The organism is Vibrio sp. A37, assembly GCF_059777565.1.
Map to the genome: position 1 here is coordinate 403,700 of NZ_JBLNLI010000003.1, position 57,256 is coordinate 460,955.

Here is a 57,256-nt window from a genome sequence, read left to right on the forward strand (position 1 = left end):
GCCGCTCTTCACCAGTGGTGATAACGTGAAGATCGTCAGTGCGAAATAGCTCAGCTTCGGTTTCTGCCCAAGGAAGGTCGTAGTCCGTCTTTCCTATTAAATCATCAGCTACGCTGCACCCAGCATCTTTCAAAAACAGGCGGTTTGCACCAAGATAAACTCGTTCAGTGTCTTTCCAAAATACTCTAACTGGCACACTATCCATAACCAGTTGTGCGAATAGTTTTTGGTTCTTTAACTCGGTTTTTAGGCTTGCAACTTTTTCTTCAAGTTGCTTGATTCGTTGCTCTAGATGTTCACTCATTGCTAACAATTTCTAAGCTTGATTACGTGGGCGATCCCTGCCCACATTTACTTAAATGTTAGTATAAATTTTATGACTTGTATTACTACTTTTAAGGACGCGATACAGTCCCAATAATATCGCTAGGCACAACATCATCGATGGTACAATCTTCCAATATCTATTTGATGTAATCTCTCAACGTATCAGGTGTTGTGTTCATGGCATTTTTGTCGCGTAAGTCATGATCCTCATCATCAAATAACCCCCAACACAAAATAACAGCTTCGCCAGCCAAGTCGGAACAAATCTCGTAAACGCTGATATCAACAGTGATTTGGGCATTAATGCCAACCGTTCTTTTCTTTAGCTCTAGTAAAGGCGCAAAAGCGTTCCCATGAACCCATATTTTTAATAGAGCCACCCACATTCTTTAGCCAGTCCTCCATCTGGAAATGTGAAATTTGCCGATGTTAGTGATCGTTACATCTCTTACAATAAATGGTAATAATGGTAATGGCTTGCCGTATTGCTCTAGATTCTTATTTTTTTTGTGGAATGAGATTCATATTATTGAAATATAACTATTAAAAAAAATTATATTGAAAGTAGGATGTTTTGCGATTGTTCACATATTGATATTTAAGGAGTTTAAGGATGAATCGACTTATTCTAGGAAATGTATTCGCAACTGCCATACTGGCAACTACGTCAATGAGCGTATCAGCAGATATTATGGGCACCCAAAACGCTACGCTACGGGTACATGTAGAAAATAATTCAGCGAATAAAGTGAAGGTTAGTACTGATAGAAAATGTCCGAAAAAAGCAGATGGTGGCAAAGATACGGTGACCAACACAATTGGCTCCGGTGACTCAGATGATAATTTCCATAACAATGCATGGAAAACTACAAGAGGACAGGGTGGAACTGGTGATAGATCGCTTTATATCTGCCAGGCAAACGATAGTGACAATTACTCAAAGATAGAGTTCAAATTTGAAACTAAACAAAACCAAGCTGGTAACACAAAAGGAAGACTGAGAGCTTTTGCCACTTCTGGGCCAGATTATTTTAATATAAACAAGTCGTTGCCTAGAAACACTGCTGATTATAGTGATGGTGAATGGACATCGTGGGGGGCTAGCAAGTCTATTACGTTCATAGTGCCAGAAAGCGATTAGGTAATGTGGTTTTATAAATAACGATAAACGATTGTATCACATACCTTTTGAAATGTGCACACATTCCGTTTTTCAGACGCAATTAGGCTCTGTTGCAAAGTTTTTCTGACAATAGAGCTTCTTACTCTTCTATCGCTCAGAATGTAAATTCACTTTCAATTAGACGCGTTTCTGCTACAGGGCATGGCCATAGAACCTTAAATTAAATTGCCCTTTTTGAAGTACCGGTATCACCTCATATCTTTGAGTCGTGGCGTATGCTGGCTTCATATTTTGTAAATTATGAATAGGATGGATGCTTGCCATGATCAGACTCTATTCGATTTGTTGCGCTTATATATAAGCAGCAGCCAAGACTCTTTATGCACTGGTACTTGTTGAAGGGGCGATCAACAAGAGTTATATGAGTTGAGAGGTTTATATATGCTTCTGTAAAAGGGGATACTCGACCAACTAAGCCTCGTTGGCTAATGTAGCAAAATGCGTTGCCTTGTATTGTTGAATATGCTCAACAATAGGCTGGGCTTTGTTGTAGGTGCGAATTTCTCTAAAGAGGCTTGCAGCTTCAGAATATTCTTGGCGCAGGTAGGAAAACCATTGCTTTACGCGGTTTGGGTAGTATAGCCCTTTGTCGCCTTTGATCTCGTACTGCGAGTATAAAAGCAATAGATCAACCACTTGTTTCCAAGGCATGATTGAATGGTCATATTTCACCACATTGCCTAAGTTTGGTACGTTAAATGCCCCGCGGCAGACCATTAAAGAATCAATGCCTGTCGTTTCGATACAAGCTTGGCCATCAGCGTATGACCAGATTTCACCGTTTGCGGTTAATGGAATGGAAATACGTTGGCGGATTTTGTCGATATAAGGCCACTTAATCTCGCTAGCTCTGTATCCATCGACTTTTGTCCGTGCATGAACGGTTAGTCCATTTGCACCGGCTTGTTGAATAGCATCAGCAATTTCATAGCAGTCTTCAGGGTTTTCCCAACCAAGGCGAATTTTTGCGGTGACAGGAACCTCTTTAGAGACTGCCTCGCGGCAGGACTTGACCACTTGATAAATGATATCAGGATGTTGGAGTAGGGCTGCACCGCCTTTACTTTTGTTAACGAGTTTAGCTGGGCAACCAAAGTTAATATCAACACCTTTTGCCCCAAGGCTTTCAGCACGTACGGCGTTTTCAGCCATCCAATTCGGATCCTGGCCAAGCAGTTGAATGTGTACAGGTGTGCCACTTTGGGTTGTTGAACCTTTCTTCAATTCAGGGCAAAGGCGATAAAAGACGTGTTCAGGAAGCAACTGGTCAACGACACGAACAAACTCGGTGACGCACAGATCATAGTCGTTGATATCCGTTAAGATCTCACGCATTAAATGGTCTAATACGCCTTCCATAGGGCCTAAAACTACACGCATTTTATGTTTGCCTTACTTAACCATGACAAGGAGAAATTCTGGAGGGGCAGATTGTAGTGGCAGTAATGGGAAATGTCACGAACCATTCAATACATACATAAACCATTGCAAGTGAACACATGGCATAAACTATTTCTGTGATATACGCGCATCATAGAGCGGTTTGTGGGTATAATGCCCACGATTCTATCCTAAAAATGAAGATCATAATGACTTATCAAGTAATCGATTTAAAAGAGAGTAACCTTGCCCAATCTGAGTATTTTGTTGAAGGGTTGGTACTCGCATCTAACTTTGCTATCAAGCCATTGTCTCCTGAAAGTTGGCTAGCGAGTCTCTTCGGAGAAGAAGCTTCTCTCTCTATCAAGGAGAGCGTAGTAGAACAGATTAACAAGCAATATGCTCAGCTCAAATCCAGTGCTTATCAAGTGGCTGATATCATTGATGTAAGCGTTCAGCAGAAAGAGCTTTCGCAATTTGCAGAAGGTTTTATGACCTTGTGGCCACTCGTTGAGCAGCAGTGGCAACAAGAGCAAATGAATGATGGAGCGCTTCGTATGATGCAAGCTCTACTGACAACTTTTATGCTTGCACTTGATGAAGAAAAAACACGTGAGCAGATGAAGCAAGTCGGGTATGAAGAGCCGCCAATGCTTAAAGATTTGCTTCCTCAGCTCGATATGATGATCAATGAAGTTGCCTTAGCGGCAGACGAGCTTATGACGGGCAACAAGAGCCAGCAAGTAAATCCTTATAAAGAGGTGGGCCGCAACGATGTATGTGTCTGTGGTAGCGGCGAGAAGTTTAAACAATGCTGCGGTAAATAATTCGAACTAATTGCGTTGTTTCTATTCCTATATAGAGGTTCAGCGAATATTTAAAGTAGATATCGTTGTAATGAAGAATTTGGAGCTCAATGAATGAAAAAGATATACGGCCTACTATTACTATTGTTCAGTTGTTCAGTGTTTGCCTCACCAAAAGATGTGCTGAATGCTCGCCTAGCTATGAATCAAGGCTTTAGTGCCGACTTTACCCAGAAAGTGATCAGTCCTGATGGCGAAGTTTTAATGCAAGGTAAAGGTAAGGTAGAAATAGCTAGACCAAATATGTTTCGTTGGGCGACAAGTTCTCCAGAAGAAAACTTATTAGTATCGAATGGAAGCTCACTTTGGTATTACCAACCATCTTTAGAGCAAGTGACAATTTACAATCAACAGAAAGCAACGGCATCAACGCCTTTCATACTGTTAACACGAAATAAACCCAGTGATTGGGATCATTACAAAGTAACCCGTAATGGAAATCTGTTTACTCTGACCTCTACTGAGAAGGATTCAACTCAAGGCGTTTATCAAATTGATATCACTGATAAAGGCATTGTGAAAGATTTCAACGTGCGTCAACAAGACGGGCAACAAAGCTTATTCGCATTCGAAAACGTGCAATTGAAAACACCTAGTATTAGTCAATTTAAATTTACTGTGCCAAAAGGAGTACAAGTTGACGATCAAAGGAACTGATATTGAGTAACTATGACTTGGACTTTGCCAGTGGAGAAGACTTTCGTCCGCTGGCAGCTCGCATGAGGCCAATAAAAATAGAACAGTACATTGGCCAACAGCACATTTTAGCCCCCGGAAAACCTCTACGCCGCGCAGTAGAATCTGGTCAGCTACATTCAATGATACTTTGGGGCCCTCCCGGTACAGGAAAAACGACATTGGCGGAAGTCGTTGCGAATTATGCCAATGCGGAAGTTGAGCGCGTATCGGCGGTGACTTCTGGAGTTAAAGACATACGCCTTGCTATCGATAAAGCCCGTGAAAATAAAACTGTCGGTAAACGGACCATTTTGTTTGTCGACGAGGTTCACCGATTTAACAAATCTCAGCAAGATGCTTTCTTGCCTCACATAGAAGATGGCACAGTGACCTTCATTGGGGCCACGACTGAAAACCCTTCTTTTGAACTGAATAATGCACTGCTATCTCGGGCCCGGGTTTACAAGCTTACTTCACTTTCTAACCAAGATATTTTATTGGCTATCAATCAAGCAATCACCGATAAAGAACGCGGTCTAGGGAAAGTTGAAGCCGAAATTGATGAAGGTGTTCTGGATAGGTTGTCTGAGTTAGTTAATGGAGACGCTCGAATGTCCCTTAACTACCTTGAACTGCTCTTTGATATGGCAGAAGACAATGAAAGCGGCAAAAAACATCTAACCTTGCCGCTTTTGGCCGAAGTTGCTGGAGAGAAAGTGTCACGTTTCGACAACAAAGGCGACATTTGGTACGACTTAATATCCGCAGTTCACAAGTCTATTCGAGGCTCTAATCCTGATGGTGCTCTCTACTGGGCAGCAAGAATGATTAATGCGGGCTGTGATCCTTTATATATTGCTCGAAGGTTGTTGGCGATTGCTTCAGAAGATATTGGCAACGCAGACCCCAGAGCCATGCAAGTCGCGTTAAGTGCTTGGGACTGTTTTACTCGAGTTGGTCCGGCAGAAGGTGAACGAGCCATCGCTCAAGCCATTGTTTATCTAGCATGCGCTCCAAAAAGTAATGCGGTTTATACGGCATGGAAGCAAGCGCTAAATGATGCGCAAAACCTACCTGAATACGAAGTGCCTCATCATCTAAGAAATGCGCCGACGTCTCTAATGAAAGATTTAGGTTATGGTGCTGAATATCGATACGCCCACGATGAGCCGGGAGCCTATGCTGCGGGAGAAAAATACTTTCCGCCTGAAATGGACAATAAACGCTACTATTTTCCAACAAATAGGGGCTTGGAAACAAAAATCGGTGAGAAGTTAGATTATTTAGCCAATTTAGACGCAAAAAGCCCACAAAAGCGCTATGAAAAATAGCTGCTTTTAGTTATCTTACCCGTTAAGGTTTTCAACCTTAATTTCTTCAATAACGCATAACATTTTTATGCGTTTTATCGTAACTTAAAGCATAGGATTAGAAATGCTGGATTCTAAATTACTTCGCACTGAGCTGGAAGAAACAGCTGCAAAACTAGCGCGTCGTGGGTATACCTTAGACGTAGAGACAATTCGTCAACTTGAAGAGCAACGCAAGTCCCTTCAAGTCGAAGTAGAAAATTTACAATCCTCGCGTAACTCTATATCCAAGCAAATCGGCCAGAAAATGGCGGCAGGTGATAAGGCTGGTGCCGAAGAAATCAAAAAACAGATTGGTTCTCTTGGTAGTGACCTTGAAGCGAAGAAAGTACAACTTTCTGAGATTCAGGGCAAAGTTGAGGCAATCACGTTAACAGTACCAAACTTGCCAGATGAAGCAGCACCAAATGGAAAAGATGAGTCTGAAAATGTTGAAATCTCTCGTTGGGGTGAGCCAAAGACATATTCCTTTGAAGTCAAAGATCACGTTGATCTAGGTGAGCTTTCTGGTGGTTTAGATTTCGCTAGTGCGACTAAGCTGACTGGGGCTCGCTTTATCGTGATGAAAGGACAGTTTGCTCGCCTTCACCGTGCAATTGCTCAATTCATGCTCGATCTTCACACAGATCAACATGGCTATACGGAAATGTATGTGCCTTACTTGGTAAACGAAGAAAGCTTATTAGGTACAGGGCAACTGCCTAAATTTGGTGAAGATTTGTTCCATACTGAGCCGCTAACAGAAAAAGTGAATGACGAAGAGCCACGTCGCTTCTCGTTGATCCCAACGTCTGAAGTACCACTGACCAACATGGTTCGCGATTCTATTGTTGATGAAGCTGAGCTTCCAATTAAGATGACCGCTCACACACCATGTTTCCGTTCAGAAGCGGGCTCTTATGGTCGTGATACTCGTGGTTTGATTCGTATGCATCAGTTCGACAAAGTTGAGCTTGTTCAAATCACTAAACCAGAAGATTCAGATGCAGCATTGGAAGAGATCACTAGCCACGCTGAAAAAGTACTACAGCTGCTGGAACTACCATATCGTAAAGTGATTCTATGTACTGGTGACATGGGCTTTGGCGCTCGTAAAACTTACGATCTTGAAGTTTGGGTTCCCGCTCAAGAGACATATCGTGAAATATCTTCTTGCTCGAATACTGGTGATTTCCAAGCTCGCCGTATGCAAGCACGTTTTCGCCGTAAGGGTGAGAAAAAACCTGAGCTGCTACATACATTAAATGGCTCTGGTTTGGCAGTAGGCCGTACAATGGTTGCTATTTTAGAAAACAATCAAGAAGCAGATGGCCGTGTTGCTATTCCAACTGCATTGCAAAAGTATATGAACGGATTAACGCATATCGGTTAATTGTCTCTAAGCTACTGTTAGGCCAGCAAGTTTTGCTGGCCTTTTTCTTACCTGCCTCTCCGTAGTTCTTAGATATCTCGGAATCCAAAGAGGCATTTCCCGTTTCAGCGTTGTGTCGACTTCTACTCTAATCTACTGAAGCTTCCTCATCTATCACCTCGAATATTTATAGTCCAGCGTTCGGTTTACCTTTTTGAATTACAAGTGTCGATACAGACAAAACTTAGTTGTAGATCGCAAAATTATAATTTTCATGAATAATATTTCTTGAACAAGGTAGTATCCTTTAACTCATCGGAGGTCTGATAAGGAGTGTAAGTTTGAAAGCAATAATTGTATCGGTACTAGCTGTCGTTTTGGTTTATATCACCCCCACATCTGCAATAGCAGATGATTCAGAGTACACAAAAACTAAGTATCCAATAGTACTTGTCCATGGGCTATTTGGATTTGATACGCTGGCTGGAGTTGATTATTTCTTTGGCATACCACAGTCGTTGGCGAAAAGTGGTGCTACCGTTTTTGTTGCTCAAATGTCCGCAGCAAATAGTACAGAAATAAGAGGAGAGCAACTTCTAGCGCAAGTGCAAGAAGTCCTAGCGATCACCGGGTCTGAAAAAGTCAACTTAATAGGCCACAGTCACGGTGGGCCGACGGCTCGATATGTCGCTTCTGTTTCTCCTGACTTGGTTGCGTCTGTTACGAGTATTGGTGGCGTAAACAAAGGCTCTCGTATAGCCGATATACTTCGTGGAACGATACCAGAAGATTCGATTTCTGAAGAAATAACTGTAAAAATCACAGAAGCATTTTTGGCTCTCATCAATCTTTTATCCGGCGGTAGAGACTTGCCTCAAGATCCTCTCGAAGCGCTTGCATCTCTGACGACAGAGGGGTCACTTGAATTCAATCAAAAATTTCCCGAAGGGGTACCTAGCTCAGATTGCGGGGAAGGGGATTACATAGGTCCAAATGGTGTGTATTACTATTCATGGACAGGAGATAGGAACTTTACCAACGCATTAGATCCGTCAGATGCATTTCTAGTTGTTCTTGGTTTGGCATTTAACGAGCCAAATGATGGGCTCGTAGCAACCTGTAGCACTCATTTAGGAAAGGTAATACGGGACGACTACAAAATGAATCATCTAGATGAAATCAACGGTTTACTAGGTATTACACACCTTTTTGAAACCGACCCAAAGACTCTGTATCGCCAACACGCTAACCGATTGAAACTGCAAGGGTTATAAGAATGAAGAAGGCCGTATTATCTGTTTATGTAGTCACGACAGTCGTATTAGCGGCTTTTATCTACTTTGAAACAGATCGTACAAATGTGGATATTAGGGCTGAATCTCAGAAAGATACCAATATCGATAATGACTCAACCAGAGACACGTTTGAATATTTTTTGTCTGGGCTGGGGGAAGCGGAGCTTGAGGAAATTAATGTTCGCTTTGAAAAGTTTAAAAATATGCACAAAGGTAAACAGACCATTAGTTTAGATCTGTTTCATCGATACGTTAAATATAAAGAAGCATTGCAATACTTAGATGCTTCAACGACAAAACACCTAGATTTAACCGAGTTGAGAAAACTTGATAACCAATTAAACGACCTCCAAGCCAAGTATTTCTCTGCTGAAGAGCGAGAACAGCTTTTTTCTGAAGAAACTCAGTATCGGCGTATAGCACTTCGCCAGTTAGAATTGAGAGAGTTGGCTCAAGGTAATGAAGACTTTGATAACTTGTGGCAGCAAGAAGTTGATAATATGCCAGAAAGTCTACAAGAGAGCTATCGCAATGCGCGCTTATTGACTCAGCTACAGCAAACCTACGCTCTTAATGGCCAAGACCGCTATTTAAAGCAGCAAGATTTAGTTGGCTCTGACGCCGCTGAAAGGCTAGCAAATCTCCAAACAGAAAGAGTTGAATTTCAACGAAATTTTGCACAGTACATACAACAACGTGAAAAAATTTTAAGTAATTCGTCTCTAAATTACGAAGCTCGGATTCAAGCCATTCAAGGGTTAAGAAATGATATGTTTAGTTTAAAGCAGCAACGTCGAGTTATTGCTTTGGAGTCTAGGTATGATGACTAGAGTCTAATAGTCATAATAAATCCGTGATAAAAGCCAATGTACTGAAGCGATTAGAATATTTCGATGTTGCTTGCTTGGAATATTCGTATAGAAGGGAACTTAGACTTATGTGGTGGCCGAATTGATTCGGCCACCACACTGTTTGTAACGTTTAAATTGAAAAGATTAAACCGCTAAGAATCTATTATTCAGTGTGCGATCTCTCTTTTGGTTTCGGTAATATGGTTTGTACGCATACTTAGCGCGACAAAAACGCCGACGAGCATGAGCGAAAATAATAACCATGCTGCATTGTGAAATCCTTCTAAAAGATTTTGAGTGGATAGGGCAATTAACAGCGAGAGAGCAGCTCCGAGGTTTCCTCCTAGCTCTTGAATAGTGGAATATGTGCCTGTCGCGATCCCTGCTTGATGTACGGAGAGGGTTGAAACAGCAACGGTAGTTGTTGGGCCCCAGATCAGAGAGATAGCGATGCCAAAGCAGATCATCGCAGCAATCACTAATTTTGGCTCAGCATTTTGCGGTAAGTTAATCAGTATAAGGGCCGAAAGCATCGCGAATATAAAACCTGCGGCAATCCAATATTTAGCGTGATGTATACCGTATAGTTTCGCAACTAAACTGGTAAGCAAGATTTGCGGTAAAGGTAAAAATACCATTACTAGCCCTACTTGCAACGCACTATAATGAGCGATATTTTCCAAAAATAGTGGCACTAATAAAAATGCGCTCCAAATAAAGAAGATTAATAAACCACTATTAATTGATGCTTTTAAAAATAACGGATCACTCAGAAGGTCAGCGCGTAAAATAGGCATTTCTGCCCGTTTTTCGACCCAGATTAGACTTACAAAGCTGACCGCACATACTGTTATTGCTGCGCCAATCCATAGATTAGGCAAAGAGCCAAATTCAACGATTGATAGCACTAGACTTCCTACACCAACGGTCAATAATATTGTACCAAAGATGTCGAGACTTGGGCTTTCTTGCTCGTTTTTACTCTCGTTGGCGTACTTAATTACTAGCAAGCTAGATGTGATTGTTAGAATTAGTACAAACCAATATATTGAACGCCATCCCATGAATCCGATCAACATACCACCGACTATTGGGCCTGCAGCGAGCGAAACACCAATCATTGTAGCCCACAGACCCACAGCTTTACTGCGTTCATGTTCTGGAAACTCTAGTGACATCATCGCTTGCGAAGTTGAAAGCATAATAGCATTACCAATTCCGGTTAAAAATTGCAACGCTATAATCACATAGATGCTTTGACTAAGTGCATCTCCCACCATTGCTACTGAAGTGCACGCTAGCCCTACTAGGAACAGTTTCTTTCGACCGAAGATATCTGACAGTCGACCAAAAGTTACGAGAGATGCGCAACCAATAATGCCGAATATGTTAATTATCCACTGTGCCTGGAGGAGTTCTGCGTGTAATTCCTTTGTTATAGTGGGCAATGAAACATTCATCATTGGGTAAAAAATACTAATAGCCACGATGCCCAAGCATATACCCAAAATGCTTGGTATATTTAGAGTTGACTTGTTTTTAGCCATGAAAATTTACTCTTGTTTAAAGTTAAGTTGTGGTGAGAAATATCGGATAAATTTGAACGGAATATAATGTGAAGTTGTAGATATTCTTCTCTAGGAAAATGATTTGAATATGGTGTTGTCACACTGATCCTTCAACTGCGTGACTCAAGTAGATGCTTAGTGTCAACCACTACAGAGCGTTCAAAGTTCTACCCTATAAGGAGCCTACAGACTAATTGGAACTAATGAGTAGGTAAAATTATCATTAATTCTAATATCTATAATTATTCTTTATTATTATGAGTCGAGGTGGACACGTAACTTTCGAGGTCGGCTTTAGGTATGGTAATGATTTGCTTAAGAATAGATTGAGGTATAATTATAGCTCTTACAGGGTTGTCTATAATATCTAGCGTTCAGACGCTATTAAAGATGAATTTAGATGGTACACCTTTAGGCAAATTGCCTTTCCAATAATAGAAAGGCATAGAAAACATGAATGTAGTACAAAATGCGACTGTAGTGTGCAGGTTATACCAATTGAGTCTCAAGGTGTTGGCGTTGCCATACCTTTTCATGAAAGAAGTAAGCGACTGAGTTAATTGCTGGTTCAATCGTAGCCATCAACCCTCCTATAAAGGCGTCACCCGTCAATACATAAGTTACCGTAAACGCAACACTAAAGTGAATGACAGCAAAACTTATGGTTTTTATTTTCGTCATAAGCTGCTTTCGTTTTAAGAATGGAATTTGATTCCATGCTTTCTCGTGAGCGTAAAAAGCTACCGTATTGATAGATGGTTCAATCATGGCAATTAAACTTCCCAATAAAAAATCTCCGGTTAATACATACGCTACAGCAGTTGCGATTGAAAAGTGAATGGCTGCAAAGGTGATTGTCTTGAACATCGTACTATCCTCTAGTCTTTTCTTAGTAAATATTATTGATAATCATTCTCATTAAGTAAAGAGGAATTTATCGATTAATATAATTGGCTGTGCCTATTGATTTGTGACTAATAATAGGTTTTATCGTTGGCTAAAGGCAGCTAAAGGAAAAGGCGTAAGGGTATGTTGTAAAAAGTAAAAGTGGTTAAGAGTTTGAGAAGTGACATATCTAGCTTACAGCAGCAGCGCCGAGCTATTGCTTTAGAGTCGCTATATGATCGCTCACATCTCAACTACAATATTGAGAATAAGCTTAATTGCATAACTGAATGTAAACTCTAAATTAATCAAATTGTTGCAACAATATGCATCTAACAGTATATTTCAAAAATTAATCGTACAGTTGCCGAATGGTCACCCACTAGATAAAGCATAGAATGAATATACGTTTTAAAGTTTCCTTTTTGATGTTCTTGCTATTTGCAGTTTCCATTGTAAATACTTATTTTATATTCCAGTTAGAGAAAGACGGGAACGAAAAACTTTCGTGGGTGAGTCATACTAACCAAGTACTATTTGAATCAGAAAAGCTGCTTGGTGGGTTTCGCGATGCGGAAACTGGCCAACGTGGCTACTTATTAACTGAAAATCCTGACTATCTAGAACCTTATCATCACGCCCTCACTAGTATATTTCAAACCTATGAGCGATTAACGGAGCTCACTTCTGACAATCCGATACAGCAAGAGTTGTTGTCTAACATGAATAAGGATATGAAGTTAAAGTTAGAAGAGCTTAAAGAAACTATCGATCTAACAAATAGTGGCAAAAGAGCGCAAGCTCTAGAGATAGTTGAAATGAATAAAGGCAAACGCTTTATGGATAATATCCGCAATAATTTGCGTAGATTTACATCTAATGAGCTGTTGCTACTGGAAAAACGTAAGGGGGAATACAACAGTAGTCGTGCCAGAATCACGACATTGATCGTTGTCGAGTTCGCTTTGTTTTTTGTTCTTGCGATTATTACTTTCATTTATATTCGAAATAGTTTGTTTCGGCCACTAGAAACACTAGTTGCGAATGCGAAGAGAATAGAGCGAGGGGAGCTTCTACAATATTCTGACATTCTACCAAAAGACGAAATTGGGTCACTATCAAAAACCTTTATTGTAATGAGCGAAAAAGTCTATCAGAGAGAGAAAGCCTTAGAACAAAAAGCACATTATGATGAACTTACTGGTCTTAAAAATCGCTCTATGTTGGATATAGAGCTTGATGAAGCACTGGCACAAACAGAAGCGACTAAGTTAAAAACGGCCATCCTATTTATTGACGTTAACAAACTTAAGCATATTAATGATACTAAAGGCCATGAGGTAGGTGATGGCTTGCTCATTCAAGCTGCGAAAAGTCTATTGGCAAGCGTCCGTGGCTCTGACTCCGTATTCAGAATCGGGGGTGATGAGTTTCTTATCTTACTGAGAGGTATTGTTGACAGGTCTGATGTGAATTCGATTGTCAACAATATTAATTTAGAACTCAATGAATCAAAAAATATTAATGGCTCTTTACTACACATATCGTTGAGTATTGGTGCCGCCTTTGCTCCTGATGATAGTAAAGTAGCGAAGGAGCTGATTCGATTTGCGGACGTGGCAATGTACAAAGCGAAAGAAAGTAATTTGAAAGAAGCGTGCTTTTTTTCCCATGATTTACTTAGTCGCGGCGACAAAGAATAAATATAAAGCTTTATCTATGAGCACGATTGAGTCGAAGAATGTCTAACTCAGCCTTCTCGGAAGGCTTATATCATTCATCAATTATAATTATTGAGAATAGAGTCTAAGGTACCTTTTTGACGAAGGTTTTTAAAGCCTTTGTTCAGTAAAGCTTCTAGCTTTCGAGCATGTTCATATCGTTTTGATATGAGCATGAAAAATTTGTCTCCCTCGTTTCCAGGTATCGCTTCAGCTTTAAGTGTGCCACTGGTGATATAGTCAATTCCGTGCTCAATTTTAAAGCCTGTCATAATTTCTCGGCGCGTTAAAAAAACCGCGCATCGGCCACTGTGAGTTTTTTGAATAAGTTGCTCAAATGACTTAGCTAAACGCTCTATTTTATTTGAGTCGATACCTATTCCATCATAATTGAAGCCATACACACCACAAATTTGATACTTTTCTAGGTCGGTTATACTCTTTATTTTCAGGCCATCTGGAAATCGTTTAGTTGAATAGACGTAGATAGGGTGCAAAGTATAGTAATACTCTGTCATGATAAATTCTCTATCTCGCTCAGCACTGTATGATGCACTTAATGCAACGTCATAGACGCCGACTTTCGAGCCTTCAACACATCTTTTCCAAGAAGGCATTGCAACAGAAAAGGCAATATTTTTAGGTAGCAATATTTCGTTTAGTACGTCGACGTCATATCCAACCGTTTTTCCGTCTTGTTTAAATGTATATGGAGGCCATCCTCCACCGTCACCACAGAATTTAACTGGCTTTTCAAATGCACTGAAGGTTGTGGTGGAAAACAATAGTGGCAGTATAAGTAATAAGCTTCTTAACATGTCCTTTGCTAGCTATCCAATAACTAAATTTATATAGAACAGTTTAGAAGAATAATTAACATAAAGCTTAATAGTGTGGTTCGATGTGGTATATCAATGCCTTCAATAGGCAAGGTGATTAGAAGCCTTGGATACAACTAACCACAGCACTTTTTGAATTTTTTCCCACTACCGCATAAGCAAGGGTCGTTACGTCCAGGCTTTTTGGCTAAAGTTGGAGAGGGCTCAGGTAGTTTTTCAGGAAATGTACCATCTATGTAAAACCATAGACCATTTTCTCTGACAAAACGGGAGCGCTCCTGCAAGCAATGTTCCCTACCATCCTCATTTAGGAATGCCTGAAAAGTGACAAAGCCTTCATTGTTATGGTTGCCTTTTTCATTTGAAATCACTTTTAATCGTCTCCAATCACTATTTACGGACTCGGTAATTTCCTCAATTTGCGATTGGGCATGACAGCTTGGGTGATAGGTTTTTACTACATAATCAACGAGACGAAGCACATGTGCTGAGTATCTGGAGCGCATTAGCTGTTCAGGGGTGCTGGCTTTGGAGTGATCGTTGTGGATAGGCTCGCAGCACGAAGTATAAGGGAGTGAGCTTCCGCATGGACATAACGGCATGGTAAATCTAGCTTAGCAAAAATAATTTTAGCTAAGTTTAAGCAGTGGGCAAAAAGTTGCAATGAAAAATTAAGAGACCACTGACAAAAGCTCGGTCGTCCAAGCTAGGGCTTCCTGATAGCTTTCAGTGAGATCTTCTTCTTTCAAATTGATGATTGAGGCTATTTCAGCCACTTTATCCCATTCTGCTTTTTCGTAAGCAATAGATAACCCAAGAATGGTACCAAGATAACCTTCTCCGTTGACCAAGGCAGCTTTCACTGATTCCTCAATAGGCATTTCTTCAACCAACACCTCTAGTGGTTGATCCAATAAACTATCCAGCAAAGAGAACATTCCTGTGAGAAAAGCAGAGCCTTCTTCCGACCTTTTATCATCGTTGCATTTGGCGTAAATGAGCTCGCAGTGCCGGGCCCGTTGAATTGACAAGCTATATAAATAGTCAGGTTTAGTATTTTCCGTAGAAGCAATCGCGACTAACGAAACGAATTTTCTTAGGCGGCGCTCTCCAAGATAAACTAGAGCCTGTTTAAATGACTGGATTTTAGTTCGCACGTAAACGGATGAGTTGACATAGGTAAGAAGTTTGTATGAGAGCGATACATCTTTAGCAACGAGCTTTTCGATCGCTGCGTAGTTGATATTCTGTTTGGCGATTTCCTTACACAGGTGGACAACAGTGAGAAATGAAGGCTCGATGGATTTTTTTTGGATCATTTCAGGGCGGCTAAAGAAATAACCTTGGAAATAGTCAAATCCAGCTTGTTTGGCTTCATTGAACTCCTCGTAAGTTTCTACTTTTTCAGCCAAAAACTTAATATCCAAATCACGAACACTGCGCATAAAAGTTTTCGCTCGAAGAATAGAAACGAGCTGAATATCAAATTTGATGATTGAGATATAGGGGTAAAAAGGTTTCCATTCAGGAGCGGGGACAAAGTCATCGAGCGCCATTTTGTAACCGAGCTTAGACATCTCCTTTACGGCATCTAGAAGCTGAATTGTAGGCTCGCAATCTTCTAAGATTTCTACGACTAAACTTTCCGAAGGAAATAGAGTGGGGACTCGATTGAGTAAGCTCTTATAAGGGAAGTTGACAAACCCTAAGTGGTTGCCAAGAGTTTTATAGTGAGTAGATAAAAAATGGTCAGAAAGAAGTCGGCTAGTTGCCAACTCTGGATCGATTTCAGGAAACGTATTGTTTGGGCCATCACGAAACAATACTTCGTACCCTATAGTCTTTTTTTCGCCATCTAATATCGGCTGCCTAGCTATATATGAATATTTCAAGGTGACGTTACTTATATTTGTTAGAGAAATGAACCTAAATTTCACTTCAGTTTACGTAACACTGCTAGCCAATTACCCTAGACTAACTCCATGTATTTTATGTAAAAGGGCGAGTCTGCAATTCATACCCATTTTCATCATAGACTAATACTGAACCTTGCGTATACCAATCGCCTAATACAATTCGAGTTTTTTCTTCTTTTGTGGTGTCGATTCGGTGGATATCTGGTCTGTGAGTATGTCCATGAATCATTAAATCAACATTGTGCTTTTTCATCACACTTTCGACTTCACTTTGAGTGACATCCATAATTTCAAGTGACTTTGTACTCTTGTCTTGCTTGATATCAGACTGAACCTTAGAAACAATTTTCTGTTTTAAAAAGAAAGGGATACGGTTATAAATCCACTGTAGCCAAGGCATGTGAACTTTTTCTCGAAACTTAAGATAGCTGATATCTTCGGTGCACAAAGTATCACCATGTAAAATTACCGCCTTGCGACCGTAAAGATCGATGACCGTTTCTTGTTCTAATAGCTGAATGCCAGTCTGCTTAGCAAATCGCTTACCGACTAAGAAATCTCGATTGCCACGGATGAAATAGCAAGGAACACCAGCATCAGCCAAACGTTGAAATTCTAACTTTATCTTAGTAGCGAAATGAGTTTCGTCTTCGTCCCCAACCCAAAATTCAAATAGGTCTCCTAGTACGTATAGAGCTTCGGACTTGATCGCTTCGTTGCGCATAAATTCGATGAAGCATTCGGTGATAGCTGGGGTGGAAGGGGAGAGATGTAAATCGGAAATAAATAATGTGGTCATAGTCATTAAAAGGGAGAGCAACTGGTGCTCTCCATCTTGCCTTATTCAGCGATAGTTGCGCCAGTGATGATCACTTCTTCAAGTGGTACGTCTTGGTGCATGCCCATTGAACCAGTGCTCACACCTTTTATTTGGTTAACAACGTCCATACCTTCAACAACTTCACCAAATACACAGTAACCCCATCCGTCTGGTGTCTCTGAGCGAAAATCTAGGAATGTATTGTCATTTACATTGATGAAGAATTGAGAGCTTGCAGAATGTGGTTCCATAGTGCGCGCCATAGCAAGCGTGCCTACTTTGTTGCTTAGGCCGTTGTTCGCTTCGTTTTTGATTGTATCGCGAGTTGGCTTTTCACGTAGGCCAGATTCCATACCTCCGCCTTGAATCATGAATCCGTCGATAACACGGTGGAATAGAGTGTTATCGTAGAAACCGTCACGACAATACTGTGCGAAGTTCGCACTTGTTTCCGGTGCTTTTTCTTCATTTAGCTGGATTTTAATATCACCAAAGTTAGTGTGAAGGGTGATCATGACAAATACCTTTTTCGTTGTTTATGATTTGAAGATGAGATTCTATCTTATCGCGAGATAAGTTTAAAATAGTAGATGACGACTCTGAGTGCTTAGTAACCTTTGTCGGCTAGTTCAGATGTGTCGTTTAAAGATAGAGAGATGAGTACAAGAACAGAAAGCAATCAAATCTAAGGACACCAATAATCAACCGTGGTGTTTCTACCGTTCTTTTTCGCAGTATATAAGCGTCTATCCGCACTTTTTATTTGGTCTTCTAGCGAACCAGTTATATCTGTAACACCTGCACTGACAGTAATTTTTATTTTATCATTGAAATGTATTATTTCCTTTTGTTCAATGATTTGCCTCACTCGCTCAATTTGGTGTACGAATCCTCGAAAAGCACCAAAGTGTAGTATGCAAAACTCTTCTCCTCCAATTCGCGCTATAATGCTGTTTTTAAAGTTGCTTCGCAGGACATCTGCAACTTTTATGAGTACGTTGTCCCCAGCGTCATGCCCATATGTATCATTGACGTTCTTAAATAAATCCACATCAATCATGGCTAAGCATCTATTTTCTTTGTTTATATTCGCTTGCTGGAAAAGGTAGCGTCGGTTCCAAAGGTTAGTTAAGTCGTCTTGGTTTGCAAGTCTATAGAGTTTGTTAGTGGCTTCATTCATATCTAGGACTTGGTGAATTCGGCAATAAAACTCTTCGTGATTAAAGGGCTTACGTAGGAAGTCATTGGTGCCTGCTTTTAGAAATTGAGCTGTAATATGCTCATCTTCATATCCAGAAATGCCAATTATAGCGACGTGGTTTTTATCGTAACTTTCACGAATTTCTTGAACCATCATAACGCCATCCATTTCGGGCATACGGTAGTCTGCGATGATTAAGGTGATATTGGGATTTTGTTTTAATTTTTCCAATGCTTGTAATGCGCTTGAGACTTGTATGGTCTTAATGTATTGCTTTTCAAGCAAGTAGGCGACATGTTCACATGCTGTTTTTGAATCATCGACAACCATCGCGAGGTGATTTTTGTTGTGTATCAGTCGATTGATGAGTGGGACTATGTAAAGAACAGATTTCATGCTTTTTTTGAGAATGTAATCGACGACGCCTTTTTCAATAAAGCGCTCACGGATATGAGGTGCGAATTTTGAGGTGAGTACAATGACTTTTTGCCCTTTTGCTAAGCATAAATCAATGATTTCACCATTCTGACCATCCGGTAAGCAGTACCCTAGAATGGCGCACACGAAGTCATTTTCTTGAGCGAGTAGCTTGTCGGTCTCTGCGATCGTTTCGCAAGTGACCACTTCCCATCCTTGTTGGGTAAACTCTTCCACTAGTAAGCTTCTAAAAGTTCGTCCATCTTCCACAACTAAAATGCGATTTTTCATTACGCCTTATCTTTCCCGACTTACTTTTGTATCACGCTTGTACTGCGTTCAACTTTGTCCATTTCATATAACTCAAGTTAATAGTATGAGGTAAGTTGTCTCAGCGTGTAGGTATAGAACAAGAACTGAGAAACAAATCCAGATAAAACGAACCTCAATTCTCAGCTTTGAGATGCCTTTGCTCGATATTGGATACAAATATCAGCTCAAAGCCGCAGTTCGCAGGACCAACCAATAAAAATCGCTCTGAATCCTGTATCTTCAGGTTGTTTGAGGTTAAGAACAATTGATATACTCAAACACCCATTATTTTGTTTCATTTACGAATTAGATAGAGATCATGTTAAAGATATATAACACACTCACAAGACAGAAAGAGGAATTCAAACCAATCAATGCTAACAAAGTTGGCATGTACGTCTGTGGGGTAACCATTTACGATCTCTGTCACATCGGTCATGGCCGTACATTTGTCTCTTTTGATGTTGTAGCTCGCTACTTGCGTTACGCAGGTTACGATCTAACATTTGTCCGTAACATCACAGATATTGACGATAAGATCATCAAACGTGCGGCAGAAAATCAAGAGAGCTGTGATTCTCTTACCAACCGGTTGATTGGTGAAATGCACCATGACTTCGATGCTCTGAATATGAAAAGACCAGACCATGAGCCACGTGCGACTGAATTTATTGCAGAAATCATTCAAGTTGTAGAAAAGCTCATTGAGAAAGGTTTTGCGTATGTCGCTGACAACGGAGACGTCATGTTTGAGGTCAGCAAATACGACGACTACGGCAAACTATCTCGACAAGATCTAGAGCAGCTTCAAGCAGGTGCTCGAGTTGATATTGAAATGGCTAAACGTAGCCCACTTGATTTCGTATTATGGAAAATGTCTAAGCCAGGTGAACCGACTTGGGAATCGCCTTGGGGGCCAGGTCGCCCCGGATGGCACATTGAATGCTCAGCAATGAACTCATCAATTTTAGGTGATCATTTTGATATTCACTGTGGTGGATCCGATCTCCAATTCCCTCACCATGAGAATGAAATTGCTCAATCTGTCTGTGCACATGACACCCAATATGTGAACACTTGGATGCACAGTGGAATGGTGATGATCGACAAAGAGAAAATGTCGAAATCTCTTGGTAACTTCTTCACGATTCGTGACGTACTTGACCACTACGATCCTGAAACGGTCCGCTACTTCTTGATGTCAGGACACTATCGCAGCCAGCTGAATTACAGTGAAGAAAACCTGAATCAAGCTCGCTCTGCGCTAGAAAGGCTTTATACCTCACTACGTGGACTGGACTTAACTGTTACAGCGAGTGGTGGCGAAGCGTATAAAGCGCGTTTTATTGAAGCAATGAACGACGACTTCAATACACCAGAAGCTTATTCTGTTCTGTTTGACCTTGCTAGAGAAATTAATCGTGTTAAAGGTGAAGATCTCGAACAAGCAAACCAACTAGGTGCACTCCTTCGTGAGCTTGCAGATGTAATTGGTATTCTCAGTCAAGATCCAGAAGCCTTCCTACAAGGTGGTTCTGGTAACGACGATGAAGTAGCAGAAATAGAAGCGCTAATTAAACTGCGTAACGATTCACGTGCAGCAAAAGATTGGGCAAATGCAGATCTAGCTCGCGACAAACTGGCGGCAATGAATATTGTTCTAGAAGATGGCCCAGAAGGTACCACTTGGCGTAGAAAATAATGTCTCGTAGTTAACATAGATTGAAAAGGGGTTGGGAGTCAGCCCCTTTTTATTAATATTAAATCAATAATAAGGTATTTCTCAGTGGCACAGATGTACTTCTATTACTCTGCAATGAATGCGGGTAAATCGACCACACTCCTACAATCTTCTTTTAACTATCAAGAACGTGGCATGAATCCAGTCATTTTCACGGCTGCCTTAGATGATCGCTATGGTGTTGGTGTTGTCAGCTCACGTATTGGGTTAAAGTCGGATGCGCAGCTGTTTCAATCAGATACCAATTTGTTAGACGTCGTTACCACATTGAATGAATTAGAGCCTCGCCACTGTATTTTGGTCGATGAATGTCAATTTCTCTCAAGGGAGCAAGTTTATCAGCTCAGTGAGGTCGTTGATAAGCTAAATATTCCAGTGCTTTGCTATGGTTTACGCACAGACTTTCTTGGAGAGCTGTTTGAAGGCAGTAGATATCTACTTTCTTGGGCTGATAAACTGATCGAACTGAAGACCATTTGTCACTGTGGACGCAAAGCTAATATGGTGATCAGAACTGACGAAAGTGGCAAAGCGATTGCAGAAGGTGATCAAGTTGCAATTGGTGGTAACGATAAATACGTTTCTGTTTGCAGGCTGCATTATAAAGAAGCGTTAGGTAAATAACGCCAGCATAAAAACGAAAAACGGAGCATTTAGCTCCGTTTTTTTGTGTTCAGCTAATAAAAATATTAACGAGCACGGAAGACGATGCGACCTTTTGATAGATCGTATGGTGTCATCTCTACAGTGACTTTATCGCCAGTAAGAATACGGATGTAGTTTTTACGCATTTTACCAGAGATGTGAGCTGTTACTACGTGACCGTTTTCTAGCTCAACGCGGAACATTGTATTTGGTAGAGTATCAAGGACAGTGCCTTGCATTTCAATTACGTCTTCTTTAGCCATTTAATCCTCTTTAGACATTGGGCGTTTTCAACGGCCTGAATATTGCCGTTAAAAGGTAAATATGTAAAGTTGGGGCGTATTCTACCCTTGCCAACGCTGATTTACTAGTTTTTGATGGCGTTGAAATCGAGTTTTGTAATTCATCGCCGGACATTCGTTGATTTGGTAGCCTAAATAGAGCCATTGTTTGCCTTGTTGTTGGCAATGTTTGATTTGCAAGAGTACGCTTAACGTGCCCAGTGAGAGCTTATAATCGGGATCGAAGAAGGTATAAAAGGCGCTGGCACTGTTGGTAAGGATATCTGTGACTGCCACGGCGATAAGCTCACCACTAGAGTAGACATGTAAATACTGAGTATTGAGCCATGAGCAGTGAGAAAACTGGCTAAATTCATTTTTCTTCGGTGGATACATGGTGCCATTGACGTGTCTAGCGTTAATGTACTTCGAATATAGATCAAACCAGTTGTCGTCGAGTTTGTCTTTGAGTAGCCAAGTAAAGGGCTCAGATTTTGCTAATAGGCGCTTTTGACTTTTGGAGGGAATGAAGTCGTGCGCGGAGACTCGAATGGGCACGCAAGCTTTGCACTGATCACAATGTGGTTTGTAAATCGTATCGCCACTTCGTCTAAAGCCATTGGCAAGTAAAACTTCATAGCTAGATACAGAGTGCATTTGGTTGTCGAGGGCGACGGCGACTCGCTCTTCTTTGTTATCAAGATAGCTGCATGCATGGCTGTCGGTTAACCCGATTCGAATCTCTTGTAAATCTGAACTCATCACTTACCTCTTAAGCTTTGCATTTTAGCCACTGAGCGTCGAAGCATCCTGAATGGGTGGTTTTATCTCTAAAGGATAGCAAGTATTGCATAAATTGGTTACGTTCTAGTTCTAAAGCACCTAATGATTCAAGGTGCGCGTTCATCACCTGACAGTCAATAAGTTGTCCCCCGTGCGAAGCAAAATGACGGCAGAAGTACCATAGTGCGAGTTTAGAAGCGTTAGTTTTCAAGCTAAACATCGACTCACCACAAAATATTCGTCCGACGGCAATGCCGTACAGCCCACCAATTAATTTGCCTTCACACCAAACTTCTACCGAATGGCAGTGTCCAAGATCTGCAAGAGAGGAGTAGGCGGTGATCATGTCTTCATTGAGCCATGTATCTTTTGACGGTCTCACGCTAGAACAGTAGCGAATGACTTGTTTCGTTGCTGTGTTGATACTGACTTGGTAATTATGCTTGCGCTGGAATTTTTTCAGGCTCTTAGACGGTTTATATGTGTTAGGATCAAATACAGCTCTGGGAAATGGGCTCCACCATAGAATGGGTTCTCCCGGGCCATACCAAGGGAAGATACCATTTTGGTATGCAGCTAGAATACGTGTTGGGGATAAATCCCCTCCGAACGCGAGTAAACCGTTTGGGTCGTCCATTGCTTGATCTGTTGGTGGGAATTCAACCGTATTCTTATCAAGTTCAGTTAGGAAAATTGCCATAATGAATAAATTATATAAGAGGAGAGCAAAGTGAGAAATTGGTTATGGATATTATTGATTTTTCCACTAATTGCCAATGCAAGTTATGATCGAAATACCGCGAGGCCGGTTAATAAAGTGGTATTTGGCCAAGTTGACTCAGTTCGGTATATCACGAAAGAAGATATTAGACGCTCACATGCTAATGGATGGGAAACTCTTCTTGGTGGTGTCGTAGGTGGAATCATTGGCTACCAGTTTGGTGGTGGTAGAGGTCAACAAGTGGCAACGGCCGTTGGTGCTGTTGCGGGTGCTGGCATTGCTCAAAGTAGTCAAAGGCAAGAATATCGCGTTGAATATAAATTAGTAGAGCTGCTGATCAAAACTGACAAAGGTAAGTTGATTGACGTTATCCAAGATGTTGACCCAGATATGTTATTTCATCGTGGTGACAATGTGCGCATACTTTACTTTAATGATGGTGTTCGCGTTGACCAAACTTACGATTCCAACTATTAAATGAGATCTAGCTCAATTGTTCTGGAGTTGGGACTGAAATTTGGTTAGTCTGAGGCTACGAAGAATTTAATCGCCCTTAACATAATTGAGGATTTTGGGCGGTGCAGGAAACATTACCCTTAATGGATAGCCTTACATTAAAACCAATTAATTTAGTCAATGGTGAAATTAACTTACCGGGCTCAAAAAGCGTGTCTAACCGCGCGCTTTTGCTTGCTGCGCTAGCAAAAGGCAAAACTCGTTTAACCAACCTTTTAGACAGTGACGATATCCGTCACATGCTCAATGCTCTGACTAAACTAGGTGTCACGTACTCACTTTCAAGTGATAAAACCGTGTGCGAAGTTGAAGGTCTTGGTGGCGCATTTAGCTGTGAATCAGCTCAGGAGTTATTCCTTGGCAACGCTGGTACAGCGATGAGGCCATTAGCTGCGGCACTTTGTGCTAGCAGTGGTGACTTTGTACTGACTGGCGAGCCAAGAATGAAAGAGCGCCCGATTGGCCACTTAGTTGATGCGCTTCGAGAAGCTGGTGCAGACGTTCAATATTTAGAGAACGAAAACTACCCGCCACTTAAAATCAAAGGCACTGGTCTTCAAGGTGGCACAGTTTCAATCGATGGCTCCATTTCAAGTCAGTTTCTGACAGCGTTTTTGATGTCTGCTCCACTCGCCAGTGGTGACGTGACCATCAACATTGTTGGTGAGCTTGTTTCAAAGCCGTATATCGATATCACTTTGCACATCATGCAGCAGTTTGGTGTTGAGGTCATCAACAAAGATTACCAATCTTTCGTTATCCCGGCAGGCCAGCAGTACGTTGCTCCCGGTGATTTTCTCGTTGAAGGAGATGCATCGTCAGCGTCTTACTTCTTAGCCGCAGCTGCAATTAAAGGCGGCGAAATAAAAGTAACGGGAATTGGCAAAAATAGCATCCAAGGCGATATCCAATTCGCTGATGCATTGGAGAAGATGGGCGCTGAAATTGAGTGGGGAGAAGACTACGTGATCTCTCGCCGTGGTGATCTTAAAGCTGTTGATATGGACTTCAACCACATTCCAGACGCTGCAATGACGATAGCAACCGCTGCACTGTTTGCCGAAGGCACTACTGCGATCCGTAACGTATACAACTGGCGAGTCAAAGAGACCGACAGACTGGCAGCGATGGCAACTGAACTTCGTAAAGTTGGGGCTGAAGTTGAAGAAGGCGAAGATTACATTATCATCAAGCCTACTGATAATTTACAGCATGCAAAAATCGATACTTACGATGATCATCGCATGGCAATGTGCTTCTCGTTGATTGCTCTCAGCGATACGCCAGTGACCATCAATGATCCAGGGTGTACCTCTAAAACATTCCCTGATTACTTCGATAAGTTACAAACGCTGAGTCAGTAATTTATTTAAAATAAAGATATAAGCCCGCTTGTTAGCGGGTTTATTGTTTTTGGTTACTTCTAAGTTTGAAAGCCAAGCTAGACTAAATACTGGCTATCCATCCAGTTCTTTATTATCATTCGAATATAAATTATCTACGGTTAGGTTTTAAAGTGATAGGACGCCTTCGAGGAACTCTGATAGAAAAATTACCGCCAGAATTGCTGATTGAAGTAAATGGAGTTGGTTACGAAGTTCAAATGCCAATGAGTTGCTTTTATGAGCTACCTAATGTTGGTGAAGAAGCCATTATCTACACACACTTTGTTGTCCGAGAAGATGCCCAACTTCTCTATGGCTTCAATACCGTGAAAGAGCGTGCGCTTTTTAGAGAAGTCATTAAAGCGAATGGGGTAGGGCCGAAACTAGGCTTAGGTATTCTTTCAGGGATGACAGCGATGCAGTTTGTTTCTTGTGTTGAACGAGAAGATATCTCAACCTTAGTCAAGCTGCCGGGAGTGGGTAAAAAAACTGCTGAGCGCTTAGTGGTTGAAATGAAAGATAGGCTGAAAGGGTGGGGTGCCGGAGACTTATTTACTCCAGCAACGGATATGGCGCCAATCGATAGTCAGTCAGAAGCCAATCAATCGAATTATGAAGAAGAAGCAATCAGCGCGTTGTTGGCTTTGGGGTATAAACCTACTCAAGCATCTAAAGTTGTATCTCAAGTTGCAAAACCAGAAATGAATAGTGAAGCGCTAATACGCGAAGCACTTAAGTCGATGGCGTAAAGGAATAGTTTTATGATTGAGGCAGATCGCTTAATTGCTCCGAGCAATCCAACTTTCAAAGATGAAGATGTCATCGACCGTGCGATTCGGCCTAAAAAGCTGGAAGACTATCAAGGCCAAGATCATGTACGCGGCCAGATGGAAATCTTCATAAAGGCTGCTCAGCTGCGCAATGAGGCGCTTGATCATCTGCTCATTTTTGGTCCTCCAGGGCTTGGAAAAACGACCTTAGCAAATATTGTCGCGAATGAAATGGGGGTCAATATCCGAACCACTTCCGGTCCAGTGCTAGAAAAAGCAGGAGATCTTGCAGCACTGCTTACGAACTTGGAAGAAAATGACGTCTTATTCATCGACGAAATTCACCGTCTGAGTCCAATGGTTGAAGAAGTCTTGTATCCAGCAATGGAAGACTATCAACTTGATATCATGATTGGTGAAGGCCCAGCTGCGCGATCGATTAAAATAGATTTGCCACCTTTTACTTTAATTGGCGCAACGACAAGAGCGGGCTCTTTGACCTCACCACTACGAGATAGGTTTGGTATTACTCAACGATTAGAGTATTATCAGGTCGCTGATTTACAGAACATTGTTCAACGTAGTGCTCATTGCTTGGAACTTTCTATGGACCCTGAGGGGGCGATGGAAATAGCTCGCCGAGCCCGAGGTACTCCGCGAATCGCTAACCGACTCTTACGGCGTGTTAGGGATTATGCAGAAGTGAAAGCTGACGGTCATATTTGTTCAAACATTGCTGATAAAGCGCTGAATATGCTTGACGTAGATGTACAGGGCTTTGATTATATGGATCGTAAACTTCTATTGGCCATTATGGAAAAATTCTCGGGTGGTCCAGTTGGCTTAGACAATATGGCTGCCGCGATTGGCGAAGAAAAAGACACCATTGAAGATGTGCTTGAACCGTACCTCATTCAGCAAGGGTACTTGCAGAGAACGCCAAGGGGAAGAATAGTCACCGATAGGGCTTATCTACACTTTGGAATTGAAAAGTAAAGTTTCAATTTAAAATCTTTGTAAGATTACCTAGTATGTGATATGTATCACAAAATACAATATTGCATATGATCGAATTAAGTAACTTTAACTTAAAAGTTGTTAATTCGTTGTGTAGCAAAACTGTAAGAAAGCACCCTCAGTTACCAACTCATAACATTCATCATGATTACAAATTGATCTAGATCAAGTCGAGTTGTTTTTCAAAAAAGTTCAATTACTAAATTTGACCTAAATCAACGCGACCTAGATCAATATTTCTTTTGAAACCACTTGTTTTTATAAGTACTATTACGCTCGGCTTAACAAGCTGATGCTTAACAATTCATTAACCACTTTGGTACATATTTGCATCTAATTCGTTTTTGTTCGAAGTTTGAACAGGCAAGCGTTGCAGTATGTAGAGAGTGTCAAACAGCTGGCACACAGGAGTTATCATGATTGACATAGTTGATCTGTCGCGTCTGCAATTCGCGATGACAGCAATGTATCACTTCTTATTCGTACCATTGACTCTCGGCATGACATTTATTCTTGCTATCATGGAGTCATTGTACGTAATGACCAACAAGCAAATCTACAAGGACATGACTAAGTTCTGGGGTAAGCTTTTTGGTATCAACTTTGCGCTTGGTGTGGCGACAGGCCTAACCATGGAATTCCAGTTTGGTACAAACTGGGCATATTATTCTCATTATGTGGGTGATATTTTCGGCGCACCTCTTGCGATTGAGGGCTTAGTTGCTTTCTTCCTTGAATCGACAATGATCGGTTTATTCTTCTTCGGTTGGGATAGACTATCAAAACGCCAACACTTAGCGGTGACTTGGTTAGTTGCGATAGGTTCAAACTTCTCGGCACTTTGGATCTTGATCGCGAATGGTTGGATGCAAAACCCTGTGGGCGCGCACTTCAATTTCGAAACGATGCGTATGGAGATGGTGAGTTTCTCACAAATTATCTTCAACCCAGTTGCACAAGTTAAATTTGTTCACACTGTAGCAGCAGGTTATACGACCGGCGCTATGTTCGTTCTAGGCATCAGCTCTTACTACATTCTTAAAGGTCGCGACCTACCATTTGCACGCCGTTCGTTTGCAATCGCTGCATCGTTTGGTATGGCTGCTATCTTATCTACTCTTGTGCTTGGTGATGAATCTGGTTATGAAGTAGGTGAAGTTCAAAAAGTGAAGCTCGCCTCGATTGAAGCAGAGTGGAACACTGAGCCGCCACCGGCATCATTTACTTTATTTGGTCTTCCTAACCAAGAAACGAGAAAGACTGATTACGCAATTAAGATACCGTACTTAATGGGTATTATTGCAACGCGTTCAGTTGACACTCCTGTTATTGGCCTAAACCAGCTTCGTGAACGTAATGTTGACCGCATTAAAAACGGTATGATTGCTTATGGCTTGTTAGAAAAACTGCGTGGTGGAGATAAGTCTGAAGCAACGGTACAAGCGTTCGATAAAGTGAAACATGACCTTGGTTATGGCTTGCTATTGAAACGTTATACTAAGCAAGTGACCAACGCGACCCCTGAGCAGATCCAAAAAGCTGCGGATGACTCTATCCCAGAAGTTTGGCCTATTTTCTGGTCGTTCCGCATCATGGTTGCTAGTGGCATTATCATGTTGGTGGTATTCGGTGCAGCGTTCATTCAAGTTTGTCGTCAAAAGATTGGCTCAAGCAAATGGATCCACAAAGCGGCACTATATAGCATTCCTCTCCCATGGATAGCCGTTGAAACTGGCTGGTATGTTGCAGAAGGAGGTCGACAGCCTTGGGCTGTGGGTGGAATCCTTCCAACCTACGATGCTGCTTCACCGCTGACTGCATCTGATATATGGACTTCATTAATAGTAATCATTGCATTCTATTCTTGTTTGCTGGTTGCGGAGATGTACTTGATGGTGAAGTTTGCTCGCAAAGGGCCAAGTAGCCTAAAAACTGGCCGATACCATTTCGAAAACGGTGAGAACTCTGTCGAAGACAAAGTTAACCGCCAAGTAGAAGCATAAGGCGGGGGATGAATTCAAATGTTTGAATACGAAACGTTAAGATTAATTTGGTGGGTTCTAATCGGTGTGCTTTTTGCCGGTTTTGCAATCACAGATGGTTTTGACATGGGCGTAGGTGCGTTAGTACCTATGCTTGGTAAAACCGACAACGAACGTCGTGTTATGATCAACACAATTGCACCGCACTGGGATGGAAACCAAGTATGGTTGATCACCGCTGGTGGTGCATTGTTCGCTGCATGGCCTTTGGTTTATGCGACTTCTTTCTCTGGCTTCTACTTAGCGATGATCGCAACTCTTGCAGCTCTTTGGCTTCGTCCAGTTGGCCTAGACTATCGTTCAAAGATAGAAAGCGAAAAGTGGCGTAAAAACTGGGATAAATGTATTTCCCTAAGTGGCTTAGTTCCGCCAATCATTTTTGGTGTCGCGTTTGGCAACTTATTGCAAGGCGTACCATTCAACTTAAGCGAATACTTGATGCCAACTTATCATGGCTCATTCTTCGGCTTGTTGAACCCATTTGCGATTCTTTGTGGTTTGGTTAGCTTGTTCATGATTCTGCTGCAAGGTACAACTTGGCTACAGATGAAAACAACAAGTGCCCTACACAACAGAGCAAAAACACTGACTCAAGTTCTTGGTCTACTCGTGATTGTTACCTTTGTCGCAGCTGGCTTCTGGGTTCAACACATTGATGGTTATGTGATCACTAGCGTGATGAACCACAATGCGGCTTCTAACCCATTAGACAAAACGGTAGTAAGAGAAGCTGGTGCGTGGATGCACAACTTCAAAGAGTACCCAGCAATGTGGATTGCTCCAGCTCTTGGTGTGCTGATGCCTATCATTGCTATTTTGGCATCACGTCTTGAAAAAGGTGGTCTAGCGTTCCTAGCGTCAAGTTTGACTGTTGGTGGTATCATCTTTACTGCTGGCTTTGCGATGTTCCCATTTGTTATGCCTTCGAGCTTGGCACCAAGCCACAGCTTGACTCTATGGGATGCAACATCTAGCCAACTAACAATGGAAATCATTACTGTGATTGCATTTGTTATGGTTCCTGTAATTCTGTGCTACACAGCGTGGACTTACTACAAGATGTTCGGTCGCTTAGATACTAAGTACATCGAAGAAAATAAAACTTCAGCTTACTAATAGAGGAGCGTTTACAATGTGGTATTTCGCATGGGTTCTAGGTGTGCTACTTGCTTGTGCATTTGGCATCATCAACGCTCTTTGGTTAGAGCACACAGAGATGATGGATAAAGACAGTGAGTAAGCTCACTGAGCAGGTAACTAAGTTACATGCACCTATGGATAAGGGCCTATTAAGGGCCTTATCCTTTCTTCTTGGTTTGTTCCACATCGTGATGGTGATGTGGGAACCACACCAATATGCAGACAGAATTGGCGGATTTAATGAAGTCGTAGGTCCTTTGCTAATTTGGGCGGTTTGCTCAAGTATGATTTATGGTGTGGGATTCAAGCCAAGATTTTGGTTGTGGCAAATTCTGTTTAGCCCATACATCTCATTCGTGATTCTCATTTACCTAACCAGCTTATATGTTATGTAATCTGAGTTTTGCACCGAATTCGAACAAAATGGCATCGCTTTTTCAGCGGTGCCATTTTTTTTTAACAATATTCTTAGCAATAAACTAACTAGCACTTGCAATAAAAGGGTAGAGCTGCGATATAGTAGGGCCACAAAACATCCACAGTGAAACATTAGGAAACGATTTGTTGAGCGATGAATTTGAATTTCATTGGCCTGTAACAGTCTATCTAGAAGATACCGATGCAGGCGGGCTTGTATACAATGCCAATTATGTGAAATTCTTTGAGCGTGCAAGAGCAGAGATGCTGCGCGAAAAAGGAATACTGCAACAAGATCTCGTCAATCAGAATCTGTCGTTCGTGATTAAGCGCATTGAGCTGGACTATATCATGCCAGCGAAGATGGACGAGCGACTTGTCGTTAAGACTAAAGTTTCTGAGCTCAAGCGTGCCACCGTCACTTTCTGTCAGGAGATCGTAAATCATCAAGAGGTGACATTGTGTAAGGCAATGGTTAAGGTAGCATGTATCGATATTGAAAAAATGAAGCCTATCGCTATACCGCGTTATATACACCAGGAGATTTCTACCAGTGACATCTGATATTTCTATTCTCGACCTATTTTTACAGGCCAGCTTTTTAGTCAAAGTCGTGATGTTAATTTTGCTGGGAATGTCCATTGCTTCGTGGGCAATGATCTTTAAGCGCAGCCAAGCGTTAACTCAGGCAACTAAAGATACCAATACCTTTGAAGATAAATTTTGGTCAGGTACAGACCTATCTCAATTGTATCAAGAAGTTAAAAAGAGAAAAGATTCATTAAGTGGTACAGAAGAGATCTTCTACTCGGGTTTCACTGAATTTGCTCGTTTACGTAAAACCAATGCGGCTTCTCCTGACTTCATTATGGAAGGCACAGGTCGTGCCATGCGTGTTGCTGTAGCAAGAGAAGTTGAAGATCTTGAAACCAACTTACCTTTCCTCGCAACAGTTGGCTCTATTAGTCCATATATCGGGCTATTTGGTACGGTATGGGGTATTATGCATGCCTTTATCGCCTTGGGTGCGGTAAAACAAGCGACGTTAGCAATGGTTGCTCCAGGTATCGCAGAAGCACTGGTTGCGACAGCGATGGGTCTATTTGCAGCAATTCCAGCAGTTATGTTCTTCAACCGTTTAAGCAATAGAGTAGGGAAGCTGGAGCACAACTTCGCGACCTTCTCAGAAGAATTCCACAGCATCTTACACCGTCAAGCAATGGCAGGTAGGGCTTAATTTATGGCGGGTTACGAACCTAAAAAACGCAAACTGACCGCCGAGATTAACGTTGTTCCATACATTGACGTTATGCTTGTGTTGCTTATTATCTTTATGGTGACATCCCCTTTTGTTACTCAAGGTGTTGATGTCAATTTGCCAAAAACGTCAACAGCTAAACCAGCTTCTGAATTGGCAGGTAACAGTGATAGCGATTTTATCATCGTCCAAATTGATAAAAGCGGTGAGTTAGGACTAAGCATAAACAACGAGCCGGTGGAGCAGGGCATGACGCTGCAAAACTTGATTGTAAGAGTCAAAGCTGAACTGTCACTAAAACCGAATTCTCCTGTAGCAGTTGGCGGGGATGCCGCTACACCTTATGCCAACGTTGTCGCCGTGCTTGATCAACTTCGTCAAGCTGGTATTCCTAAAGTTGGGTTGTTAACGGATATTAAGGACAATACTAAATAAGTTCCGATTGTTCATGAAAACGACAAAAAAAAATAAAAAAGAATATCTGAAACCCACCATCATCTCGGTGGTCTTACACCTGTTACTCATCGTCATTTTGCTTTGGGGAACGGATTTTCACATGTCTGAACCTAAGCCTGCAGGGCAAATGGTTCAAGCCGTTGTTATTGACCCCGCTATGGTTCAAAAACAGGCTCAGCAGATCAAACGACAGCGAGAGGCGGCGGCGAGAAAAGAACAAGACAGGCTGGATAAACTGCGACGCGAAAGTGAGCAGCTTGAAAAGAACCGTAAAGCAGAAGAAGCGCGAATACGTAACTTGAAAGAGCAGCAAGCAAAAGCGGCGCAAGCTGCGCGTGATGCAGAAAAGAAACGTATCGCCCAAGAAAAACAGCAAGCTGAAGCCGCGAAGAAAGCCGCACTTGAAAAGCAAAAACTCGCCAAGTTAGAAGCTGAGCGTAAAGCTCAAGCCGCAGCTGCAGCAAAAGCGAAAGCTGAAAAGATTGCGCGTGAAAAAGCAGCCAAAGAGAAGGCAGCAAAAGAAGCGGCTGAAAAGGCTCGTCGTGAAAAAATAGCACGAGAGAAAGCCGCTAAAGCGGCTGCGGAAAAAGCGCGCCAAGAGAAACTGGCGAAAGAGAGAGCGGCTAAGCTAGCTGCAGAGAAGAAAGCGGCGTTGAACAGCATTGCGGCTCAGATGCAATCTGAGGCTGCACAGAGCAATGCTGCCAGAGCTCAATACATTCAAAGCCAGATTGATGCCTACAGCTCACAATACACCCAACTGATAGAGCAAAACTTATATACCGAAGATAGTTATAAAGGCTTAGTTTGTAAGGTGCACTTGAAGTTGGTTCCTGCGGGGGCAACTGCTTTTGCCACCATCGTTGGTGTTAGTGGAGATAAAACTGTTTGTGGAGCAGCGAGAAGGGCGGTGGCTCAAGTCGGTAGTTTCCCTATACCTAAAAATGAGCCGAAAGTTGTCGAAAAGCTTCGTGATTTAGTCCTTAATGTACAACCTCAGTAGAAGGAAATGAGAGTGTTAAAGCGAGTATTATTTGTCTGTTTTCTCTTCGCGTTTAGCAGTGTTCAATACGCTAATGCGTCTCTGGAATTATTCATTACTGGCGGTATTAACTCTGCTAGACCAATCGCAATTATCCCGTTCAAATACGAAGGTTATGGCAAGCCGCCGCAAGATGTTTCCGCTGTAATCGCGTCTGATTTGCAGCGAAGCGGTAAGTTTAACCCTATCGCCGTTAACAAGATGCCGCAAACGCCATATAACGTGGCTGATGTTGACTTCAAAGCGTGGAGCAAGCTTGGCGTAGACTCGTTGCTAACGGGTACTATTACTAAAGCTGCCGACGGCAACTACGTGATTACTTATCAACTTGTCGATATTGCTCGTGGACAGTTAAGCAAAGGCCAGAATTTGGTACTAAGTAAAAATGGCGAGCTGATCTCAACCCAAGATCATATCCTATTTAACAAGCGCGCGACTGTTCCGCCAAGCCGTCTCCGAGAATACGCTCACCGCATCTCAGATTTGGTCTATCAGCAGCTAACGGGTGAACGTGGTGCATTCCTAACTCGTATTGCTTATGTTGTGGTGAACCGTAAAGATGCTTATCCATACCAACTGCGAGTGGCAGATTATGATGGCTACAACGAAAGATTAGTGCTTCGTTCTAAGCAACCAATCATGTCTCCAGCATGGTCGCCAGATGGTAAAGAGCTCGCCTATGTGAGTTTCCAAAATGGCCATGGTGAAGTGTACATAATGAACATCTACACCGGTAAAACAGAGCTTGTCTCTTCCTTCCCTCGTCACAATGGGGCGCCGGCATGGTCTCCAGACGGATCGAAGCTCGCAGTTGCGCTGTCCAAATCGGGCACGCTACAAATCTATATCTTGGATTTAAAAACTCGTAAATTTACTCAAATTACTCGTGGAAACTCGAATAATACCGAGCCAGCATGGTATCCGGATGGCAAGTCTCTGATTTTTACGTCAGATAGAGGCGGGCTACCACAAATTTATAAAGTGAACTTAGCAACCGATGCGATTTCACGTGTTACTTGGCAAGGTACCCAAAATCAAGACGGACAAATTACACCGGATGGACGCTATTTAATCATGGTTAACCGCAGTCCAAGCGGGTTTCATATAGCAAAACAAGATCTAGAAACAGGAACTGTCCAAATCTTGACAAAAACTTTCTTGGACCAATCACCAAGCATTGCTCCTAATGGCAGTATGATTATCTACAGTTCTAGTTACCAAGATAGAGACGTTCTAAATTTGGTTTCAACCGATGGGCGTTTTCATGCTAGATTACCGGCCACAAATGGGCGTGTTAAATCGCCTGCTTGGTCACCGTTTTTATAGCAATTATTATAAATAGTAAGGAAAAATAAGATGCAACTTAATAAAGTTCTTAAAGGGTTGATGATCGCATTACCAGTAATGGCAATGTCTGCATGTAGTTCAACTAGTGGTACTACAGGCGACTCTGGTACTGCTACAGACAATGCGGCGACAACTTCAGCGAGTACTGCAGCAAATCAAGCAAATGGTGGCACTGATACAACTGTTGTTTCTCCAATCAATGGTCAACAGGGTCAGCTGTCTGAGCAGGAGTTGAAAGAGCAAACTCTTCGCGAGAAGAAAACGGTTTACTTTGCATTCGATAATTCAGTGGTATCCAACGATTACAAAGATATGCTAGAAGCACACGCAGCGTACCTTGTTAAGCATCCAGATGTGAAAGTGACTATCGAAGGTAACACCGATGACCGTGGTACTCCAGAGTACAACATCGCACTAGGTGCACGTCGTGCTGAAGCGGTATCTAAGTATCTTCAAGCTCTAGGCGTTCCTTCTAGCCAAATCTCAATTGTGAGCTATGGTGAAGAGAAGCCAATTGCTCTTGGCCAGAACGCAAAAGCATGGGCTAAGAACCGTCGTGCAGTTATCGTATATTAATTTTTGAGGAACCCCTCATATGTTCAGTAACATCAAGCGCACTATGGCGCTTACGTTACTGGCAAGTGCAGCGAACACTGCGTTCGCTGCACCGGCTCCAGTATCTACACTCAATTTAGGTAGCTCGGCAGCTGGCTCTTCTGGGCAAGCGGCAGCGCCAACGTCTACGCAGTCTGAAATTCAAAGATTGCAACGCCAAATCGAAAGTCGAAATCAGTTTAACTTGCAGCTTCAACAGCAAGTCGCCGATATGACTCAAGAAATCAACCAGCTACGTGGTCAGGTTGAAGTCAACTCTCATCAAATGCAGCAAATGGTCACTAGGCAGCGAGAGCTGTTTATTGAGCTGGATAAGCTTCGTAGTCAAATTAATGCTCCAAAGATAGATACTTCGACAACGGCGGCGCAGGAAGATCACGACACAGCAGCATTTAGCAGTAATGCTACTGAGCAAGAGGCTTATCAAAAAGCCATCGATTTGATCTTAAATAAGAAAGATTATCAAGGTGCGATATTCGCGCTGCAGAATTTCCAGAAAAATTACCCGAATTCCAAGCTAACGCCAAATGCGCATTATTGGCTTGGTCAGCTTTATTTTGCGAATCGAGACTTTGCAAAGTCTGAAGAAAACTTTAAAGCAGTACTCACTTTTAAAGACTCTCCAAAACGAGCCGATTCTTTGGTGAAATTAGGCGACATTGCCAAACAAGAGAAAGACTCTGCAAAAGCTAAGACTTACTATGAACAGGTACTAAAGGAATATCCAAACAGTGCTTCAGCTCAACTTGCAAAAGAGCGTTTAAAGTAACAGCGAATATGAGAGGGCAAAGCCCTCTCTTGGCTTTCCCGTCCCTTTTCTTCGTGAGAACTTGTTCACTTTGATCCCAACAATGTATAGCGTTACAATACTCGGATTATTTCATTGTTGCATAGAACAAACCCAGTGAACCACATACAAGATAAGATCGAAACGGTATATCCGTTTCCACCTAAACCTGCGCCGTTAACTGAAGAACAAAAACAGTCACACATTGCGAGTATCAAGCGTCTACTTAAAGAGCAAGATGCAGTATTGATTGCGCACTACTACACCGATCCAGAAATTCAAGCTTTAGCAGAAGAGACTGGCGGTTTTGTCGGTGACTCATTAGAAATGGCCAAGTTTGGTAATCGTCATCCAGCGAGCACTCTTTTGATTGCTGGTGTTCGTTTTATGGGCGAGTCTGCAAAAATCTTGACACCAGAAAAGCGCATCCTAATGCCTACATTGGAAGCCGAATGTTCGTTGGACTTAGGCTGTCCAGCAGATGAGTTTACCACTTTTTGCGACGCTCACCCTGATCATACGGTAGTTGTGTACGCGAATACTTCAGCAGCGGTTAAGGCTCGTGCAGATTGGGTGGTGACTTCAAGTATCGCACTGGATATTGTCGAGCACTTAGACTCGTTGGAAAAACCCATTATTTGGGGGCCAGATCGTCACCTTGGCTCTTATATTGCCAACAAGACTGGCGCTGAAATGCTGTTATGGCATGGTGAATGTGTGGTTCATGATGAGTTCTCAGCAGATGCATTGCGTAAGATGAAAGCCGTCTACCCAGAAGCAGCAATTTTAGTTCACCCAGAATCACCGGCAAGTGTGGTTGAGTTGGCTGATGCTGTCGGTTCTACCAGTCAGCTAATTAAAGCGGCGAACACATTGCCAAATAAACAGCTTATCGTCGCAACGGACAAAGGCATCTTTTATAAGATGCAGCAACTCGTTCCTGAGAAAGAGCTTATTGAAGCGCCGACGGCAGGTGCTGGTGCGACTTGTCGCAGCTGTGCCCATTGTCCTTGGATGGCGATGAATGGTTTATCAGCGATTGAAAAGTCGTTAGCGGATGGTGGTAAAGAGCACGAAATTTTTGTTGATGAAGACGTGCGCGTTAAATCTCTTATCCCACTCAACCGTATGTTAGATTTTGCGGAGCAACTACAGCCTTAACTTATCCGAAGCTGAGGTTACCTAACATAGACCTTTCTCACAGATTAACAACCAGCCGACTCAGGCTGGTTTTTTTGTTTTAGAATGAAACCAAAAGGAACACAAGACTTGGAATTGGGATGCCCATCTGGCTGTTAATTAAAAAGTGGTTTCACACTCGGCTCTTTAAACTAAGCAGCCGAAACTTGCTGCTGTTATTTCTCCTCTATGCTTTTATCAGCTGGCTATTGCTCAGAGTGGCAGGAGAGCATCAGCTAACTAACGATATTTCAGTTTTCATTTACTATTTGCTCGTAACAGCGTCAACGGTTGGTTATGGGGACTACTCACCGCAAACCGACTTAGGTAAGTGGGTGGTGATTTTAATTGTTATTCCAGGTGGATTAAGTTTATTTGCTGCCCTGCTTGGTAAAATGGCCAGTGTAGCAGTTGAGTATTGGCGGGCAGGGGTATTGGGCAAACGGAGAATAAAAATGGACAACCATATTTTGATATTAGGTTGGAACGGTCAACGTACAATGAATTTGATTCGTATGTTGCAGCATGAAGAGACAGGTAGAAGGCCAATTATTCTTTGTAGTCGTTCCGACATCGAAAACCCTTTACCGGGTGAGATTGAATTTGTCAGGGTGAACAGTTTTACTGATGATTTGGAAATGCAAAAAACCAGCTACACCACAGCGAGCTGCATTGTTGTTGATCATTTGGAAGATGATATTACGCTGTCTTCGGCCCTATATTGCGCAAACAAAAATCCAACAGCGCATTTATTAGCTTACTTTAACGATGAGTCTTTGAGTCAGCTGTTAAGCCAGCACTGCTCGAATGTAGAGTGTATTCCCGCGGTTGGTGCCGAAATGCTAGCAAAAGCAGCCGTTGACCCGGGTTCAAGTATACTGCATCAAGAGCTATTGGCATCGACTCAAGGTATGACTCAATATTCGACAGAATTCCCTAAATTCTTAGAAGCCACCTCCGTAAAGCCAATCTTTCACTACATGAAGAATCAACATCAAGCGACGCTTATTGCGATTGATAGCGGGAATGGTATCAAGCTAAATCCCGACTTATCGGCCGAGGTTAATGCCGGAGCAAAATTATTTTATATTGCCGATGAGAGAATTGACGACTTTAAGTGGCAACAGATGGAAAGCGTGTCTTAGTGGTTTAAAAGGCATAGAGTAAAGCTCTATGCCTTTTAGCAAGCGTTAGTTTGACTCAATAAGCCCAGCGGCGCGAATCGCCAAACCGCAAAGCATGGTTGGAACGCCATTAAAGATTTCGGCGAACTGATCAAGCCCTTCAACACCACTTTCTCTCAATGTTTCCATCGACGTTTCAGGGTCATAAAGCATGCTGAGTGATAGAATGACACCACCAAGCAGAGCGTTGTCTTCACTATCTTCTGGCATGATGTTCGACCAATCATCTTGGGTGAGTTGCCAGCCTTGCAAAACACCTTCACAAAAATCGCGAGCGGTTTCGTTTACGATTTCTTTTTCGTCGAGCTCACAGCCTTGTGGCCAAGTCCAGCTGTTTTCTAGTAGAGCAGGGCGATATTCGTTCCAAAACGCGATCATATGCTCGATGTAGGTTTCGAGTAACTCACCATCGGAAAAAGGTGCAACTTCGTCGCCACCCCATAAAAGAGGTAACCATTCTTCTGGTGGAAGAACGTAAGGAGCTGCGGCAATAGCCGTGATAAAGCCTTGAGTTTTCGCTTCATTGAGTAGCTTACCTTCCAATTCAGGCAAAGCCAATAGTTCATGTAGTGTCAAAATAGCGACCAGTTACAGTGTGATTAATGGCCGTTATAGTAACAGTCATATTCTTGGATAAAAAGACTTGCGACATTTATTCGTTCGCTATAGGTTTTATTAAAAGGATAAAAATTCAGGGATTTATGAATATACGCTCCTCCTTAAAGCGCAAGAGCATAATTGCGCTTGTTGCCTATATGCTATTGGTTATCATCCTTGTTGGTACAATCAGCTACAAGGTTGTCGAACCCCCTGTTCGTGCAAGCCTAGAGCGTAATCTAGACTTAAGTACTCAACTCATTTCCGACCAAATTCAATCACCACTTAATAGCTCAATTGGTGTTTTGCAAAGTATTGTCAGCGTAGGTAATACTGGTATTTCCCCAAAAGAGCAATCAGTGATGTTGCACTCACTATTTAGCGTTTCAGACGGCATTGCAGTGAGTGGTGGACTTTGGCCAGAGCCGTATTCTGTTGACCCTAAGGTTGAATATACCAGCCTATTTTATAACCGTGCTTCGGATGGGAAAATTGACAAGATAAACTCTTGGAATAATCCAGAAACCGGTGGCTACAACAAGCAAGATTGGTACGAGTCTGCTGCTAACAAGCCAATGGGAACAGTGACTTGGTCGCAAGTCTATATTGATGCCTACACCCATATTCAGATGATTACAGCATCTTCACCTTATTACGTGAACGGTAAATTTGCTGGCGTGGCTACGATTGACTTGTCACTTAAAGAGCTCGTGGAATTTGTTAATCAGCAAGCTGAAGACTTTGGTCTTGGCATTGTGCTTAAAGACGGTTATGGCGAAACCATAACCGAGCATAATTTTAAAATTGTTGATGGTATGTATATCAGTAAGCTGAAATTCGGCCATTTCAATTGGACAGTGGATGTTATCAATGCTCAGAAGCTGATTAGTCAACGAGTCTTTGAGATTATCAGCAGTGTAGAGCTAGGGATTATTCCGCTCATGTTGTTGCTCGTTCTAGTTGGCTATATTCTCATCAATAAATACTTAATTAACCCTATTGTTGTGATTGCCAAGAAAGTGGACGACTCCAAAGAAGGTGGCGTGATAAATATGGCTTACAACAGTCAAGATGAAATACGTCACCTCATTGACACCTTTAACCAGAAAACGGTTTTTCTAGAAGCTGAAAAAGTTAAAGCTCAAGCTTCAACTCGCGCCAAAAGCTCTTTCTTAGCCACGCTATCCCACGAAATTCGCACACCAATGAATGGCGTTTTAGGGACAGCACAATTACTGCTTAAAACCGATCTGAGCGACGAACAGAGAAAACACCTCAAGAGTCTATATGACTCTGGTGATCACATGATGACGTTGCTTAACGAAATACTCGACTTTTCTAAAATTGAGCAAGGGCACTTAGAGCTTGACCGAGCACCATTCCCGCTAGGGTCTATTATTGGCAGCATCAACAGTGTCTATCACACACTGTGTACCGAGAAAGGGTTGTTATTTAAGGTGTACTCGGAAGTTTCCCCTGAGCGCTGGTACATGTCAGACAAAGCGCGAGTGCGCCAAGTGTTGTTCAACTTGCTAAACAATGCGGTGAAATTTACTTCAAGAGGTTTTGTTGAAGTGAACTTTAAAGAACAAGCAGTAGATGAACATTTGTATTTGCATATCAGCGTGAGAGATACAGGTATCGGTATCTCAAAACAAGCGCAGGAAAAAATATTCAGGCCATTTGAACAAGCAGAATCTTCGACGACACGTCGTTATGGCGGCACTGGCTTGGGCCTTGCTATCGTTAAACAGATCTGTGATTTGATGAATGGTGATATTTCTGTCGTTAGCGAAGTTGGAATAGGAACAAGTTTTGATGTGAAATTGAGATTAGAGGTTTGTGAGCCCGGCTCGGTAGAAGTGAAAGTGCATCGTAAGCTTAACTATGAAGGGTTAAAAGTGCTGATCGTGGAAGACAACCGTACCAACACAATCATCATTGATAGCTTTATGAAAGGTAAAGGCTTTACTTGCCAATGTGTAGAAAACGGCGAGGAAGCGATAAAAGCGATGTCGAATCATCATTTCGATTTGGTATTGATGGATAACCATATGCCAGTAATGGATGGGGTTGAAGCCAGTGCAGCGATTCGCAACCTCTCAGGCGACAAGAAGCAAACCCTAATATTTGGTTGTACGGCGGATGTATTTAAAGAAACACGAGAGAGGATGCTGGGTGCTGGTGTAGATTACATCATAGCGAAACCGATCGACGAAAATGAATTGGATGACGCGCTGTATCGATACTCAGATAAGCTTTATCAGTTTCATCCAGAAAAAGGCGCTCAACTGGACGACATTGACTTTGAAGAAGTACTGGTAAACTTATATGTTGCAATAGAAAATCAGCAATACGATAAATCTGCATCTTTAGTGCAAAAAATCCTTGAGAGATTTGACTCAGTAAATGAAGACCAACTCGGGGAAGTGCTTTCAAGAATTCATGAAAACCTGAAAAGTCACCAAGCACCATGCAAAGACGATTTAGATCTTCTCACCGTTTTAATGGCTGACAAATGCCATACGTAGAAATAGTGATTAGTGATTAAACAGTTTTGTTAAAGATTAAACAATTAAACACAAAGGCAGAGTTTTTTCGACATTTGTACTTGACCAACCACTGTAGAATCATTAAATTAGCGCCTCGTCAGCAACAGCGCTGACACAACATTACGGTGAGTTGTCCGAGTGGCTGAAGGAGCACGCCTGGAAAGTGTGTATACGGCAACGTATCGAGAGTTCGAATCTCTCACTCACCGCCAAACATTACATGTAAAACAATAACTTACAGATTTAAGTTCTATACTTTGTACTACAGTTTTGTTCTACATCTGAAAGAGACTCTAGCAGAAATGTTAGGGTCTTTTTTGTATTTGCTTATTGTAAACTATTGTTTTAGCTGATTAATGATAAAACGCTGGTGGCGAGGGGAGTGTGGTAAACCTTTGAGCCCACTAATTTCTCAAATTTTTCCTAAAAAAACGGGGTCTCGATAGTAAGGTACCCAGCTTTATGCATTTGAAGCATTCTCAGGATTTCCTACCATAACGTTAGGTCTATTTTTATTACAATTCACCTTGACTTTTCTGGTTTGATGGTATCTAGCTATTGACTTTTTGATAAAAGTATGCTATTGTGAATACTTAATAAGTTTTGTTAATCACTCCTACTAAATTCTTCTATCTCTTCTTTTATCGCTTTGCTCTCTTGATAACCTATAAAGCACTTATAGATTGCTTTAGTTCTCGTCAGAAGACCAAACACCAATAGCAATAACAACAAATCAAAGTCACTTAATCGTTAAAGCATTCTTTCGTTTTAAAGCTACCTGTGTTTGTGTTCATTTGATTATGGGCTATTGATTACACTTCATGTTCCCAATAAGAAACTAATTCCGTGTTCATTAGGTGTTGATTTGCGGTTGTGAATACAATTATTATGAACACATAAGTCAATGAATACAGTTTGGGTGTTATGAGGATTGCGTACGTTCGTGTGAGTACGGTTGACCAGAGCTTAGATTCACAGGTGAAATCTATTCACGACAAATTTGGTGTCGATGTAAAAGTAGTTGAGGAGCATGGTGTTAGTGGTACTGTAATTGGCTCTGAGCGACCAGAATTAAGTAAGTTGCTTGATGAAATTACTGGATTGCGAAAGAGCGATGAGCTCATCGTTTGGTGGTTTGACCGTCTTGGTCGTGATTATCACGATGCTAAAGAAATGGCTCAAATACTTTTAAAGCGCGGTGTTGTATTAAAGACTGTAAATCAGGGGTTAGAGCTAAAGTACACAGGGAGAGCAACAGACGACATGCTTGTTGACGTGCAGTTAACATTACTTGCTGGTATGGCTGAAAATGAGCGTCAGGCTCGCCTTGCCAGTGCTCAGGCTGGGCGCGATAAGTTGTCAGAGGATGAGTGGAAGGAAAAGTTTCAAGGTCGCAAGAAGAATGTTCAACTCCACCAGCGGATTATTGATGAGTTGTGTGCTGATAAGCCTTTAAGTATTCGTAAGGTTGCTGAAAAGCTGGGTTGTGGAGTTAGTACGGTGCAGCGTGTTAAAAAGACAATGGGGTGATGGCAGGGATTCCATTCCCTGAGGTGATGATTAGTCTAAGTTATTGTCTTTACTTGGGTCTGGGTTTGATACTGGTGTTTTTACACCATTGATTTCTCTTACGTGGTACTTGGAGTATTCACCACTCTCAATTTTCTTAACGAACTGGCTTCTAGTCATGTTTTCACCAGTGTAATTGTCTCGAAACTTGGTATTTCTACCGCTACTCGATTCCTCAGTAGTGGTTACACGTTTTCTTCCCATAATGTCACCTCTGGGTTTAGTTGATGTAAAATGCCTGTTTATTATAACAGTGCTTTATTGTTAACAAAATGACTTTGCTTGACTTATGCTAATTTATTTTACTTAGTGTTATGGCGCTTACTTATTCCGCCCTGCTTGACAAATTGGGAGAAGTGCAGGATAATTGATTTGTATTTCACCGAACACCCTTTAAGGGGCTACACAAATCTTCATAAGGAACAGTTTGACAATGAAGCAACCGTGGGAACTCAATCCAGTACTATCTCAAGACCGCATTAAACAACTTGCTTCTCTTATGAGAGAGGTAAGAGACTCGGTAATTGATTTACATGATGACGTTTTAGGGGATTCTGCAAGGTCGACAGGTCTTAGGGCGTACGAATGCTGTCGAAATCAGATTATCAGAGCATCGAAAGACCAGCACGATTGGGCTTGGTTAGGGGTGGTTAAAGATGATGGTCGATTCACTTTTTCCATTGAATCTGTTCCTGTGCGTCTGTATCGAGGTAAGCCAAGTTGTCCTCAAGAAAGGAGACTAATTCCTTGTATTGAAGCACTGAGTCAAATGAGTTTGCTTGATGCAGAAGTGGGTGAGGCTGCATCGATTCTTTGGTTTTTTGCAATTGAAGTTGATGAGCTCCGTTATGTAGAACGAGTTACCTTTACTGGGTTTTTAGATGGAGTGCAGGTGTCGTGCTGGGAAATTCCACTGGATGAAAAAGTTTCTGCTTTAAGCTCTGTTGACGTTGAGTTGCCTGAACCTGTTGTAACTCAGAAGGCTTCTGTTTCTATTAAAGCGAAAGAGAAAAAGGCTCCAAAAAATGGAGCCAGTAATGGTTAGTAATTATGTCTGTAACATTTTACGGTGAGCGGCTACGATTAGCCCGCTTGCTTAAGGGTTGTACGTTACAAGAGTTGGGTGATGCTGTGGCTGTTACGCGCCAAAGTATCCACCAATACGAGAGTGATGTAAGGGCTCCTGCTGATGATGTGGCAAATGCATTGGCTGAGTTCCTAAAGGTGTCACCAGAGTTTTTTAGTATGCCACTCTCTGGCGATGTAAAGCCTGAGCAGTGTCATTTTCGGAAGCGTCAAACAACTCCTGCTGGAGTTAAAAATCGTGTCCAAGCATACAGTACAATACTTGAACAATTGGTGTCTGAGTTGCATGAGCACTTGGATTTGCCAGAGAACAAGTTCGACTTGGTTGATAACGATAAACTTCCAGAGCTAACACCGCCAGTAATTGAGAAAATTGCTGAAGGTGCGCGTGTTAGATGGGGATTAACTGCGGATGCGCCGATAGATAACATGATTAATGTTGTTGAAAATCAGGGTGCAATCGTTACTTGTTTTGATGGGGTGTCGGACAAAGTTGATGCCTTATCAGTTAATCGAAAATTTCCAATCATTATCAGAAATACCGCGAAGGAAAGTGTTTGTCGTCTGAGGTTCGACATTGCGCATGAGTGCGGGCATCTGGTAATGCATGATGGTGTTGAAACTGGCTGTAAGCAAACAGAGAGAGAGGCTGATGCTTTTGCTTCTGCTTTTCTTTTCCCTCGGAAGTCTTTTGCGCGAGAGTTTCCAGCGTGCCTAGCGGCTAATGGCAGTATCAACTGGAAGGAAGTTTATAATCTAAAGCTTAGATGGAAAATGAGTGCTAGGGCGATTATTTACAGAGCTCACTTTCTTGGTTTTATTAACGCGCAACAGTATCGTACAGCGAATGTTTGGTTTAGCCAGACTAGGCAAACACGAAAAGAGAAGTTCGATGATAAGATACCTCTAGAAACCCCTCATGTGTTAGAGGAGGGGCTGCAAGTTCTTAGCGAGCATCTTGGGATTTCCTTTAAAAAGCTGTCTGATAAATTAGGAGTTAGTCCTGAATTGTTGTCAGAAATTACAGGAGTGCAATACTCTGAAAATGTGATTGATGACCAAAGTGACGTCGTTATCCCTTTTAATTTCTAAACTGTTTGAAGCCTATCTTTAGTGATGGGCTTTCATTTTTTAGGAAAGCAATCAATAAACCCTTTTAGTTCTTTTCCAGCTTTATCTAAGTAGCTGCACAATAAGTCTGGCTTGGAGCCACTTGAATACACACCGTAAGATAGATTCGTAATCTTATGTCCTAACAATTCTGCCGCTTGTAACTCTGGTACTTCTGCTGATTGCAATGCAGTCGCTAACATTCCTCGTAGGCTGTGAAATGCGACATTTGAATCCTTGGTTATGTGCTCCAGTTTGGTACGACTGAACCAATTGGCCAGTGAACTAGAGCGGTTTGACGGGGAATTGATGACTTCCTTGATTAGGAATTCATTGTCTGAATCTGCTTTGAGTTTCAAGATTGCAGGTAAGATTGATTCGTGGATTGGTACTCTTCGAATGCTGTTCTTAGTTTTCAGTCGACGATTATCAGTGTGTAAGCTGATGAACCATTTGCCGTTAGATTCTTGGTAAATGTCTTCTTTGTGTAATCCGCAGATTTCATTCACTCTCATTCCTGTCATTAGTCCAATTGGTGCAATCCACTTCTTAGCGTAGGTGTTAGCACTGGTTTCAAGAATTGGAAGTAACTTTTTCCATTGGTCTAATGTGAATGGCTTATAGCTGTCGGTTTTAGAGCGGCTGTCCTTCACAGTGTGGTCTTTGAATGGTGAAGATGACGTGATGTAACCACGGTCATAAGCGTAGCTGTAAATGCGATTGAGGCAGCTTAGAAGGGTGTTAATTGATTTGGCTTGAAGGTCAGCTCTCAGGTGCGCAATGAAATTCACTACTGTAGGTCTGTCGATTGAGTTTAATGTGCTGTCTTTGTTTAACTGGAAGGTCTTGAACTTGGTAAGTGCTCGTTTGGTGTTACGAATAGTAGAATCGCTAACGTTTCCAGTAATGGTCTGTAAGTACATTTCACCAACTTCTTGGAGTGTGTAATTTGTACTTGGTGCATTTAGCTCGGCTGGTGGAGTGTGACCTGTAGCCTCTAAGACTGCTGCTGCTTTCAATGGGTCATTCGTACGTAAACTGTCAACGTCGTAGTACGAATCGAATGCTTCGAATTCTTCATTAGTGTTTAACTTGGAATGTTCACCTCTAATCTTGGCTACAAGCTGTCTGTAACGCTCACCAAGAGGGTTGGTACCTAAGCTGATACGTTTACTTTCAATCTCTAAAAGGAGCGCACCACGTAGCTTCTGGGCTTCACTAAGGCTGTCTGTTCCTAATGCCACTTGTAGTTTCTTCTTGCCGTCGTAAAGATGCTGTAAATCCTTGGGTAATCGGTACACGAAATACCATTTAGTACCACGTTTATACAAATGTTGTTTTGGAGTCATTGTTCTACACTTTGTTCTACACTGATGTGCTTAGAATAGTAGTTAACTATAGGTATTACAAAGGATTCAGTAGGTTGGGTGAGAGATTTTAAAGGCAGTTAATGAATTCGAATCTCTCACTCACCGCCACATTCTATATTAAAGACGTCCTAGGGCGTCTTTTTTATTATCTAACGAATTTCAAAACTCGATCAGTTCTGAGCCGTTTTTATACTCAGATACATCATCAACGTTTTACAGAACCAATCTATACACTGGCTCAAAAAATACTTTCTTCTAATCACTTAACAGTATTGATGTCTGTACTATACTCAGTTGGCTGATCTGAGCTAATGTTCTACAAACTATTTTTATTACAACACAAACTTCGTGAGGGACCATGGAAAACGTTATTGATTTTGCAGGGCTAGCAAATTTCGCACTTTACTTCATTACTGCTTTAGTTTTCTTATTGATCTTTAAATACGTCAGCATTTGGCTTACGCCTTATGACGAGTGGGTGCTCATCAAAGAGAAGCAAAATTCTGCTGCAGCCATCGCATTGGGTGGTTCGCTAATCGGGTACTCAGTTGCGATTTCTGGAGTGGCATCGAGCTCGACCAGTTATGTGGATTTTCTGGTATGGGGAGTCGTCGGGGCAATCACTCAGTTCTTAGCTATGTTGATAGTTCGCAAAGTGTTCATGCCTAAATTTACCCAGAGAATAGAAAATAATGAGCTCGCTGCAGCTATCGTCGCGGCGGCGTTTTACATATCGATAGGCGCACTCAACGCAGCAAGTATGTCGTATTAATAGGTGGGAATGCTATGAAAAAACAAGGGATTATAGATATTTCCAAGCACCTAATCGGTAAGCGCAAGCCTATTATCACATTTCTAGGTGTATCGACGCTGTATGGCTGTGGAGAAAGCACCGACTACACTCTTTACACTCAAAAACGATCCTGTGATATCACTGAAGGTACTCAATTTTGTAATGAGGTTTATATAAAAGCGTTAGCGGAAGCAGAACGTACCGCTATGCGTTACTACACCGAAAGAAATTGCGAACAAGATTATGGCAATGTCTGTAGTGAATTTGATGATGGGGTATGGCAGCCGAGAATGGCTGGCTTTATTACCCATAAGAACGATCAAAATTTTGCTCTTCCATTTTTTACATCAACGAATAATCGCTCTTCTCACTTTGGGTATGCGTTTCTTGCCGATGGAGAAATTCTTGGCAAATATCGGGATGCTAATAAAGTGCAAGTAGCGTTGAGTGAAAAATACACCAAGCCTTTGCCTACAAGCACTTTAGATCCGGTAGACTCAACAATTACGCAAAAAAATAGCTCTGGAAATAGCACTGCTGGAGCATTGGCTACTGGCTATATCTTGTCCGAAGCACTTGATGAAACGGGCGACTACCTGAGCAGAAGCAAAAGAGAAAAGTTGTACAAAGAGTGCTTGCAAAAAAACGGCACAAATTGCGAACAGATTTATTCAGGTACAGGCGGTTATTATGCGGGAAGCTCGGGCACTTATCGCTCAAAACCCAAGCTTAAAAGACAACAAGTTCGAGTGTATAAGTCGTCACCCAAAGTGACCACAATTAGTCGCGGTGGGTTCGGCCGGACTGGGTCAGTTCGAGGGGGGTTTGGTAGCTGATGATTTCTCGCGATATTGGTCCTCGTGACAATTGGCAAGATAGAGTTTGTCACCTTGGCTTTGACTTCTTTGAGGTGAGCCAACGCTACCCATATTGGATTGAGGATAGATATTATCAGTTTAGCCGAGAACAAATTGACAATATTGATAGAGTCTCTGAACAATTACACGACATGTGCATTGAAGCGATAGAGTACGCCTTTCGTCACGATTTATTAGATAAGTTTTGTATACCCAAGCAGTATCATGCTTTGCTACGCAAGTCTTGGCAAACGGATAAGTCCTACTTGTATGGACGATTTGATTTTGCGTGGGACGGTAAGTCGCCAGCAAAATTGCTGGAATATAATGCTCAAACCCCAACGAGTTTGTTTGAAGCTGCGGTAGTGGCATGGGATTGGATGCAGCAAAATGTTGAGCGCGGGCAGTTAGCACCATATACCGATCAATTTAACTTACTGGATGAACAGCTGATTGTTCAATTTAAACAGTTAATGAAAACCAAGCAGCCAACTTCGTCAGTGTTGCACTTTGCTGTTTGTGAAGATTCAGCAGAAGATTTAAGAACGGTTCAATATCTAGCGGCTTGTGCGGAGGAGTCGGGTTGGGAAGTGGTGATATTGGATATATATGATATCCAGTTGACGGCTGAACATCGATTTGCTGATCATAATTCAAAACACATTGAGACGATGTTTATGCTTTATCCCTATGAGTTTGCGCTCTTGGATGAGTATGCGCAGTTTATTGAATCCTCAAAGATTAAGTTTATAGAGCCACTATGGAAAGTGCTGCTCTCATCCAAAGCACTTCTACCCATTCTATGGCAACTTTATCCAAATCATGAGAATTTATTGCCGTGCTATTTTAGTGACGATCCTAAAGCGGACACGATTCGTAACAAAGTGAATAAGCCTATCTATAGCCGAGAAGGGGCCAATATCTCTATAGTTATGGACGGCGATAATATTGAATCTACGACAGGCAATTATGGTGACGAAGGTTATATTACCCAACAGTATTGGCCACTGGCGGATTTTAAACACGGCCGCTGTGTGATTGGTTCTTGGGTGATTGGGCGAGTTGCCAGTGGAATATCTGTGCGAGAAAGTGAATCGAGGATAACGGATGACTTATCCCGGTTTGTCCCTCATGTGATTATCTGATGATGGAAAAAACGATGAGTATTACTGAAATTAAAGAGTACCTAGAAAAGTCTGAGCACAATTGGAGTATTGATGTAACTGACAATGCCCTTGTTATTGCGAATGAAGATGAGCTAAATGCGGTATTAACCGTGAATAACTCACAAATTTTAGTGGAGACACTGTTATTTGCTGAATCTGAAATCGCTGATCCAGCTCGCTTTGATAGTGAAGTATTGTTTGCACATAAAGCGTTACCACTGACCACTGTCGGTAAGTCAACCTTTGATAACGATACGTATTATTGTGCATTTGGCGCGCTAAGTTCTCAGTCAAAATTGTCCAATATCGAACTTGAGATTGCGATGTTATTTATTAATTCTGTCGAGCTACTTGAGTTTGCGAGTCGCTTCTTCAAGGGTAAATAGAGAGGGTTAAATTATGGGACTTTTTTCGACATTAAGTACAATCTTTAAAGGTAAAGTTAACGAAGCAAACGAAGCGATCGCTGACGAAAACTCGTTAACCATTCTCACTCAACATATCCGCGAAGCAAAAGATGAGTTAACAAAAGCGGATCGCAGCTTAGTGAGTATTATTGCTGATAGAAAGCTGATTGATAAAAAAATCGTGGAGATTCAATCTTCAATCGATAAGTACGAAGCTCATGCACGTTCAGCCGCAGAAAAAGGCGATCAAGCTTTAGCTTTAGAATGCGCACAAAAGGTGTCTAAGTTACGTACCGATTTACAAGCGGCGCAAAAGAATCAAGTATTTTACAATGATTCAGAAAACAAGATGCGCCAAAGTGTTCAAGCTTCTAAAGACAGAGTCGCGCATTTAGAATCCCAAGTTGATATTGTTAAAGCAACCGAATCTGTGCAAAAGGCTCAAGCTGCAACGTTGAGCTCGGTAGGCGGTGGCAATTCGAGAGTCACAACGGCAGTCGATTCCCTAGCTCGTATTCAGGCCAAGCAAGAGAAGCGTCAAGCAGAGTTTGAAGCAGCGAGTGAATTGGCTTCGATTGGTACAGAAGCTGACTTAGATGCGAAGCTGGCTCAAGCGGGAATTACGGGAGGAGACTCCTCTGCCGAAGATGAACTTGCACGTATCATGAATCAAAAATAAGCCTAAAAATAGGGGGCCAGTAGATTTCAATTGTTCAACTGGCCTGAGTACGCTTTCATCTGAAATGTAATGGCTGAACTTGATAGGAGTCCAATCATGTTTGATAAACTGAAATCTCTCTTCTCAACACCAGAAATTAAGCCAAGCTCGCCCAATAATCCATATCCTGAGTTATTAGGCTTAAAGCTTGGTGGCAGTGTCACTATCGATGAGATGATTCTGAAAACCATGGAAGATGAACTCACGATTGAAGGTGCAAGCCCAACACAAATCATCCAAGCCGTGGGTGTGGTTCAAATCGATGAAACTAATCGAGTGATACGCTACTACACCGACGATGAAGGCTTTATACAGATATTGTTATATGGCAACGATGAATCTGGCATTTCAGAAATCGGCTTGTGGTATTACTTTGATAGTCGCTCTTTGTCTGACTCAGAGTGGGAGGCGGCACTTAAAAATGAAGTTGTATCAGAATCGGGTATTTATCAACTCGCAGGCCACAACTTTGAAAAATTTTGGGATGACGACGCGCCTGTCCCTATGGTAGAGAAAACCTATCACCTCAATGGCTCTACAACAGAAACCACCCAATTTGGTATGTCTTACACTCGACCAATTTCAGCCGATCAGATAGAAATGTTGTTGGTCACAGTCGAAGAGAGTATTAATAAAGTGCATAACACGCTTGAGAGAGAGTTAGTTCGCTCCACAGGTTTTGCGTTAAATACGATTGATATTACCTCTAACTAATCTTAGTGGTAGTTGTAACAAAAGGCTTCTTATACGAAGTCAATGAGTAACTATCAATTATTTTCATGCTATAACGCCAGGTCATTCATACAATCAATCGAACTAAATTTATAAACCCAAATTAAGTGCTACGCTGATATAGATGTATCCAAAACTTCTAAATGCATATAGCAATTAAGGCCTTAGGTGAAATTAGATTTAGAGCAAGCTAGAAAAATAATATCAGTGGCAATCCTTGCGTTCATGGTGGGCGTGGTTATGACAGGTATGCGCTTTTATTTTCCTTATGAGATATTCCAGCAGGCTAAATCTGGCTTTGAAGCAATTAAAAGTCTAATTGTTGGAGAGCTGCCTTGGTACTATCACCGCTCTGACAGGAAAGAGCGAATTGCTATTGTAGACAATCAATCCATGCAACCGGGGTTGTCGCTGGTGACTGGAATAGGGCCAAACAATCACTCTCAAGCTTCAGTCATTGATGCGCAAGGGAATGTCATCCACAACTGGCAGATAAACTGGTTTGAATTATGGCCAGACGTCAAGCACCACCCAAAAAATAGAAAATTTGAGTCGCTACCCGGACCATTTACTCACGGTGTTATTCTAATGAAAAATGGCGATCTGATTTTCAGTATGGAAAATGCTGGTCTTTTCCGCATGGATATCTGTGGCAACGTCATTTGGCGTTTCCCTAGAATGACGCATCATGCGGTGTTTTTAGATGAACAGGACAACCTATGGACCTTGGGAGTTAGATACTTGGAATCAACTTCAGATGACCTGCCCGGTTATCTCCCTCCATATAAAGAGTTTCAAGTACTTAAACTATCCACAGATGGAGAGCTGCTTCAGGAGTGGGAGTTTGTCGACTTGCTGAAAGATAACGGATTGGAAAGTTGGATGTACATGTCTAGCAATCGACCTTTTACCATTACTGTTAGCGGTGATACCTTGCACCCGAATGATATAGAAATTTTTCCGTCTGATATGGAGCCAGGGCTTTTTGAAACGGGCGATATTATGATTTCTATTCGCAATATTCATGCGGTAATGATCTTTGATAGCAAGATGAAGTTTAAAAAGATGTTTGTAGGGAGTTTTATTCGTCAGCACGATCCAGATTTTATCGACGGAAACACCATTTCGGTTTTCGATAACTATACCCATACCGATGCTTTGGATGAGTCCTATAGCCGTATTATCAGTCTGACAGATGGAGAGCCGCATCCGACGGTGACTTACCAAGGAACCCCAGATGAGCCATTTTTTACCGCGATTATGGGGAAACATCAGCAGCTAAAAAATGGAAATATTTTAGTGACCGAGTCTGTGAAAGGCAGAGCATTTGAGCTGAATGGTAAGGATATAGTCTGGGAATTCCACAATGTATTACCTGAAGGGCTCATTGGCTTTATAGATGAAGCTCAACGGCTCGACCCAGAATTTGACGAGGTGTTTTTCCGTCAAAAGATGAAGAAATGCAGTACGCTTACTAGTGAGTAATAACGGAAGCAGGGAATGCTATGAATGATTATTTTATAAGGGTATTTGCAAGTCGCATTGGCTTTTTCGCAATTTTGTTTGTGCTCTTTCCAGTCCGTGCATTAGCCTATATTGGCCCCGGAGTTGGGTTGACGGCTATCGGGACTTTTTTGGCTGTGTTACTCATTTTTATCTTTGCTCTCGTTGGGTTCGTGTGGTACCCGATCAAAAGAGCTCGCAAGCGAAAGAAGCAAGCGCAGGAAATGAATAACAGCAATGAGTAGTCTTCTACAAAGCTACGTTGGTGCAGGGCTGTTTGTCGTTATTTTTATTGTCTGTTTTATCAGCTTTAAGGTGCCTAAAAAAGTCATTCAGATGAGTGCGAGTGCTGCTTCAATGCTTATCGCGATTGGAGATATTTCATTATCGGATGAAGACAAGGAAAAAATAATTCAATCCTTTACCCTTAAACTGCTGTGGCAATTTCTCACAACACTGGCCTGTTTTCTAGCGATTTTCCTTATACCTTTTGCACTGTTGTACGTTCTCGAAGTGTTTGGGATCTTTCAAGTATCTTATGTTGTTGAGGTTTTAATCTCGATACCTTTTTTAATTGCTTCGACTCTTATAGGACTTGTGATCTGGAAGTGTTTCTTTGCGAAAAAGTCGCCGGCACAAAGAAAGGTCGGTAAGGGGTTTGAGGTTCGTTATTCGCGAATGGAAAAGGCGCTTCATTTGTTTGCTTTTGCTACCAGAGGAATTCAAACCTTTCTATCTAAGGTTGAAGATAAGCTGTTTGTAAACACTGAATCAATAGAGAATTCACAACCATTATTCATCACCGCTTTGCCACGCGCAGGTACGACGTTACTTACTGAGATATGTTTTAATACAGATAAGTTTGCCACGCATACCTACCGCAATATGCCATTCGTTCTAGTGCCGTTTTTATGGCGTAAGTTTTCAAAACTGTTTAAGACAAGCTCTAATGAAGTTGAAAGGGCGCATGGTGATGGTATGAAAGTGAGCTTGGATAGTCCAGAAGCCTTTGAGGAAGTAATTTGGATGGCTTATTGGGAAGAGCAATATCATAAAGAACATATTTCCTCGTGGCCAACCCATGAACACAAGGCGTTCAAAAAATTCTTCATTCAACATCAGCGAAAAATAGTCTCTACTGCGATTTCCCAAAATAGCTCTGAGTTACGTTATCTTTCCAAAAACAACATGAACATCGCGAGAATAGAGTTCTTGTTGAATACTGTGCCTGAAGGGAAGTGCCTTATTTTGTTTAGAGAGCCTTACAGCCATTGCCAATCTTTACTAAGACAACATTTAAACTTTCTCGACATTCATACACAAGACGAGTTTTCCAAAATTTATATGTCTGGTATCGGTCATTTCGACTTTGGACAAAACTTAAAGCCGATAGATTTTAATCAATGGTTTTCTAAAACCACTCATAGTACTGCCGAAGAAATTGAATTTTGGTATGAGTATTGGTGTGCTTGCTACGGTTCACTATTGGAAATTCATTCTGAAAGAGTTTGTTTTGTTGACTACGACAAACTTTGCGCTGAACCAGAACATGAGTTAAAGCGAATAGCACAATTCATTAATCTGAGCATGAGTGAAGAAGCTTTGCTGCTCAACCAGCTTGGTCGTTTTTATCAAAACGACAAAGTAATAACGGACAATGCTCATATTGACGCAGAGCTGGTGAGTAAAATGTCGTCTATTTATAACTCCCTTCAAATACGTGCGTTGGAATAATTTAAGCCTCTGCTCGAAAGAGCTAAGGCTTAACATCGATTTTCGGAACTTAGTTTAACTGCACTGCGCCGCAAGTATAGGATCAACATTTCCTTGAATATGTTGGATGATCTTCGCCCGTTCACACTCTGCTGGTGTTACTGGGTATTGCTTGTTCCAAGCCTGCATTAGCTTTTTCTGGCTTGCGCTCATTTTGAACGTTGGGTAGACCTCATCAAAATACAAATAAGTTCGCGCTATCACACCCCTAGCTCTGGTTGGAGGTTGAACTTTGTTATTTTCAATACGCATATCACAAGAACCAAAATCGGACTTAGCACTTGGAATCATTGTAAAGTTGTAGTTTTGCCTTAGCGCATTCACACTACCAATCGCGGGAAATAGGTTGTACAAATCTGCTTGCATGAGCCGATATTCCTCACTGACTTTTGTCGCACACTTGCGGCCTTTGTAATGTTTACCATGCTTATCGACGCATTTCGGGTTTCCATCTCGCCATGCTGTAAAGTTGCGGCCAAAGTTCTCAGCGGGTACAACGTGCTCAGCTTCCCACGTTTTTAAACGATTTCGGTATTTTGTTGTTTTAAAGCCTGAAGGAAGAATGACATGCTTAGTTTTATCAAACTTGGCACCGCAGTAAATCGTATGCATTTCATCAGGTTCAACATAGATCTCTTTCTGCATCAGTCTTTTCGCTTTGCTAAACGAATCATTAGTTGTATTTCCTTGGCTAGTTAATGCGAACGCAAAAGTGGGAAATAGGGCGAGAAAGAATAGTATCGACTTAAGAGTATTTTTCATTCGGCTTTCGATGCAATTATCACTTAGTAATACTTTAACCATACTTTTATGATGTTACAACGTGGTTAGGCGATCACTACTGACGATGTCTAAGCCTGCAAATATGATGCGAATAATTTTTCTACTTAGTGTTTGACCTTACCCTTAGGGTAAAGCTTATTGTTTAATCATTGGCCAATTGGTTGGGTTGAACTTTAAATTGAAGAGGTAAGGTTATGTCATTTTTTTACGGGTACGATTGGTATAGCTGGCTTATGCCTATAGCAATGATTGTGTTTTGGGGATTATTGTTTTACTTGGTTTTCTCTAAGCCACAAACGATTTCTGTCGAACACAAAGAATCTCCGTTAGAAATTGCTAAGCGTAGACTGGCCAATGGGGAAATAAGCTCAGAGGAATTTGAACATATCCGAGAGAAGCTCTAAGGGGGATATGAAAATGAAAAAGTGGCTCGATGCATTGTTAGTCATTGGTTTCTTAGCGGTAGTCGCATTTATTTTTAATAGTGCGAGTTTGCTAGCTGGTGTAATTGCAAGCGCATATATCCTACCGTTTTTTGTTGTTTTGCTGATGGTCTATGCACTGATGTATTTTAGCAATACTTATCAAGGTAAACTGAGCGTAGTGCCTATACAAAAACCGTTAAATAGATGTAGCTGCAAACATAGGGTTTGAGGCATTTGAGCTTGGAAAGAGTTACTACGTTTATCTGACAAGTAACTCTTTTTTTGCTATTGCAGAATATATTGCGATGCTTACAAGTTGACGCGTTTCTCCACAATTCTTAACAACAATAACCACTCGAACAGACTCGACAATCTAGTATATAAATATTAACAATCTCTAATTTGTGGGTTTATATAGCCGAGTCATATCTTGAATACTGTAACGATCAATAAAGCTTGGCTACTAAACCAAGCATCAAAACACAAACATAAGTTAGTGGTGGCCAACATTGTTGCAACACTAGCGGCATTGCTGAGTGTCCCAATCCCATTGTTTATGCCCGTGTTGGTTGATGAAGTCTTACTGAAGAAACAGGGTGAGGGGATTACTTTGCTGAATATGGTGTTGCCGACTGAGTGGCAAACTGCCATGGGATACATTGTTATGGTTACTATTTTGGTGGTTGTCATGCGGCTGGCGAGTCAAGCATTGAATATCTACCAAACACGTCAATTTACTCTCATTTCCAAGTCCCTCACTTGTTTTTTACGTCAGCAGCTTTTAGACAAGTTAGGTAAAGTCAGTATGCGCCAATATGAAGATCTTGGTAGTGGCGCATTGACCTCTCACTTGGTGACCGATATTGAAACAATAGATAGTTTTATTGGTAGTACGTTAAGTCGATTTGTTGTGTCTGTTATCAGTGTCATCGGTATTGCTGTCGTTTTATTTTGGATTGATTGGAAGCTAGGTTTATTTATTGTCCTTCTTAATCCAGTGATCGTTTACTTGTCACGCTTGATGGGGCAGAGAGTTAAGAAGTTAAAAAAGTTTGAGAATCAGTCGTTCGAGCGATTCCAGCAAAGACTGGTTGAAACACTCGATGGTCTTTATCAGTTACGTGCTTCAAACCGTGAAAGAGAATATTTACAGCGGCTTAAAGAGGATGCGAATTCGATTCGAGTAGATGCAGACAACTATGCGTGGCAGTCGGATGCCGCCAATCGCCTATCGTTTCTTACCTTTCTCGTGGGGTTTGAAATTTTCCGAGCGGCAGCGATTGCTTTGGTATTAATGGGTGATCTCACCATTGGCCAGATCTTCGCAATTTTTGGTTATCTCTGGTTTATGTTGTCACCGATTCAGGATCTGCTAAATATCCAATATTCTTGGTTTAGCGCGTCGGCGGCGATGAAGCGATTAAATCGTATTTTGCAGCTCGAAGAAGAGGTGAGACCAAAAGCGAGCGTTAATCCATTTGTTCCATCTGAGTCGTTTACTATCGAATT

At 41.8% G+C, this 57,256-nt stretch carries 61 protein-coding genes and 1 tRNA gene (2 of these 62 cut by a window edge); 44 read left to right on the top strand and 18 right to left on the bottom strand.

Features of this window, described 5'->3' with window-relative positions; all coding sequences use genetic code 11:
- On the bottom strand, positions 1-304 hold the start of the coding sequence (locus tag ACM2FC_RS07930) for a PAS domain-containing sensor histidine kinase (protein WP_498480347.1). 1,400 nt of this gene lie to the left of the window's left edge; only the first 304 of its 1,704 coding nucleotides appear in the window; it begins with the start codon at positions 302-304; its stop codon lies off the left edge, out of view.
- Positions 305-464: 160 nt separating this feature from the next.
- Complete coding sequence (locus ACM2FC_RS07935; protein WP_498480348.1) at positions 465-707, bottom strand: hypothetical protein; 243 nt, start codon at positions 705-707, stop codon at positions 465-467.
- 233 nt (positions 708-940) lie between these two features.
- On the opposite strand from ACM2FC_RS07935, the gene ACM2FC_RS07940 reads away from it, so the two are divergent.
- Positions 941-1,468, top strand: a complete 528-nt coding sequence (locus ACM2FC_RS07940; protein ID WP_498480349.1) for a hypothetical protein — start codon at positions 941-943, stop codon at positions 1,466-1,468.
- Positions 1,469-1,921: 453 nt separating this feature from the next.
- Here ACM2FC_RS07940 and dusC read toward each other — a convergent pair whose 3' ends face one another.
- Positions 1,922-2,890, bottom strand: a complete 969-nt coding sequence (gene dusC, locus ACM2FC_RS07945) for a tRNA dihydrouridine(16) synthase DusC (RefSeq protein ID WP_498480350.1) — start codon at positions 2,888-2,890, stop codon at positions 1,922-1,924.
- A gap of 209 nt (positions 2,891-3,099) precedes the next feature.
- Between dusC and ACM2FC_RS07950 the strand changes: the two genes are divergently transcribed.
- From ACM2FC_RS07950 to ACM2FC_RS07975, 6 genes are all read left to right on the top strand, one after another.
- Entirely contained in the window at positions 3,100-3,717 is a 618-nt protein-coding gene (locus ACM2FC_RS07950; RefSeq protein WP_498480351.1) for a YecA family protein, read from the top strand.
- Positions 3,718-3,810: 93 nt separating this feature from the next.
- Positions 3,811-4,413, top strand: coding sequence for an outer membrane lipoprotein periplasmic chaperone LolA (lolA, locus tag ACM2FC_RS07955; RefSeq protein ID WP_498480352.1), 603 nt, complete (start codon positions 3,811-3,813; stop codon positions 4,411-4,413).
- Between the two features lie 2 nt (positions 4,414-4,415).
- Complete coding sequence (locus ACM2FC_RS07960; protein WP_498480353.1) at positions 4,416-5,765, top strand: replication-associated recombination protein A; 1,350 nt, start codon at positions 4,416-4,418, stop codon at positions 5,763-5,765.
- 103 nt (positions 5,766-5,868) lie between these two features.
- On the top strand, positions 5,869-7,176 hold the full coding sequence (serS, locus tag ACM2FC_RS07965; RefSeq protein WP_498480354.1) for a serine--tRNA ligase: 1,308 nt from the start codon (positions 5,869-5,871) through the stop codon (positions 7,174-7,176).
- Between the two features lie 356 nt (positions 7,177-7,532).
- On the top strand, positions 7,533-8,429 hold the full coding sequence (locus tag ACM2FC_RS07970) for an esterase/lipase family protein (RefSeq protein WP_498480421.1): 897 nt from the start codon (positions 7,533-7,535) through the stop codon (positions 8,427-8,429).
- A 2-nt stretch (positions 8,430-8,431) separates the two neighbouring features.
- Positions 8,432-9,280: a lipase secretion chaperone gene (locus ACM2FC_RS07975; protein ID WP_498480355.1), complete on the top strand. Its 849-nt coding sequence runs from the start codon at positions 8,432-8,434 to the stop codon at positions 9,278-9,280.
- A 188-nt stretch (positions 9,281-9,468) separates the two neighbouring features.
- Here the strand turns inward: ACM2FC_RS07975 and ACM2FC_RS07980 are convergent, their stop codons facing one another.
- Positions 9,469-10,848 carry an MFS transporter gene (locus tag ACM2FC_RS07980; RefSeq protein WP_498480356.1) on the bottom strand — a complete coding sequence of 460 codons (1,380 nt, stop codon included), beginning with the start codon at positions 10,846-10,848 and terminating at the stop codon, positions 9,469-9,471.
- Positions 10,849-11,358: 510 nt separating this feature from the next.
- Entirely contained in the window at positions 11,359-11,736 is a 378-nt protein-coding gene (locus tag ACM2FC_RS07985; protein WP_498480357.1) for a DUF2061 domain-containing protein, read from the bottom strand.
- A gap of 416 nt (positions 11,737-12,152) precedes the next feature.
- Here ACM2FC_RS07985 and ACM2FC_RS07990 point away from each other — a divergent pair, with 416 nt between their 5' ends.
- On the top strand, positions 12,153-13,457 hold the full coding sequence (locus ACM2FC_RS07990; RefSeq protein WP_498480358.1) for a CHASE3 domain-containing protein: 1,305 nt from the start codon (positions 12,153-12,155) through the stop codon (positions 13,455-13,457).
- 77 nt (positions 13,458-13,534) lie between these two features.
- Here the strand turns inward: ACM2FC_RS07990 and ACM2FC_RS07995 are convergent, their stop codons facing one another.
- From ACM2FC_RS07995 to ACM2FC_RS08020, 6 genes are all read right to left on the bottom strand, one after another.
- Positions 13,535-14,293: a substrate-binding periplasmic protein gene (locus ACM2FC_RS07995; RefSeq protein WP_498480359.1), complete on the bottom strand. Its 759-nt coding sequence runs from the start codon at positions 14,291-14,293 to the stop codon at positions 13,535-13,537.
- 137 nt (positions 14,294-14,430) lie between these two features.
- The gene (locus ACM2FC_RS08000) at positions 14,431-14,916 is read right to left on the bottom strand and encodes a YchJ family protein (RefSeq protein WP_498480360.1); all 486 of its coding nucleotides are present in this window, start codon (positions 14,914-14,916) and stop codon (positions 14,431-14,433) included.
- A gap of 69 nt (positions 14,917-14,985) precedes the next feature.
- Positions 14,986-16,206, bottom strand: a complete 1,221-nt coding sequence (locus ACM2FC_RS08005; RefSeq protein ID WP_498480361.1) for an EAL and HDOD domain-containing protein — start codon at positions 16,204-16,206, stop codon at positions 14,986-14,988.
- A 97-nt stretch (positions 16,207-16,303) separates the two neighbouring features.
- A complete protein-coding gene (gene lpxH, locus ACM2FC_RS08010; protein ID WP_498480362.1) occupies positions 16,304-17,029 on the bottom strand; it encodes a UDP-2,3-diacylglucosamine diphosphatase in 726 nt (241 codons plus the stop codon).
- 41 nt (positions 17,030-17,070) lie between these two features.
- Positions 17,071-17,565 (bottom strand): peptidylprolyl isomerase, encoded by a 495-nt coding sequence (locus ACM2FC_RS08015; protein ID WP_498480363.1) that lies wholly within the window; start codon positions 17,563-17,565, stop codon positions 17,071-17,073.
- A gap of 170 nt (positions 17,566-17,735) precedes the next feature.
- The gene (locus ACM2FC_RS08020; protein WP_498480364.1) at positions 17,736-18,959 is read right to left on the bottom strand and encodes a GGDEF domain-containing response regulator; all 1,224 of its coding nucleotides are present in this window, start codon (positions 18,957-18,959) and stop codon (positions 17,736-17,738) included.
- 340 nt (positions 18,960-19,299) lie between these two features.
- Here ACM2FC_RS08020 and cysS point away from each other — a divergent pair, with 340 nt between their 5' ends.
- On the top strand, positions 19,300-20,682 hold the full coding sequence (gene cysS / locus ACM2FC_RS08025; protein ID WP_498480365.1) for a cysteine--tRNA ligase: 1,383 nt from the start codon (positions 19,300-19,302) through the stop codon (positions 20,680-20,682).
- An 84-nt stretch (positions 20,683-20,766) separates the two neighbouring features.
- Positions 20,767-21,345 carry a thymidine kinase gene (locus tag ACM2FC_RS08030; protein ID WP_498480366.1) on the top strand — a complete coding sequence of 193 codons (579 nt, stop codon included), beginning with the start codon at positions 20,767-20,769 and terminating at the stop codon, positions 21,343-21,345.
- 65 nt (positions 21,346-21,410) lie between these two features.
- Here ACM2FC_RS08030 and infA read toward each other — a convergent pair whose 3' ends face one another.
- The 3 genes from infA to aat form a co-directional block, all read right to left on the bottom strand.
- The gene (gene infA / locus ACM2FC_RS08035; RefSeq protein WP_001040192.1) at positions 21,411-21,629 is read right to left on the bottom strand and encodes a translation initiation factor IF-1; all 219 of its coding nucleotides are present in this window, start codon (positions 21,627-21,629) and stop codon (positions 21,411-21,413) included.
- Between the two features lie 81 nt (positions 21,630-21,710).
- Entirely contained in the window at positions 21,711-22,409 is a 699-nt protein-coding gene (locus ACM2FC_RS08040) for an arginyltransferase (protein ID WP_498480367.1), read from the bottom strand.
- A gap of 10 nt (positions 22,410-22,419) precedes the next feature.
- A complete protein-coding gene (gene aat / locus ACM2FC_RS08045) occupies positions 22,420-23,130 on the bottom strand; it encodes a leucyl/phenylalanyl-tRNA--protein transferase (RefSeq protein WP_498480368.1) in 711 nt (236 codons plus the stop codon).
- A gap of 30 nt (positions 23,131-23,160) precedes the next feature.
- Here aat and ACM2FC_RS08050 point away from each other — a divergent pair, with 30 nt between their 5' ends.
- The 17 genes from ACM2FC_RS08050 to ACM2FC_RS08130 all read left to right on the top strand — a co-directional run bounded on the left by ACM2FC_RS08050 (position 23,161) and on the right by ACM2FC_RS08130 (position 38,267).
- Positions 23,161-23,628: a glycine zipper 2TM domain-containing protein gene (locus ACM2FC_RS08050; RefSeq protein WP_498480369.1), complete on the top strand. Its 468-nt coding sequence runs from the start codon at positions 23,161-23,163 to the stop codon at positions 23,626-23,628.
- Between the two features lie 122 nt (positions 23,629-23,750).
- A complete protein-coding gene (gene aroA / locus ACM2FC_RS08055) occupies positions 23,751-25,031 on the top strand; it encodes a 3-phosphoshikimate 1-carboxyvinyltransferase (protein ID WP_498480370.1) in 1,281 nt (426 codons plus the stop codon).
- 152 nt (positions 25,032-25,183) lie between these two features.
- Positions 25,184-25,801 (top strand): Holliday junction branch migration protein RuvA, encoded by a 618-nt coding sequence (gene ruvA, locus ACM2FC_RS08060; protein ID WP_498480371.1) that lies wholly within the window; start codon positions 25,184-25,186, stop codon positions 25,799-25,801.
- A gap of 12 nt (positions 25,802-25,813) precedes the next feature.
- A complete protein-coding gene (gene ruvB, locus ACM2FC_RS08065; protein ID WP_498480373.1) occupies positions 25,814-26,818 on the top strand; it encodes a Holliday junction branch migration DNA helicase RuvB in 1,005 nt (334 codons plus the stop codon).
- Positions 26,819-27,255: 437 nt separating this feature from the next.
- Positions 27,256-28,842, top strand: a complete 1,587-nt coding sequence (locus ACM2FC_RS08070; RefSeq protein WP_498480374.1) for a cytochrome ubiquinol oxidase subunit I — start codon at positions 27,256-27,258, stop codon at positions 28,840-28,842.
- Between the two features lie 18 nt (positions 28,843-28,860).
- Complete coding sequence (gene cydB / locus ACM2FC_RS08075) at positions 28,861-29,997, top strand: cytochrome d ubiquinol oxidase subunit II (protein WP_498480375.1); 1,137 nt, start codon at positions 28,861-28,863, stop codon at positions 29,995-29,997.
- Positions 29,998-30,013: 16 nt separating this feature from the next.
- Complete coding sequence (cydX, locus tag ACM2FC_RS08080; protein ID WP_237361459.1) at positions 30,014-30,121, top strand: cytochrome bd-I oxidase subunit CydX; 108 nt, start codon at positions 30,014-30,016, stop codon at positions 30,119-30,121.
- On the top strand, positions 30,114-30,416 hold the full coding sequence (ybgE, locus tag ACM2FC_RS08085) for a cyd operon protein YbgE (protein ID WP_498480377.1): 303 nt from the start codon (positions 30,114-30,116) through the stop codon (positions 30,414-30,416). Before cydX ends, ybgE begins: the two co-directional genes overlap by 8 nt.
- 169 nt (positions 30,417-30,585) lie before the next feature.
- Positions 30,586-31,002: a tol-pal system-associated acyl-CoA thioesterase gene (gene ybgC / locus ACM2FC_RS08090; RefSeq protein ID WP_498480378.1), complete on the top strand. Its 417-nt coding sequence runs from the start codon at positions 30,586-30,588 to the stop codon at positions 31,000-31,002.
- The gene (gene tolQ, locus ACM2FC_RS08095; protein ID WP_498480379.1) at positions 30,992-31,675 is read left to right on the top strand and encodes a protein TolQ; all 684 of its coding nucleotides are present in this window, start codon (positions 30,992-30,994) and stop codon (positions 31,673-31,675) included. Before ybgC ends, tolQ begins: the two co-directional genes overlap by 11 nt.
- A 3-nt stretch (positions 31,676-31,678) precedes the next feature.
- Positions 31,679-32,131: a protein TolR gene (gene tolR, locus ACM2FC_RS08100; protein ID WP_498480380.1), complete on the top strand. Its 453-nt coding sequence runs from the start codon at positions 31,679-31,681 to the stop codon at positions 32,129-32,131.
- Between the two features lie 13 nt (positions 32,132-32,144).
- Positions 32,145-33,155 carry a cell envelope integrity protein TolA gene (gene tolA / locus ACM2FC_RS08105; RefSeq protein ID WP_498480381.1) on the top strand — a complete coding sequence of 337 codons (1,011 nt, stop codon included), beginning with the start codon at positions 32,145-32,147 and terminating at the stop codon, positions 33,153-33,155.
- A gap of 12 nt (positions 33,156-33,167) precedes the next feature.
- Positions 33,168-34,520, top strand: coding sequence for a Tol-Pal system beta propeller repeat protein TolB (gene tolB, locus ACM2FC_RS08110; protein ID WP_498480382.1), 1,353 nt, complete (start codon positions 33,168-33,170; stop codon positions 34,518-34,520).
- A gap of 30 nt (positions 34,521-34,550) precedes the next feature.
- Complete coding sequence (pal, locus tag ACM2FC_RS08115; RefSeq protein ID WP_498480383.1) at positions 34,551-35,117, top strand: peptidoglycan-associated lipoprotein Pal; 567 nt, start codon at positions 34,551-34,553, stop codon at positions 35,115-35,117.
- A 19-nt stretch (positions 35,118-35,136) separates the two neighbouring features.
- A complete protein-coding gene (gene ybgF, locus ACM2FC_RS08120) occupies positions 35,137-35,925 on the top strand; it encodes a tol-pal system protein YbgF (protein ID WP_498480384.1) in 789 nt (262 codons plus the stop codon).
- A gap of 135 nt (positions 35,926-36,060) precedes the next feature.
- A complete protein-coding gene (nadA, locus tag ACM2FC_RS08125; RefSeq protein ID WP_498480385.1) occupies positions 36,061-37,104 on the top strand; it encodes a quinolinate synthase NadA in 1,044 nt (347 codons plus the stop codon).
- Between the two features lie 119 nt (positions 37,105-37,223).
- Complete coding sequence (locus ACM2FC_RS08130; RefSeq protein ID WP_498480386.1) at positions 37,224-38,267, top strand: potassium channel family protein; 1,044 nt, start codon at positions 37,224-37,226, stop codon at positions 38,265-38,267.
- Between the two features lie 45 nt (positions 38,268-38,312).
- Here ACM2FC_RS08130 and ACM2FC_RS08135 read toward each other — a convergent pair whose 3' ends face one another.
- Entirely contained in the window at positions 38,313-38,882 is a 570-nt protein-coding gene (locus tag ACM2FC_RS08135) for a UPF0149 family protein (RefSeq protein ID WP_498480387.1), read from the bottom strand.
- Positions 38,883-39,007: 125 nt separating this feature from the next.
- On the opposite strand from ACM2FC_RS08135, the gene ACM2FC_RS08140 reads away from it, so the two are divergent.
- From ACM2FC_RS08140 to ACM2FC_RS08150, 3 genes are all read left to right on the top strand, one after another.
- Positions 39,008-41,434, top strand: coding sequence for a hybrid sensor histidine kinase/response regulator (locus ACM2FC_RS08140; RefSeq protein ID WP_498480388.1), 2,427 nt, complete (start codon positions 39,008-39,010; stop codon positions 41,432-41,434).
- Positions 41,435-41,579: 145 nt separating this feature from the next.
- Positions 41,580-41,667: transfer RNA gene (locus ACM2FC_RS08145), tRNA-Ser, on the top strand.
- A gap of 712 nt (positions 41,668-42,379) precedes the next feature.
- A complete protein-coding gene (locus ACM2FC_RS08150; RefSeq protein WP_498480389.1) occupies positions 42,380-42,985 on the top strand; it encodes a recombinase family protein in 606 nt (201 codons plus the stop codon).
- A 30-nt stretch (positions 42,986-43,015) separates the two neighbouring features.
- On the opposite strand, the gene ACM2FC_RS08155 is transcribed toward ACM2FC_RS08150, so the two are convergent.
- The gene (locus ACM2FC_RS08155; protein WP_498480390.1) at positions 43,016-43,228 is read right to left on the bottom strand and encodes a DUF3892 domain-containing protein; all 213 of its coding nucleotides are present in this window, start codon (positions 43,226-43,228) and stop codon (positions 43,016-43,018) included.
- 229 nt (positions 43,229-43,457) lie between these two features.
- On the opposite strand from ACM2FC_RS08155, the gene ACM2FC_RS08160 reads away from it, so the two are divergent.
- Positions 43,458-44,069, top strand: coding sequence for a peroxidase (locus ACM2FC_RS08160; protein WP_498480391.1), 612 nt, complete (start codon positions 43,458-43,460; stop codon positions 44,067-44,069).
- Positions 44,070-44,074: 5 nt separating this feature from the next.
- A complete protein-coding gene (locus ACM2FC_RS08165) occupies positions 44,075-45,202 on the top strand; it encodes a helix-turn-helix domain-containing protein (RefSeq protein ID WP_498480392.1) in 1,128 nt (375 codons plus the stop codon).
- A gap of 32 nt (positions 45,203-45,234) precedes the next feature.
- Here the strand turns inward: ACM2FC_RS08165 and ACM2FC_RS08170 are convergent, their stop codons facing one another.
- Entirely contained in the window at positions 45,235-46,569 is a 1,335-nt protein-coding gene (locus ACM2FC_RS08170; RefSeq protein ID WP_498480393.1) for a tyrosine-type recombinase/integrase, read from the bottom strand.
- Between the two features lie 379 nt (positions 46,570-46,948).
- On the opposite strand from ACM2FC_RS08170, the gene ACM2FC_RS08175 reads away from it, so the two are divergent.
- The 9 genes from ACM2FC_RS08175 (at position 46,949) to ACM2FC_RS08215 (ending at position 54,500) form a co-directional block, all read left to right on the top strand.
- Positions 46,949-47,362: a DUF350 domain-containing protein gene (locus tag ACM2FC_RS08175; protein WP_498480394.1), complete on the top strand. Its 414-nt coding sequence runs from the start codon at positions 46,949-46,951 to the stop codon at positions 47,360-47,362.
- 14 nt (positions 47,363-47,376) lie between these two features.
- Complete coding sequence (locus ACM2FC_RS08180; protein ID WP_498480395.1) at positions 47,377-48,219, top strand: DUF1190 domain-containing protein; 843 nt, start codon at positions 47,377-47,379, stop codon at positions 48,217-48,219.
- Positions 48,219-49,385 (top strand): glutathionylspermidine synthase family protein, encoded by a 1,167-nt coding sequence (locus ACM2FC_RS08185; protein ID WP_498480396.1) that lies wholly within the window; start codon positions 48,219-48,221, stop codon positions 49,383-49,385. The genes ACM2FC_RS08180 and ACM2FC_RS08185 overlap by 1 nt, the downstream gene beginning before the upstream one ends.
- 14 nt (positions 49,386-49,399) lie before the next feature.
- Complete coding sequence (locus ACM2FC_RS08190) at positions 49,400-49,792, top strand: DUF2170 family protein (protein WP_498480397.1); 393 nt, start codon at positions 49,400-49,402, stop codon at positions 49,790-49,792.
- Positions 49,793-49,805: 13 nt separating this feature from the next.
- The gene (locus tag ACM2FC_RS08195) at positions 49,806-50,492 is read left to right on the top strand and encodes a PspA/IM30 family protein (protein WP_498480398.1); all 687 of its coding nucleotides are present in this window, start codon (positions 49,806-49,808) and stop codon (positions 50,490-50,492) included.
- Between the two features lie 96 nt (positions 50,493-50,588).
- A complete protein-coding gene (locus ACM2FC_RS08200; protein ID WP_498480399.1) occupies positions 50,589-51,245 on the top strand; it encodes a DUF2491 family protein in 657 nt (218 codons plus the stop codon).
- 186 nt (positions 51,246-51,431) lie between these two features.
- On the top strand, positions 51,432-52,748 hold the full coding sequence (locus ACM2FC_RS08205) for an arylsulfotransferase family protein (protein WP_498480400.1): 1,317 nt from the start codon (positions 51,432-51,434) through the stop codon (positions 52,746-52,748).
- 20 nt (positions 52,749-52,768) lie between these two features.
- The gene (locus tag ACM2FC_RS08210) at positions 52,769-53,011 is read left to right on the top strand and encodes a hypothetical protein (RefSeq protein WP_498480401.1); all 243 of its coding nucleotides are present in this window, start codon (positions 52,769-52,771) and stop codon (positions 53,009-53,011) included.
- Positions 53,004-54,500: a sulfotransferase gene (locus ACM2FC_RS08215; protein ID WP_498480402.1), complete on the top strand. Its 1,497-nt coding sequence runs from the start codon at positions 53,004-53,006 to the stop codon at positions 54,498-54,500. The genes ACM2FC_RS08210 and ACM2FC_RS08215 overlap by 8 nt, the downstream gene beginning before the upstream one ends.
- A gap of 54 nt (positions 54,501-54,554) precedes the next feature.
- On the opposite strand, the gene ACM2FC_RS08220 is transcribed toward ACM2FC_RS08215, so the two are convergent.
- The gene (locus ACM2FC_RS08220; protein ID WP_498480403.1) at positions 54,555-55,301 is read right to left on the bottom strand and encodes an endonuclease; all 747 of its coding nucleotides are present in this window, start codon (positions 55,299-55,301) and stop codon (positions 54,555-54,557) included.
- A gap of 215 nt (positions 55,302-55,516) precedes the next feature.
- Here ACM2FC_RS08220 and ACM2FC_RS08225 point away from each other — a divergent pair, with 215 nt between their 5' ends.
- The 3 genes from ACM2FC_RS08225 to ACM2FC_RS08235 form a co-directional block, all read left to right on the top strand.
- Positions 55,517-55,726, top strand: a complete 210-nt coding sequence (locus tag ACM2FC_RS08225; protein ID WP_498480404.1) for an SHOCT domain-containing protein — start codon at positions 55,517-55,519, stop codon at positions 55,724-55,726.
- Between the two features lie 13 nt (positions 55,727-55,739).
- Entirely contained in the window at positions 55,740-55,976 is a 237-nt protein-coding gene (locus ACM2FC_RS08230) for a hypothetical protein (protein ID WP_498480405.1), read from the top strand.
- A gap of 267 nt (positions 55,977-56,243) precedes the next feature.
- A protein-coding gene (locus ACM2FC_RS08235; protein WP_498480422.1) for an ABC transporter ATP-binding protein crosses the window boundary here: on the top strand, positions 56,244-57,256 show its 5' portion. The gene runs 694 nt beyond the window's last position; only the first 1,013 of its 1,707 coding nucleotides appear in the window; it begins with the start codon at positions 56,244-56,246; its stop codon lies off the right edge, out of view.

What these genes read in the sequence shown, in the direction of transcription:
- ACM2FC_RS07940 (WP_498480349.1), top strand. Translation starts at nt 941, where the DNA reads ATGAATCGACTTATTCTAGGAAATGTATTCGCAACTGCCATACTGGCA.
- dusC (WP_498480350.1), bottom strand. Translation starts at nt 2,890, where the DNA reads ATGCGTGTAGTTTTAGGCCCTATGGAAGGCGTATTAGACCATTTAATG.
- ACM2FC_RS07950 (WP_498480351.1), top strand. Translation starts at nt 3,100, where the DNA reads ATGACTTATCAAGTAATCGATTTAAAAGAGAGTAACCTTGCCCAATCT.
- lolA (WP_498480352.1), top strand. Translation starts at nt 3,811, where the DNA reads ATGAAAAAGATATACGGCCTACTATTACTATTGTTCAGTTGTTCAGTG.
- serS (WP_498480354.1), top strand. Translation starts at nt 5,869, where the DNA reads ATGCTGGATTCTAAATTACTTCGCACTGAGCTGGAAGAAACAGCTGCA.
- ACM2FC_RS07975 (WP_498480355.1), top strand. Translation starts at nt 8,432, where the DNA reads ATGAAGAAGGCCGTATTATCTGTTTATGTAGTCACGACAGTCGTATTA.
- ACM2FC_RS07980 (WP_498480356.1), bottom strand. Translation starts at nt 10,848, where the DNA reads ATGGCTAAAAACAAGTCAACTCTAAATATACCAAGCATTTTGGGTATA.
- ACM2FC_RS07985 (WP_498480357.1), bottom strand. Translation starts at nt 11,736, where the DNA reads ATGTTCAAGACAATCACCTTTGCAGCCATTCACTTTTCAATCGCAACT.
- ACM2FC_RS07990 (WP_498480358.1), top strand. Translation starts at nt 12,153, where the DNA reads ATGAATATACGTTTTAAAGTTTCCTTTTTGATGTTCTTGCTATTTGCA.
- ACM2FC_RS07995 (WP_498480359.1), bottom strand. Translation starts at nt 14,293, where the DNA reads ATGTTAAGAAGCTTATTACTTATACTGCCACTATTGTTTTCCACCACA.
- ACM2FC_RS08000 (WP_498480360.1), bottom strand. Translation starts at nt 14,916, where the DNA reads ATGCCGTTATGTCCATGCGGAAGCTCACTCCCTTATACTTCGTGCTGC.
- lpxH (WP_498480362.1), bottom strand. Translation starts at nt 17,029, where the DNA reads ATGACCACATTATTTATTTCCGATTTACATCTCTCCCCTTCCACCCCA.
- ACM2FC_RS08015 (WP_498480363.1), bottom strand. Translation starts at nt 17,565, where the DNA reads ATGATCACCCTTCACACTAACTTTGGTGATATTAAAATCCAGCTAAAT.
- ACM2FC_RS08020 (WP_498480364.1), bottom strand. Translation starts at nt 18,959, where the DNA reads ATGAAAAATCGCATTTTAGTTGTGGAAGATGGACGAACTTTTAGAAGC.
- cysS (WP_498480365.1), top strand. Translation starts at nt 19,300, where the DNA reads ATGTTAAAGATATATAACACACTCACAAGACAGAAAGAGGAATTCAAA.
- infA (WP_001040192.1), bottom strand. Translation starts at nt 21,629, where the DNA reads ATGGCTAAAGAAGACGTAATTGAAATGCAAGGCACTGTCCTTGATACT.
- ACM2FC_RS08040 (WP_498480367.1), bottom strand. Translation starts at nt 22,409, where the DNA reads ATGAGTTCAGATTTACAAGAGATTCGAATCGGGTTAACCGACAGCCAT.
- aat (WP_498480368.1), bottom strand. Translation starts at nt 23,130, where the DNA reads ATGGCAATTTTCCTAACTGAACTTGATAAGAATACGGTTGAATTCCCA.
- aroA (WP_498480370.1), top strand. Translation starts at nt 23,751, where the DNA reads ATGGATAGCCTTACATTAAAACCAATTAATTTAGTCAATGGTGAAATT.
- ruvB (WP_498480373.1), top strand. Translation starts at nt 25,814, where the DNA reads ATGATTGAGGCAGATCGCTTAATTGCTCCGAGCAATCCAACTTTCAAA.
- ACM2FC_RS08070 (WP_498480374.1), top strand. Translation starts at nt 27,256, where the DNA reads ATGATTGACATAGTTGATCTGTCGCGTCTGCAATTCGCGATGACAGCA.
- cydB (WP_498480375.1), top strand. Translation starts at nt 28,861, where the DNA reads ATGTTTGAATACGAAACGTTAAGATTAATTTGGTGGGTTCTAATCGGT.
- cydX (WP_237361459.1), top strand. Translation starts at nt 30,014, where the DNA reads ATGTGGTATTTCGCATGGGTTCTAGGTGTGCTACTTGCTTGTGCATTT.
- tolR (WP_498480380.1), top strand. Translation starts at nt 31,679, where the DNA reads ATGGCGGGTTACGAACCTAAAAAACGCAAACTGACCGCCGAGATTAAC.
- tolA (WP_498480381.1), top strand. Translation starts at nt 32,145, where the DNA reads ATGAAAACGACAAAAAAAAATAAAAAAGAATATCTGAAACCCACCATC.
- pal (WP_498480383.1), top strand. Translation starts at nt 34,551, where the DNA reads ATGCAACTTAATAAAGTTCTTAAAGGGTTGATGATCGCATTACCAGTA.
- ybgF (WP_498480384.1), top strand. Translation starts at nt 35,137, where the DNA reads ATGTTCAGTAACATCAAGCGCACTATGGCGCTTACGTTACTGGCAAGT.
- ACM2FC_RS08130 (WP_498480386.1), top strand. Translation starts at nt 37,224, where the DNA reads ATGCCCATCTGGCTGTTAATTAAAAAGTGGTTTCACACTCGGCTCTTT.
- ACM2FC_RS08140 (WP_498480388.1), top strand. Translation starts at nt 39,008, where the DNA reads ATGAATATACGCTCCTCCTTAAAGCGCAAGAGCATAATTGCGCTTGTT.
- ACM2FC_RS08150 (WP_498480389.1), top strand. Translation starts at nt 42,380, where the DNA reads ATGAGGATTGCGTACGTTCGTGTGAGTACGGTTGACCAGAGCTTAGAT.
- ACM2FC_RS08155 (WP_498480390.1), bottom strand. Translation starts at nt 43,228, where the DNA reads ATGGGAAGAAAACGTGTAACCACTACTGAGGAATCGAGTAGCGGTAGA.
- ACM2FC_RS08160 (WP_498480391.1), top strand. Translation starts at nt 43,458, where the DNA reads ATGAAGCAACCGTGGGAACTCAATCCAGTACTATCTCAAGACCGCATT.
- ACM2FC_RS08165 (WP_498480392.1), top strand. Translation starts at nt 44,075, where the DNA reads ATGTCTGTAACATTTTACGGTGAGCGGCTACGATTAGCCCGCTTGCTT.
- ACM2FC_RS08170 (WP_498480393.1), bottom strand. Translation starts at nt 46,569, where the DNA reads ATGACTCCAAAACAACATTTGTATAAACGTGGTACTAAATGGTATTTC.
- ACM2FC_RS08175 (WP_498480394.1), top strand. Translation starts at nt 46,949, where the DNA reads ATGGAAAACGTTATTGATTTTGCAGGGCTAGCAAATTTCGCACTTTAC.
- ACM2FC_RS08180 (WP_498480395.1), top strand. Translation starts at nt 47,377, where the DNA reads ATGAAAAAACAAGGGATTATAGATATTTCCAAGCACCTAATCGGTAAG.
- ACM2FC_RS08185 (WP_498480396.1), top strand. Translation starts at nt 48,219, where the DNA reads ATGATTTCTCGCGATATTGGTCCTCGTGACAATTGGCAAGATAGAGTT.
- ACM2FC_RS08190 (WP_498480397.1), top strand. Translation starts at nt 49,400, where the DNA reads ATGAGTATTACTGAAATTAAAGAGTACCTAGAAAAGTCTGAGCACAAT.
- ACM2FC_RS08195 (WP_498480398.1), top strand. Translation starts at nt 49,806, where the DNA reads ATGGGACTTTTTTCGACATTAAGTACAATCTTTAAAGGTAAAGTTAAC.
- ACM2FC_RS08200 (WP_498480399.1), top strand. Translation starts at nt 50,589, where the DNA reads ATGTTTGATAAACTGAAATCTCTCTTCTCAACACCAGAAATTAAGCCA.
- ACM2FC_RS08210 (WP_498480401.1), top strand. Translation starts at nt 52,769, where the DNA reads ATGAATGATTATTTTATAAGGGTATTTGCAAGTCGCATTGGCTTTTTC.
- ACM2FC_RS08215 (WP_498480402.1), top strand. Translation starts at nt 53,004, where the DNA reads ATGAGTAGTCTTCTACAAAGCTACGTTGGTGCAGGGCTGTTTGTCGTT.
- ACM2FC_RS08220 (WP_498480403.1), bottom strand. Translation starts at nt 55,301, where the DNA reads ATGAAAAATACTCTTAAGTCGATACTATTCTTTCTCGCCCTATTTCCC.
- ACM2FC_RS08225 (WP_498480404.1), top strand. Translation starts at nt 55,517, where the DNA reads ATGTCATTTTTTTACGGGTACGATTGGTATAGCTGGCTTATGCCTATA.
- ACM2FC_RS08230 (WP_498480405.1), top strand. Translation starts at nt 55,740, where the DNA reads ATGAAAAAGTGGCTCGATGCATTGTTAGTCATTGGTTTCTTAGCGGTA.